Origin of the sequence: Flavivirga aquimarina (assembly GCF_030540835.1) — a bacterium.
Lineage (GTDB): Bacteria > Bacteroidota > Bacteroidia > Flavobacteriales > Flavobacteriaceae > Flavivirga > Flavivirga aquimarina.
Genome location: NZ_JAUOEK010000050.1, coordinates 1 through 55,077, shown reverse-complemented (window position 1 = coordinate 55,077; position 55,077 = coordinate 1). Strand labels below are relative to the sequence as shown.

The following is a 55,077-nucleotide window of genomic DNA, read 5'->3' as shown; positions in this document are numbered from 1 at the left end:
TACGCGTTACGCACCCGTGCGCCGGTCGTCGGCGGTAGCAAGCTACCCCGTTACCCCTCGACTTGCATGTGTTAGGCCTGCCGCTAGCGTTCATCCTGAGCCAGGATCAAACTCTTCATCGTTAATTTTTTAAGTCTTGTTAGACTTGTTTTATCAACAACTAAATTTGGAATTTCTAGTACTCAAAATGGTCTATTCTCGTTTGTCGATCGTTATCGTTTCCGATAACTTTCTTACGCTGTCAATTCAATATGTTTATGAACTTTTATTTCTTTTCTTAACTTGTTTCCTTGCTAAGCGGGTGCAAATATAAAACCCTTTTTTAACTCACACAATACTTTTTAAATCTTTTTTTGAAAAAAGTTTTTTATCGCCCTTTTCGCTTTATTTATATCGTGCTTGTCAATGAACTCCGCTACTTAGACATTGTCTTTTTTAGCGGCTGCAAACATACGACCCTTTTTGTATTGCGCAATACCTTTTTTAATCTTTTTTTTATTCTTTTTCTTTTCCCTTTTTAAATGCCTTGTTTTCTGATATTTATAACTCTTTATTTTTTAAACATTTTTGGCGTTTTTGGTATTTGTGGGGGAAATTGTGAGAGGATAGCTGCCGGTTTTGGTGCGCAATCGCTCTAAGATGATAAATTGTGCGACGAATATTGTGCGCTTATATGCGTATAGATAATCACAAATCGGTAATGTTTCCAAAGATGGGTCATGACTTTTTATATCATTTTATACTTTATTAATTAGAAACCTTTAATCGTAGCATGAATCTTTGGTCAATAAAATGACTTATACGAACATCCCCGCGTTAGGGATTGAGGCATTTGTTGAAGCTCTTTTTATGTTGTTGCACATATGCAACATAAAAAAGCGACTGACGAAAGCCCGACCCTTTTCGGGGAACGCACATATATATACTATAAAGTAGAAGACATCATATTATTTATTACTTCTGTCTTTATTATTGGATTTGCTCCTTCACTACTTGCAACTATAGCTCCAACCGCACAAGCAAAGTTTAAGGCTTCTTGCGGATGGATATTTTTTGACAACTGGTTAACTATTGATGCTAAAAACGAATCGCCAGCACCTACTGTATCTACTACTTGAATTTTGTACCCACTATTATGATAAAATGTTTCATTATAATATAGAATAGCTCCGTGCCTTCCTTTTGTAACGCAAATAGTTTTTGTATTTGTTTCTTTTGCTATAAAAAGAATGGTTTGCTCTAATGATTTTTGATTTGAATTTAGCTCTTCTGCAATTTCAAAAATCTCATCGTCATTGAATTTTATAAAATCTGCTTGGTTCATTAATTTTTTAAGAACTTCCATCGTATAGTATGGTGGTCTTAAATTAACATCAAAAATTTTATAGTGAGCTAATTTTAAAAGTTCGAAAAGTGTATTTCTAGAAATATTGTCTCTAGCTACCAAACTTCCAAAAATAAAAGTGTCGGACTGTTTTGTTATAGACTTGGCAGCTTCTGTAAGTTCTATTTTATCCCATGCTCTTGGATACATAATATCGTAAGATGCCGAACCTTTTTCATTTAGCATCACTTTTACCTTTCCTGTTTTATATTGTTGGTCTATCTGAACGCCTTCTATATTTACATCTTTCTCTTTAAATAAGTCAAGAATTTTATTTCCTTTTTCGTCGGTTCCTACTCTGCTAATAACTGAAACGTTATTACCTAAAGATTTCAATCGTATAGCAACATTTAATGGAGCTCCTCCTATTTTATCGTGAGTTGGAAAAACATCCCAAAGGACTTCTCCAAAACATACCATTTTATTCATACTCCTTTTTTTAAAACGTATTTTAGAAATTACAACTATAATTATATAGTTACTATAATAAAAAGATTAGTTTTCTATTTCTTTACCTTGAATCTTAAATGTCCAAGCTTCTGTTTTTCCTACTTGGTCTAAAACTGTATTGGGTACTTTTATTGTTACCCCTTTGCCTTCTGTGAATTCCCATTCTAAAGGTTCATCATACCCCAAAAGCATAATTTTTGAGTTGGGATCGGGCAATAAAGAATTAAAAGTTATTGTCTCTTTTGGCTGTACTAAGGATATTCCATAATAGACAGATTGCCCTTTCTTTTTGGTGTATTTTATAGATTCTCCTTGTTGGTAATTTCCAAGTAATTTTTCTGTATTAAAAATTGCTTCACTATTAACTTTTACCCATTTCCCAATTTTGTCTAAGCGATCTAAACTGGGTTGAGGAATGGTGCCATCTCCCATAGGACCAATATTCAAAAGATAATTTCCTCCTTTTGCCGCGGCATCAATAAGGTTATGGGTTAATGTTTTTGCTGATTTCCAATCGTGGTCTGATTTACGGTACCCCCAAGTATCATTTATTGTCATGCAAGCTTCCCAGTCGAAAGTAGATGTGCCTGCTAAAACTTCTTTTTCTGGAGTTCCAAAATCACCTACAAAATCTTCTCCTTCTTTGTTCATTCCCATTAAACCTTGCCTACCTACATCTATACGATTGTTTATTATAATAGTTGGTTTTAACGACCGTACGTATTGATAAAGGTCTAAGGCATTTTCGTGGTCGTATTCCGGAATCCATTCGCCATCAAACCAAAGAATTTCGGGGTCATAATTATCTATCAGTTCTTTTAACTGTACTTTTAAATAACCTTCATAGTATTTTGGGAATTCTGGATTGTATAGCGTACTATCTTTTTCTCCCGCATTATAATTTGGCTCATTAATAGCTTGTGCTTGTGGATGGTGCCAATCCATAATAGAGTGATAGAGGCCAAATTTGATTCCATATTTTTTACAAGCTTCTGACAGTTGTTTTAAAATATCCTTTCCGTAGGGTGAAAAGTCAACAATATCATAGTCTGAGACCTTAGAGTCCCATAATCCGAATCCATCATGATGTTTGGATGTGATTACCACATATTTCATGCCTGTATCTTTCATCAATTTGGCATAGGCATCGGCATCAAAATTAGTGGGATTAAATTGTTTTGAAAATTTCTCATATTCCTTAATAGGAATTTCTCCATCGTTCATAATCCATTCTGCGCCTACCCAACCTGCAATAGTTTCTCCTTTATATTCTCCTCCTGCTACAGAATAAGGCCCCCAATGAATAAACATACCAAACTTTGCTTCTCGCCACCAGGCCATTCGTTGGTTAAAATCTTCTTTAGACTCTTCTAAATAATTTACATCTTCAACTTGGGTTATTTCTTCCTTTTTATTTTCCTTGCATGATAGTAAGGAAACACAAATAAGAACAGGAATAAAGGCTTTTACTATTATTGATTTGTTTTTCATCTTGATTATTTTTTATACCGCTAGTTTTATTGTTTCTAAATTCAAATAATTCAGGTACAATATTGTTAGTATTTTACTGTGCAAATGGATCATGCTATAATTCTTTTCCTTCAATCATAAAAGTCCAAGCCTCGGTTTCTCCAACTTCTTCTAATACAGCTTTAGGCACCTCAACAGTTAATCCTTTGCCTTCTACAAATTGCCATTTCAAGGGCACATTTGAGCCTAAAAGCTTAACTTCTGAATCGGCATTTGGTTGCACATAATTAAATATTATTTCATCTTCAGGTTTTTCTATAGAAATTGCAAAATAAACGGATTCTCCTTTCTTTTTGGTGTATTTTATTGTTTCTCCTTGTTTATAGTTTTTTGCTAATCTTTCTGTACTAAATATTGCTTCGTGGTTTACGCTAAGCCATTCACCTATATGTTCTAATCGTTCAACACTTGGTGCAGGAATAAGCCCTTCGGCGGTTGGACCTACATTAAGAAGGTAGTTACCTCCTTTGGCTGCTACATCAATCAAATTATGAATCAATGTTTTTACAGATTTCCAATTTTCGTCATTTTTCTTGTATCCCCAGGTGTCATTCATAGTCATACAGGATTCCCAATCTAATGTGGAAGTGCCTTCTAAAATCTCTTGCTCTGGTGTTCCAAAATCTCCTGCATAGTTTAGATCATCTTTACTCATGCCTTGCATACCTTGACGTCCTTTATCTACACGATTATTAATGATAATATCTGGTTTTAAAGATCGAACATATTGATATAAGGCCTGACCTTGCTCATGTGTGAATGCTGGAATCCATTCGCCATCAAACCAAAGAATTTCTGGGTCGTAGTTTGTTATTAATTCTTTTAACTGAGGCTTTAAATACTCTTCGTAGTATATTGGAAATTTAGGATTAGCCTTTGTGCTGTCCTTTCTCCAAACATTATACTTGGGTTCATTAATTGCTTGTGCTTGTGGGTGATGCCAATCCATAATGGAATGGTATACACCAAACTTAACTCCTTGTTTTTTACAGGCTTCAGATAATTGTTTTAAAATATCTTTTCCATACGGGGTATAATCCACCATATCATATTCTGATACTTTTGAGTCTCCTAAAGAAAACCCGTCATGGTGTTTGGATGTAATCACAACATACTTCATTCCTGCTTTTTTCATTATACTAACCCAATTATCTGCATCAAAATCTACAGGATTGAATTGTCTTGCAAATTCTTCGTACTCACTAATAGGAATCTCAGCAGTGTCCATAATCCACTCACCTATATGATCAACCTCAGCTCCTTTGTATATACCTGCTGGAACTGCATAAGGGCCCCAGTGAATAAACATACCAAACTTTGCTTCTCGCCACCAGGTCATCCTTTTATTAAAATCTTCTTTAGATTCTTCTAAATAATTTACACTTTCAACTTGAATTGTTTCTTCCTTTTTATTTTCCTTACATGATAATAAGAAAACACAAACAAGAATAGGAATAAGGGCTTTGGCAACTATTATTTTTTTCATCATGATTAATTTTATTTTCTAAATTATTCTAACTATTACTAATGATATCTTTAGCACATTTTTTTGTACTATTTTTTATAATTCTAATTTCACTACAAAACCGTTTTCTGACAGGAAATCTTTTGGTATTTTGACAATTAAACCATCTTTTTCCTGTTTATATTTAACCTTCCCTACTCCTAAAACCTCTACATTTTTAACGGTTCCTACTGAAGGTTCTAACGATTTTATAACTATTTCTGATTCGGGTTTAGCTAAAGAAATGGCATAAACATTATTATCTTTTTGAGTAAACCAAAAATCTTCTTTAGTAAAATTATTTTGAAATCCTTTTTCTGCCCTGTCTTCTGTATCTTTATAATGTAAACTGGTTGTTCCTTCACGAATAATTTTCCACCTCCTAGTCCCATAGATAGCTTCTCCGTTTACTGATAACCATTTACCAATCTCTCTTAAATTCTTTACACTTTCTATTGGCACCTCACCTTCTCCTGTCGGGCCAATGTTGAGCATATAATTCCCTCCTCTTGAAACAACTTCTGCTAACCAATAAAGTACTTCTATGGGCGATTTCCAATCATTATCATAGGAATTGTAACCCCATGAATTATTAAAAGTCCCTACGGTTTCCCAAGGTTTTTGCTCATCTCCATAGGCTAATGGAATTTCGTTATCGCTAGGTATTAAATAGTCTCCAAAACCTTGCCCTATACGTTCATTAACTAAAACCTGTGGTTGAATATCATATACTACTTTATAAAAGTCATAACATTGCTCTGCATTCATTCTCCAAGGCATATCATACCAAAGTAATTTTAAATCTGAATATTGAGTCATTATCTCTTTTACTTGCGGAAGCGCTTTGTCTTTTAGATAATCTTCATAGCTATTAGGACTTGGATCCCAAGTGTTAGACCCAAAAGTTTTTGCGTGTTCTGAAATGTTTGGATTCAGTTTGGCACTCAATTCAGATTGGTTATCTGATGCATCGTGCCAATCTATATTATGCGAATAATAGAGTCCAAACTCTAATCCGTACTTTTTACATGCTGCATGTAACTCTTTTATAATGTCTCTTTTAAATGGGGAGGCATCCATAATGTCGTATTCGCTCACTTTTGAATCAAATAGGGCAAATCCATCATGATGCTTGGAGGTAATAACAATATATTTCATCCCCGCGTCTTTTGCTAGTTTCGCAATTTCTTCAGCATCAAATTTTGTTGGATTAAATTGTTTTGCTAATTGCTCATATTCTGCTCTTGGTATTTTAGCAGCATACATAATCCACTCTGCTATATGAGGTGGTCGCATAGTGTGAATTTTTTCTCCTTTCCAAATCCCTCCTGGGTTGGAGTAAAGTCCCCAATGAATAAACATGCCATACTTAGCATCTTTAAACCATTCTTTAGTATCCTGTTTTGACTGGTTCATTATCTGCCATTCTTCAGAATTTATTTGAGGGGTTTTAAATTCCTTGTACTGAGAAAATACTGGTGTTATAACCAATAAATAAATGATGACTAAACTAAAGTTTTTCATATCAATGGTATTAAATTATACGCTTCCAAATTACTGGTAATAATTAATGAACACATAGAAAAGGGCTTTCACAACTATTGCTTTTTTTTCATCACGATTAGTTTTTGTTTTCTAAATTATTTTTTAAGACTGCTATTTATATCTTTAACACACTTTTTTATACCATACTTTACGATTTTATTATAGGCTCTTTCATAAGCTTCCACAAATTGACTTGATTCTTTCAATACACCAAAAACAGACTCTAGTTCTAGAAATAACTTTGGATTGTTTATTGACATTAATGCTTTTTGCTTTAATTCATCCTTCATAGCGTCTGAGATTTCTAACAAATCTCCATTTTCATTTAGCCCTTTATTATATATCGCCCATGCTGCTATTACTAATGCTGAATAGCTAAATTCGCCCTCATTTGAAAGCTGATATTTAACTGTAGGCAATAGAAACTTGGGGATTTTCGCAGAACTTTCTGAGCAAATGCGAGTGACTTGATCTTTAATATTTTGGTTGCCGAATCGTTCGATTAAAGATGCTTTGTAACTTTTAAGGTCTATACCCTTTAATTCACCAAGTGATGGGGTAACTTCTTTATCCATAAAAGTAATCAAGAATGTTTTAATATCTAAATCATTGACTACTTCGTCTATTGTATTGTAACCTACTAATGCTCCTAGTATACCTAGCACTGAATGTCCGGCATTTAGTAAGCTCAATTTCATACGCTCATAGGGTGCTACATCGCTTACAAACTGCGCACCTACTTCCTCCCATGCTGGTCTTCCTGAGCTGAAATCATCTTCTATAACCCATTGCAGAAAAGGTTCGCAAACTACAGGCCAATCGTCTTGAATGCCTGTTTTATCTTTTAATAATTCAATATCATCTTTTGTTGTTACTGGCGTAATACGATCTACCATGCTGTTGGGAAATGCTATATTAGAATTTACCCATGCTACCAAATCTGGTTCTGCCTTTTTTATATAGCTTAATACCATCTTCTTGGTAACATGTCCATTCCCTTGAATATTATCGCAAGACTGAATTGTACAACCCTGTGTGCCTCTTTCTTTTCTTAGCTTAAAGGCTTGAGCCAGATATCCAAAAATAGTTTTGGGTGCATCGGGATGTGTTAAATCATGCTGTATGTTAGGATTCTCAAAAATGAATTCTCCTGTAGCTTCGTCGTAGTTATAACCTCCTTCTGTGATGGTAAGACTGATAATTCTGGTGTTTGGATCAGCCATTTTCTCTATCACTATTAAAGGATTGTTAGGAGCGAACAGGTATTCGACAATAGATCCGATAACTTTTATGGATAAACTACCATCCAATTCTTTAATCATGACAGTATACAATCCATCTTGATTTTTTAATACTTGATATATTTTATCATCAAAAGGCAATAATGCAATTCCACAGATACCCCAATTATGGTGTCCGCCTTTTTCAAGAAGTTCGTTGGTATAATAAGCCTGATGTGCTCTATGAAAACCTCCAATACCTACATGTACAATTCCTGCATTAACTTTACTTCTATCATAGGTTGGACAAGAAACTACTTCTGCAATCTGCGAGAGGTTTTCTTGATTTAGTGGAATAGGTTTATCCATTATTCTTGTTTTTTATTTCTTCTTTGCATTGCCCAATAGGCTGTTATAAAATAAACGATAGTGCATATAAAGGCATATTGATAAAATGTCTCTCTATTTGATGTATATACTATTTCATCAGGGCTAGCGAACATTGTTATACCTGCCAAAACCAAAGTAATTCCTAATACCAGTATGGCAATCCCTTGAAGGAGTTTTGTAAATATTGAATTGTCTTTTATTAAAATTGGTTCGGTTTCTGCCTGTTGCTCTTGATATTTTTCAATGTTTTGGTTACGAATTTCTTCTTGCTTTTCTTCTTCAGGGTATTTATCCTTCGCTCCGAATTTTGATGCTAAAAGGGTGTAAATTAAAATTGTAAAGATCCAAGTAGGGATGAACAAATAATAAAATGACATGACATTTAAAAAGTCTAATCCAAATCCAAAGATTAAGCCAAGACCCCATGAGGTAATTGCTGGTGTGCTAGTGGTGAGTTGACGATACGACGACCAGTAACGGGTTAATCCGATTCTTGGAAAAATCTGGTGTTCAGCAAAAACAATGGCTCCTACTGGAACTACCAATAATCCTGCGTAAGTTAATAGTGGAAGTATTTGTGTGAATACAAAAGGAAAACAGGCAACGATTACCGTAACCAAACCTACCACCAATGTGGTTGTTTTTCTTGAATATTGTGTAAATATAGCTTGTGCTGCTAAACCAGCGCGATAGAGATTAGCGTTCGCTGTGGTCCAACCTGCAACGATTACAATTACAAACCCAGACCATCCCAAGGCGTAATAAGCTACATCTCCCGGATCTAAAGCTACAATGGATTTCCCAACGAGTACTGCGGTACCTGCTCCCATAATTCCTGCGGCTATCCATGCAATATAATGTCCGAACAACATACCTGAGCTGGTTGTCCATCCGTAAGTTTTCTTTTTTGCATAGCGAAACAATGCCATGTCAATCAATCCAAAATGGGTTATGGTATTGGCTGCCCAAGCAAAACCAATAACTTCTAATAGACCTATGCCAGATTCTCCGTTACTATTAGTACCTGTCCAAATAGATTGGTTGCCGATAGCCATAAAATCTTCCCAGCCTCCTAACATGCTCTTGCCTATTACTTCTAAAGATAAGGCTGGCATGAGTACCAATGCTCCACTAGTAAACATAACAAACAACCAAGGCGCACAGATTCCTGAAAATTTAGAAACTGCATTAAAACCAAAAATAGCAACGAAAACCACTACAATACCAACAATAAGAACTACTAATACAAACCATAAATTGGTAGGATACCAATTTAATTGGGCAGGAATATCGAAAGCAAAACGTACCGCCGTTGACGATACGGTTATCATTGCTGCTGATATGACTGTAAAAATAATAACGTTCGCCCAATTATAGAGCTTGGTCATTTTATCGCCAGCAATTTTGTTTAAATAAGTGTAAAGACTCATACGAGTCTCAACCGCAATAGGAGTCGTTATTAATGACCAACTTAATATGGCTAATATATTACCTATTAGTAACCCCAAGAGAATATCCATGGTTTTTGCTCCTAGTGCTACAAAAGTGGCACCAATAACAAATTCGGTTGCTGCTACATGTTCACCTGCATATAGTCCTAAAAAATGAGTCCACTTGTGTAATTTATGCTTAGCGATTGGCAATTGTTCTTCATTCAGGTCTTCGAAAACTTGCGGTGCTTTTTCAATATCCATAGTTTATTCTTCTTTTATGATTCGTTAGTGCTTTTAAGATTTGCTAAATCTAAATTGGATTTATTATCTAAATGATATATGATGCTCAACAGTGGATTAATTATTTTAAAACTGTTCTCATCTTTTTAGTTTTCATAATGAATGGCTATTTGATATTTTTTATAATCTCGCCAATGAAAATCTATTTTTTAAAAACCGTATAAGAAGGTATTATTCATTAAAATTGGTCTTAGTTCTTTATTAGTTTAGGGTGTTTTTATTAAACGTCTAAATAACGTTTATAATTCAAATATAAATTATTTTTAATGAAAACAATATCATTTTAAAAAAAATAATCAAGTTTTTTATAATCGCTCTTTATAATTTTATATTTGCCCTTATGAATCCTAAAATAATTCCAAATATTTCTGTAGACTGCGTCGTCTTTGGATTTAATATTCGCTCAAAATCTTTAAATGTTTTACTTATAGAACGAAAATTAAAATCTAAGGACAGTAATGAGCTAATCATTGATGACTTTAAATTAACAGGATACCACATGTTTGAGAATGAGACTTTAGATCAATCTGCTTCTAGAGTTATGAAAGAATTAACGGGTCTGGATCATTTGTATAAAAAGCAATTTAAGACCTATGGAAGCCCTAATAGACTTATGAACCCTAAAGATATTATTTGGGCAGATAGTGAAAATTTTAATTTACGAACTCTTACTGTCGCTTATTATTTTCTTATTTCTACCAATGATGTGAATTTAGAAAACAGAAAATATAATCCGCAATGGTTCCCTATTCTAAACCTTCCGGAATTAGGCTTTGACCATGAGCAAATAATTGCTGAAGCTCATGAAGACTTGAAATTAAAATCTTTACATGAGCCTTTAGTTTTTAAATTACTACCTAACAAGTTTACGATTAACGAATTACAAAATTTATATGAAGCGGTATTAGGTATTGAGATTGATAATAGAAATTTTAGAAGAAAAGTAATTAAAAAAAAATACATCATTGCTTTAAATGAAAAACAGGTAGGTGTTTCGAAAAAACCTGCACAGCTTTATACTTTCAGCATGGATATTTATAAAAAGGCTGACGAGAAAAGTTATTTGATAAACATATAAAAAACCTCAACTAGAAAGATATTTAATACGCTTGGTCTCTAAAGCCAAATCTGATTGGTTATTTTTTTATTGTTTTAAACAACTCTTCAATTGGGCTACTATTACTTGTATTTGGCAATGGTATATTTAACAACATGGAAAGTGTTGGTGCAATTTGTGTAATCACATATTTTTTTACAGTTTCTCCTTTTGGAATGTTATGCCCGTACCATAATAACGGCACATGGGTATCGCTTGTATACATAGTACCGTGTGTTGTTCCATATGGTCTTTCTACCATCCAACCGGAATGAAAGTGCATTAAAATATCTCCAGAATTTTCTAAATAAAAACTGTTATTAATTACGTTTTGTATGTTGTTTTTATACAAACTGCTCTCTGGTACATTTGGTGTAAAAACGGCTTTAACTCCTTTTATTGTTTTTAAAAAAGAGGCCGCTTTTTTAATTATTAATTCTTTAGGGGTTGTCATTTTATTAAAATAGACCTGAGTTTTATCGATAAAAGCAATATAGTCTGATTCTCCAAATTCTCTGGACAAATAGGTGTTCAGCTCTTCTTTTATCTTCTTTGGAGAATAAAATTCACCAGGTAATCTAGATTGTTTTAAAAAATGGGGGTTATCACTTGCTCCATGGTCTGCTGTTAAAAACAAAGTATAATTGTTAGTACCCACTTCTTTATCTAATGTTTTTAAAAGCAAAGCTATTTCGCGATCCATTCTAACATAGGTGTCTTCTACTTCTTTGGATCTAATTCCAAAATAATGCCCTAAGTAATCTGTAGCAGAATAACTTATCGTTAAAAAATCGGTTTCTTTTCCTTGTCCTAAATTTTCTTTTTTAATAGCCTCTGCAGCTAATTGAGTTATTAATGTATTTCCATAAGGTACTTCTGCAAGTAGCTTAAAGTTACCATTATCTTTTCTAAGTTTTTTTAAGTTATATGGTAAGACAGGTATTTCTCTTCCTTCATAAACCTTTTCAAAAGTTGCATTATCTACTCCACTTTTTATGTATTTATCTATGGGCAAAAAAGTGTTCCATGTAAGATTTAATAAAGAATCTGCTTTATGTTTGTTATTAAATGCTATGAGCCATTCTGGAAGTTGCTTTGTATAGTATGTACTTGATACAAAATTTCCGTTTTCAATATTATACCAATATGCTGCATCTGCCAAATGACCTGCTGGAAAAATAGCGCCTCTATCTTTTAATGATATACCTATAATTTTAGATCTGCCGTTGCTAAATAATTTTAGCTCATCTGTAATGGTTGTTGTTTTTAAATTTCTTGGTGATCTATTTCCTATTGTAAAATTATGTGTTTGCTTTTTATCGGAATCTACCAATGTTACTGTTGTATCAACTGCACAATAGGTCATTTTTTTTAACGCACGATCATACCAATCATTATTTACAATACCATGATTTTCTGGTGTTGTTCCTGTATAAATGGAAGCGTGTCCAGGCCCTGTAGCGGTTGGTATATAATTGTAGTGTGTGTTTTTTACATTAAATCCTTCTTTTAATAGTCTTTTAAAGCCTTCTTCTGAATAATTATCTTGAAAACGGTATAAGTATTCTGCTCGCATTTGGTCTATAACAATGCCCACTACTAATTTTGGTTTCTTTTCCTGTTGGGCATACAAAACATTAAGACTAAGAAAACATAGTATAAAAAATAATCTCATTCGGCTGGTATTGTATTAATTATGTAATCCTTTTTTTCTTAAATATTCTAATACTATTTGGGGTCTATCTGTTTGGATAATCGTTGTACCTTGATCTAGTACCCAACCTAAATGCGTATCTGGGTCTTCTACTATTTTCTCATCGGTATGCCCAGCGCTATGAAAAGGCTCTAATGTATTCATCCATAACCACAAGCCTTCACTTTTTGCATTAGGTATCATTTGCAACAAAGAATCTTGTTCTGTTAATGCTCTTGTTTGTAGAATTACAGATTGGATATTCTTCAAAAAGGTTTTTAAATATTTTTCAGGTCCTTTAGTATCGTGTTTTATTTTGGGCATGTAGAGCACACTATCAATCAAGCTACCTGAAAGATTTTTTAGTTTTTCATAGGGATAATAACTACTAAAAATAGCTTGGTCTAAGGTTTTTGTTTTTTTCAAAAGAGCATAAACTAAAGGGATATGGTCTTCTCCTTTATCTATATTAATAAGAATTTTTCCTTTTACCTTTTTTAGAGCTTCCTCTAATGTGGGTATATTTCTTCCTGTTAAATCATCTATACCATCTTTTAATTTACATTTTGATATAGATGCATAGGTATGGTCTTTAACTAGACCTTTACAATTTGTTGTACGGTTTAATGTTTTGTCATGCATTAAAATAGGAATATTATCTGCTGTTACCGCGATATCAATTTCAACAATATCTACACCCATTGCTATAGCCATGTCTATAGATTGTAATGAGTTTTCAGGGGCATTGCGCCAATCTCCTCTATGGGCTGCTACCATGACGTAATTGTCTATTGGTTTTTGTAGCATTTCTTTTAAGGAAGCAAAAGAGCTTGTATTGGTGGCGTTTAAAATGTCATGATTGGGAAGATTTTTAATTTCTAAATATTTCTTGGCATAACGGAGTCCTAACAAACGTTGAGATTTGCTATTAAAATGATGTTCATCAAAATTGGTGAGCCCGTCTGAAGACACTAAAAAAGCATTAGGTATGGTTGCTTCTATTTTTGAAATCTCATTGCGTATGTGTTCATATTCTGGGTTCCAGAATCCTAATTGTCCACATATAAATGGAAGATCTGGGCTGTTTAAATCTGCTCTGTAGTCTGCGATAAGTTTATTTAGATTTGGAAGGTATGTTTGATAATTATTTCTGTTAGATTCGCCTTGATGCCACACAATAGCCTCTAATGTTGCGGATGGTTCTTTTTGTTGTGCATGCTTTATACGGTCAATTGTTTTTTTGTAATACGCTGTAGAATCTCCTTTCATAAAACGCTCAATAGCTGTTCCTCCCCTAGCGTTTACTATTAGTAGAATAGAATCTTTAGGGTATGCTCGATGTATTGCTTTTGCAAAAGAATATACGGGGCCTAAACGTTGCCGATAGGTTTCTTTTTTAATATTTGAATGCAGGTTTAATGGATTGTGTGCTGGAATAAAATCGCCTTCATTATTAAGTAAATAGACATTAGGTATTTTTTTAAAATCTACTTCTTCTATTGCTGCTCTTCCAGCCATATTAGATTGGCCTGTAAAAACGAATAGTTTTTTTTGTGCATTTACGTTTTGTTGTAGAAATAGAATCGTTACTATGATAATTCTAACTGAATTTTTATATATTCTACTTAGTAAGTTATTTAAAAGCATATATCCTTTACTATAATTATTTATTAATTTTATTAAACTAAGTGCCTTTTTACTGGTTTAACAAAGTGTAAGCAAGTATTTATTACTCTTTATAACCACAGCTCATTAATGCTTCCAGTTAATATTTTTTAACTAACCCTATTCATTAAAAAAATGGTTCTTAAAAATAAGGAGGGGTATCTATTTTAATTTTTTGTCTAGCTCTATTTATGAAATGCTGCTTTGTAATAATAACAAAGCAGCATTAAAAACTAATTAAACAAACAAAACTTTAAAAATTAATTATAACCGGGATTTTGTGGCAACAAATTAGGGTTTGCTTCAAGCTCTATTTGAGGTATCGGCAACAATTCATTTCTATTGGGGGTAAAACCTCTATCAACAAATTCAGCTTCTTCAACTATATCATTAATGACATCAGCAATACCTAGCGTAGCTAAATCGAACCAACGTTGCCCTTCAAATGCTAATTCTACTCTGCGTTCGTGAATAATCTCGTTTCTTAAATCTCCTTGTGAAAGACCTACTAATGCAGGCAATCCAGCTCTATCTCTAACTAAATTTAGTGGTGCATGACCATCTGCATTGGTTTCATTCAATGCTTCTGCCTGCATCAATAATAAATCTGCATAACGCAGCACAGGTACATCTAATGTCCCTAGGTTAAAGGTTGAAGAAAAGTCGGTAGAAATAAACTTATAAAGAAATAAGTTTGTAGCAGTTCCTGGTGAGTTAGCTCCAACAAAACCGCCTACATCTGTACCATTATAAGTTAAACCATCGAAAGTAAGGCCTTCGTGCATCACGTTAACACTTAACCTAGGGTCTCTTCCTACAAATGTATTATCAGCCGGGTTGTAATCTGAACCGTCTGCATAGTCGAAAGTATCTGCAAAGTTTTGGTGCACATACATAAGTAGCACTCCTGCTTGCCACGAGTATCTTTCTTGATAAGAGTTTGATAAGTCAATAGAATTATATTTTACTGAAAAAATATACTCAGAATTTGATTCTCCATTTTCGGTAAATAATGATTTGTAATCATTTTCAGGAGTATCTGTATCTACTAAAGTATGTCCTCCACTATTAGCAGCTGCTATTGATGCGTTGATTGCACTAAGAGCCTCTGACCAAGTTTTATTACCAAATCTAGCTTCATATAGCATCACTTTTGCATGCAAACCTAGAATCGCCTGTGATGTTAATCTGCCATCTGAAGATGTTGCTCCTAAAACAGTTGCGACATCAGCAAATTCAGCTAGAATAAAATCAATAATGGTATCACGGTTTGTTCTATCTATTTGCAAAGATTCATCTCTACCTATAGAAGTTGTTGTAAAAGGTACATCGCCAAACAAGTAAACCAATCGCATATATGCTAAAGCGCGTAACCCTTTTGCCTCTGCCTTAATTAATTCTAAATCAGAATTAGATATTCCTTGTATTCCATCTGCGTTATCTAATAATAAATTTGCGCGTTGTATTAAAACATAAGGATCTTGATAAAGGCTTATAAATGTACGTGAAACTTCAACTTGATTACCTGCTGCAAAAGTTGCAAAATCTGGCGCAAAAGTATCATCGACTATGCAATTATCACTCAAACCATCTAACAGCACTTGTTCTCCATACATACCTTCAAGTTGTAATGCATCATAGATACCATACAAACCTGCATTTAAATTTTCAACTGATGTATAAAAACTATCAGCATCAACAGAATTTATAGGCACTAATTCTATATTATCATCACATGACGCTGTGGTAATAAGCATCAGTAATACGTATATTTTTATTATTAATTTCATAATATGTCTTTTTTAAAATTTTAAGTTAACTCCAAGTGTCACAACTTTAGCCTGTGGTAATGTAGCAGCAAAGTGATTGGTGAATGCATTTCTTTCAGGATCTAAATCATCTAATTTTGAATTAGTCCATAAATTTTGCCCACTTAAATAAATCCTTAAATAATCAACAAATAATTTCTCTGCAAGCTTTTCTGAAATAGTATAGCCAACTACAATATTCTTTAATCTTAAATATTGTCTATCAATTATCCAATTAGAGGTTTGTGCAAGTTGACCAACACCTTCAATAGTGTTTCCATTCCAACCATCTCTGTCAACAAATATTCTTGGTACCGTATTGCTTCGGTTTTCCTCAGTCCAACCGTCTAACCAATATTCTCTTAAACCTGAATGCCCAAAATTACCTGTATATCTATTTACTAATGAATTTGCAGTACCAGTACCTTGGAATAGCATACCTAAATCCCATCCTTTATATTCAAAATCAAAACTAAAACCATATATCCATTCTGGGTTTGGATTACCTATTACAGCCATATCGGCTTCGTTGATTGCGCCGTCATTGTTTTGATCGGTATATTTAATATCTCCAGGTCTTGGCGTATTACTTCCTAACCAGCTAAAGTCTAAAGGCTCTAGTAAATCGCCATTAGTATCAAAATCTTCTACTTGGTAGATACCTCCAAATTCATGACCGAAAAAAGAATTAATAGCTTCTCCTCTAATCCACCAACCTTGACCTACTCGTCTTCGATCGTCTTCGCCAGATAAACTAGGATCTACAGAAGTTACTTTGTTCTTAACGTGCGTTAAATTTAAACCAGCTGACATTTTGAAATCGTCAATATTATGACGTAGATTAAGGGTTAAATCAAATCCTTCATTTTCAATTGAAGCTGCATTCACTGATATATCAGAATCAATTCCTGAAGTAAGTGGATTGGCTAAATCTGTTAATATTCCTTCACTTTCTTTAAAGAAATAATCTGCTTCTAGAGACACTTTTCCACCAAAAAACTTAAGATCGATACCAATATCTGTAACTGTGGTTTCTTCCCATTGTAAATTTGGATTCCCTAGTTTATTTAAAGATGCGCCAGATACTCCATTATAATCAGATCCTAAAAGAACTTCTGATGCGAATGGGTACAAGTTTGTACTTTGAACACCTAATCTCCCCCACGATCCTCTTAACTTTAGATGGCTAAGAAACTCACTTTTCCAAAAATTTTCATTAGAAATTACATATCCAGCAGATATACCCGGGAAAGTAGCCCATCTATTCTCTGAACCAAATCTTGAAGACCCATCTCGTCTAATATTTGCTTCTAGTAAATATTTATCTTTGTAGTTATAGTTTAATCTCCCAAAAACTGACTGTAAGCCCCATTCTCCATCATAATTATTTAAATCTACAGCTTCTGTACCATTACCTACTTTAACCAACGAAGTTGATCCAAACCCTTTTTCGAAGGTTGCAGTTCTTCTAATTTCTGAGGTTTCTTGGTTAGCACCAACTAGAAAATTAAAATTATGATCTCCAAAAGATTTTTCATAATTAGCTTGTAACCAATTTGTTCTATTATATATTGTCGATTCTCTAGTAATTAACAAACTACCTTCTTCTCGAAGTGCCGATCTATTACCAAATCTGTCATATTGTTCGTGCTCTAAACGTGTATCTTTATATGATTCTTGTTGAAAGTTTATCGCAGATGTATACCTAAACTTAAGACCTTCAATGGGTTCATATTCAATAAATGCATTTCCTAAAAACTCATTTCTATCAATATCAACCCACTGATTATCAATTAATGCTTGTGGGTTATGACGTTGCGATCTTGTTGATTCACCACCTGTACCTCCATATCGTCCAAGATCATCATAAACAAACCCATTTGGCGCACTCACGTTAAGTATGGTAAATAAAAAGCTTCCTTTGTTTCCATCATTTGAAAAACTAGGAATTATTCCTTCTCCTTCAGGTATACCACGTTGGGTACTATTAGCTGGTGCATCATTTTTAGTTGCTTGTCTGTTATCACTATTAACAAAGGATAACGATGTACCTATTATAATTTTATCATTTAATTTAACATCTAAATTTAAACGGGTGTTTAATCGTTTTAAATAATAACCTCCTTCTAAAAAACTATCTTGATCTAAATAACTTGTAGACCAACGGTACTTAACATTTTCTGTCCCGCCTGAAATTGATAAATCGTGATTTTGTATTGAACCACTATTAACATAATCATCTAACCAGTCTTTAGACCCTAAAGCTGAAATTTCATCAATCAATTCTGGTGTAAAAGAATGATTTCTACCAGAATAAGCAGCAGCTTCAACATAGGTTTCTAAATATGTTCTAGTATCTGTTACCGTATTTGCTAAAACGGTTGGAGAGGTTATACCGTAAGAAGAATTAAAAGTAATTGATGGCGCCCCTGTTTTTCCTCTTTTTGTGGTAATTAATATAACACCATTTGCCGCTCTTGTTCCATAAATAGCCGCAGAAGCTGCATCTTTTAATACGTTAATAGTTTCAATATCGTTTGAATTGATACTGTTTAACGGGCCTTCTATACCATCAATTAAAACTAAAGGATTTGAGTTGTTTAAGGTACCTATACCTCTTACACTTATTGATGCGTTGTCATTACCTGGTTCTCCAGAATTAGTATTGATTTGAACTCCTGAAGCTATACCTTGTAATGCCTGTGATCCTTGTGTAATTGGACGTTTATTGATATCGTCACCTTTTACACTTACTACAGATCCCGTAAGGTTTACCTTTTTTTGCGAACCGTAACCAACTACAACGATTTCTTCTAATTTCGCTGAGTCCTCACTTAAACTAACATTAATTGTTTTTTGCCCATTTACAGAAATTTCACTTGTTAAAAAACCTAAATAGGAAATAACGAGTATAGCATTTTCATCGGTGACTGTCATTGAAAAATTTCCATCAAAATCGGTCTGTGTACCGTTTTTTGTTCCTTTTTCTATGATGTTTGCTCCTGGTAATGGTTGTCCATTTGCATCTGTAATTGTCCCTGTAATACTTATTTCTTGTCTATTATCTTCTTTTTTAACTTCTGAAGACTTTAAGTTTAAGTCTTCTACTGTTATTTTTTTAACTCTAAGTGTAATTTGTTTGTCTAAAACCACAAATTCGATATTAGAATTAGCAAATAATCTTTTTAAGACTTTTGAGATAGGTTCTTTTTTTACTTTTAAAGAAACCTTTTGTTTATAATCTACCTCATTATCGAAATAGAAAAATTTAAATTCTGTAAGAGATTCAATTTTATCCAGTACATTTTCTACACTTACATTTTCAAGGTCGAGGGTAATCTTCGTTTTTTGACTATATGACTCGTTAGCCTGTAGTTGAAATAACGCTACAATTATTAAGAGTGTGGTGAGTTTCATCTTTAAGTCAAATTTTAATGAAAAAGAAGCGAACTCCCTTAACTTAAATACTTTTTTCATATTTTTGTTATGTATTATGTGGTTAATTAATTTAATCACTATCTTATTAATTGGAAGATGTTCCTAGCATCTTCCTTTTTTATTAGCCTAAAAAAATTGAAATAATGTTGTTTTTAAAGGCAAATAAAAATTAAGTGATATTCTTTTTTAGTTTGTTTGTTTTAATTCATAGGCAAGTTGTTTTAATAGTTAATTAATTATGATTTGATTATTATTAATAGAATAATTTATATTGTAACTAACATTCAATATTTCGAAAATATTTTCAATAGTCTCTATATCGAAACTAGCAGTAACAAATTTTTCTCCTAATTCTTTGTTATTATTTATTATAACGACATCATAATGGCGTTCTAATTTTTTTATGATGTTTTTAAAAGGAATATGCCTAAATACAATTTTACCGTTAATCCAAGCAGTATGCATTTCTATATCTGCTGCTTCTACAGCTATTTGATTATTTTGTTTTTGCCATGCAGCTTTAAAACCTGGTTTTAGATTTGTTGCAGTTTTAGAATTGTAGGTATTTCCTTTTTGATAAACATCTACAGAACCTTCTACTAAAACAGTACTTATTTTACTATCTTCTGTATACGAAGACACATTAAACTGTGTTCCTAAAACCCTTATGTTTACTTCATCTGCATTCACTATAAATGGGTGTGATGCATCTTTAGTTACCGAAAAATATGCTTCGCCATCTAAGAATACTTGACGATTTTCTCCTTTAATAAACTTTATTGGATATTTTAAGGAAGTTCCTGCATTCAAATGAACATTGGTACCATCTGATAATTGAATTTTAAAACGTTTCCCATATGGAACTTTTAATGTATTATACACTAAAGTTTTTTTATCAATCTTATTGCTATAAATTAATTGATTTCCTTCATGATTACCAACTATGTTTCCATTTGCATCTACAACCTGAGATGTACCGTCATCATTCAAAATCTTTATATCTCCATTTTCTAATTGAAGTGTAATACTTTCTGCAGGAATAATAATTTCTGAAGTTTGTGTAAAATATCCATTTTGATATAAGTAGCCTATTCCTATAAACAGAATAACAACAGCTGCATACTTCAACACATTGAAATACTTATGTAATCTATATACCTTTTTTTCTTTATCAATTAACTCGAGTAGTTTCTTTTTTGAGTCATCAACATCAAACATATCCATATTTAAATCGATTAGATAGTTAATTTTTAAGTACCCTTTAAACAACTCATAGTTTTTAGGATTTTCAAGCCATAGTTCTAGTTCTTCTCTTTCTAAAAGAGTAGCCTGTTTATTAAGGTATTGAATTATTAGCCTTTGTATCTGTTTAGAAATCATCTTTAGGTTTGATATATTACTAAAACACAATAATTTTACACAACCCTAACTTTTTTAGTAACTTTTTTCTATTTTCGCAATATCTCCCCTTCATTATTATCAAATTTATAATATTGTATTTGTTGTTTTTATGAATAATATAGAGTTAATACATAATCTTAAAAAAGGTAATTCTAAAGCATATTCTTTTTTGGTAGACACGTATCATAACATGCTTTGTTCTTATGCTTATGGGCTCACTAACGATCGTGATTTAGCGAAAGATATTGTTCAAAATGTATTTATAAGTATTTGGAGAACCCGCTTAAAACTTAAAGACGACTTTGCTGTTAAAAGCTATTTATACAGATCTGTTTACAATGAATTCCTCAACCAAAATAGAAATTTAAAGTCTGTTGTTCCGTTAGATAAAAAATATATTGACGCATTAAGTTTTGTTGTTGAAGAAGAAGACGAAAAATCGTTAGAAAAACTAATGATTCTAGTAAAACGAGAAATTGAAAACCTACCTACAAAATGTAAACGAACATTTTTATTAAGTAAACAAGAGGGCCTTAGTAATATAGAAATTGCTGAATATTTGAATATTTCTGTTAAATCTGTTGAAGCTCACATGACCAAAGCTTTTGTTAAATTACGAGAAGCTGTTGGTAGTAAAATGGAAGGTGTTTTGTTTTTATTATTTGGTTTAAACATACAAGCTAAGGCTTAAATATTAGATTTTAAGTAATTCTTTAGTATCCTACTTTGACTGGTTCATTATTTACCATTCTTCAGAATTTATTTAAGGCGTTTTAAATTCTTTATACTGAGAAAATACTGGTGTTATAACCAATAAATAAGTGACGACTAAAAATAAAGAATTTTGGTTTTTACTGAAGCAAGTTCAGCATAGGAATGTAATGACAATTTCAACGGAAACCCAGAGGCAGAGCCTAGGAGAATTCTTTTCGATTAAAATATTTCATATTATTTGTTATTAACTGATGATGGCTTTATATCCTCTTTAACAAAAGAACCATCATTCAACTAGTTTTCAGTTAACCACATAAATTCCCCCACCCACCTTTAACATAGTCCTGGTGAAGTCCAGGGGTAGACCTACCATTTTTGATGATTTTTCTTAGTTGTACAATAAGCCCTTCAACCACTTTAGGGTATTCATAATAAAGATTCGTTGTTTCTTCAGGATCTTTTTCCATATCGTAAAGTTCATAGATAGCTTCTTTTGGCCCAGGGTTTATTAATGTTGGCTCCAAAGAACCACCAGAACCACGTAACATATTCAGTTTCCACTTCCCATCACGAATAGCGAAATGACCTAAAACCGAATGGTGAATTACTGCACCTCTTAGATTTTTATTCTGTTTTTCATCTCTTAATATCGGGTACAAACTATAACTATCTTCTCCTGCATTATCTGGAATTTTTGAGGTCTCTGGTGCCAACCCTTGCACGTCTCCATAACCTAGATCATCACATATGATATAAATAATTTAGGTCTGGTCAAATCAAACGTAGACCGAACTGGTTCCTGCTGTTGAGGCTTTTGTCTACAGGAAAAGGCCACTAATAGCAGAAGAAATAGAACTATTTTTTGCATGATTATCTTTTTCAATTGTTTTGTAAGCAAATTGAGTCTGGGCATCTACAGATGATTGAAGTGGCTTCAATCAATCAAGTATAAGCCGATAAATTAATCCTTCATAATATCTAAAAACACTTTTCTTCCATTTTCTTTAATGATTTCAAATTCATCATACAACACTCCTGTGGTAGTATAGGCCTTGTAATTTATTGTATTTGCACTAACATTTATCACCTGATACAACTGCTTATGACTGCCACTTCTAATCATGTTGAACCCATTCAAATCTTTTACATCATAAAACTTTGGGCCTGAAACTGAGACGGTATAAACAGGTCCTTTTTCGTAGACTTCATCATTCCACGTTATCCCTCTGTTGTAACTATGAATATGGCCCTGAAGAGCCATATCTACATCGTATTCTTCCAAAATCGGTTTAAGTTCTTTTAAAAGAATCGTGTCGTTTATTGGTATGTGGTAGGAAATAATTGTCCATTTGTTGGAATTATTACTCAAAATACTGTGAAGCCATTTCTTTTGCTCTTCTCGGTATAAAATGTTTTCCCTAAATAAAGAGGAATTGAGCACTATAAATCTGACCCCCTGATAATCAAAATAATAATCTGTTTCTTGCGAAGATGATGGCCCATTTTCTGGCAGGGTAAATTGCTGAGTCCAATTATGCATCAAATAAATAGGCTCGCCTATAGAATCTCTATAATGCTCATGATTACCCGCTACAGGTACTACAGGTATCATACTATGTATAAAACTTCCTGCTTGAAACCACTCATCCCACTCCCATGCATGGCGATCGTTAATTAAATCACCTGCATGTAAAATGAATCCTGCATCTGGAGCAGAAATAAAAGCTTGTCTTATCGTTCTGCTCCACATAGACTTAAGATTGTTTTGAGCATCACCAAGGTAAATAAAGGAAAAAGCTTCATTCTTATCCGATGCTGTACGGTATTGAAACCACTCACTCCAAATAGTACCATCACCTACCCTAAAGGCATAAAGTGTTTCTGGGATAAGTTCTGAAAAATTGTAGGAGTGATGCAGTGTTTTGTGCCCTTCAAATTCCAGTGCTTCCGTACTTGCTTGATAAGATACACGGTTAGGCATCTCAAAAGGGGCAACTTCATCCTTCATAGCAGTAGCTGAATCAGAAGCAACTGCCAACTCTACCATTGAGGCTACAATGATACTATCAGTTCTCCAAGTAACCGCAAAGGAATATGCCGGATTATCCTTAATACTAATGTTAATCCTATCTGGATGATGTGTAGCGGAATAACCACTTAATTCATGAGAGTGTTGCGCATAAATACTTGATGCTAAAAAAAGATTTCCCAACAGTGAAACGAATAATAAAATCAGATGTTTAATTGGTGTATGCATTAAAATACTAATTATCTATTGATGATTACCCTCTAAGTCTACCTTCTTAGTTCCTTCAAACGCCTTGTCTACATTTTTTTGGATAACGTTTGGAGTATGTTGTTCCGCATCGGTAACGATTTCAAACGACCAAGCATATTGACTAACACCTAAATCTTTGGGTGGTGTTATGGTCAACCCTGCTTCATTAATGACATAACCAACCTTAGCTTCTGATCCTAACAAACGAACAGACTTTACATTTTCCTTTGTCCAACCTTTTGTTCCCTTTAGAACAAATGGTTTTGTTGGTTTGGCTTTTGCGATTGCATATATATTTTTCCCTTTGGTAGTGAAAGACAGCTGTCCTTCTTCTTGGTCATTGATCTTCCAGTATCTACTGCCATATATAGCCCCTCCATTTATCTTTAACCATTCGCCCATAGCTCTTAAACGTTTTTCTTGCTCAGGAACAATGCTACCGTCAGCTTTTGGTCCTATATTGATAAGAAAATTACCATTGCGGCTAATCACCTCCACCATTTCATGGATGACGCTTTCTACAGTTTTATAGGTGTCATTTTCTAAATACCCGAATGATGTTCCAAAGGTGGTACAGCTTTGCCATTTAGGACCAATAACTTTTAATTTTAAATTATCTTTTTCTAAACAACCTACGCCATCAGGCCAGTTACGGTTTTTTCCTTTATTGTTAACATAAACAGCCTGACCTTTAGCTGCCCCCTGGTTCATAAAATCAGTAATCATACCGCGTACCTTATCATCGAAATATTGAATGACTGGTTTGGCTTGACCTTGGCGTACATTGTTGCCGCCTCTAGTATAGATAGGAAAGTCATCCACCCACAACATATCTGGTTGGTACTTTTCTTCTATTTCTTTCCATCGCGCCACATAATCATCGACATATTCTTCTGAAAAACCGAAAGGTCCATACAGAGAAGCGGCTTCTGGCATGTTCTCAATCTCTTTGGCGATATCTGGAATTGGCTGAGCATCAACAACATAAAGCTCTTCAGCAAAAAAAGAGCTATGACGCTCCCGATGGTAGGATGGCGCATATTTTAAACCCTGCTTTCTTACTGCCTTACCTAAATCACCAACCAAATCCCTTTTTGGCCCTTTGTCAACTGCATTCCATGGGGTAAGGTCTGAATCCCAATTGGCCCAACCATCATGGTGCTCTGCTGTCAAAACCACGTACTTAGCACCAACTTCAGCAAAAAGTTCTGCCCACTCATCCGGATTCCAGTTTTCTGCCTTGAATTCAGGAATCATGTCTTTGTAGCCGAACTCTGGTGGGTTAGCCCCCCAACGCGCTTTCACAACAGAGTAATAGTGCTCAGGTTCTCGGTATATCATTTTGGGAACGTGTTCTGCGTAACCTCTACCGCCTTTGCGATAGCCGATTACACTGTAAGGCCCCCAATGGATAAAAATTCCAATTTTACCATCATTGAACCAATCCGGAACAGGCATTTGCTGCAATGATTCCCAACTACCATCGTAGGCTGCGGTAGCTACTTCTTTTTCTTTTTTCTTTGTATTGCATGAACCAAATAAAATCAACATCAAAGATGTTATGAAGAGGTTTTTATACAGTTTATTCATTTTTATAAATTTTTATCGTTTTATCTTATTGTTTAATTATCCCACTTGTCTGTTCTAAAAGGATAGGCAGGTAAGCCTAAAGCATTCACTAAATTAACCTTTGGCTTTCCAGCAAAAGCATAACGTACATACTTTGGATTTTTGAGTTTTGGAGCACTTAAAACCACTTGTTCCTCTTCTATCTTAGCCTCTGCTTTCACCCATTTTTTGTCTTCATTGGCAATCCAAAATGCTGTTGGGCTTTTACCATCTAAAGTTTGTAATTGTGTTGCGTTTTCAAAATGCACAATGATTTTATCTTCTACTAGCTCTACGGATGACATTTTGGGACCTAAAGCCTCTATATTGTCTCCAAGCGTATATTTGGCACCCAATAAAGCGCCTCTTTGCCCGATGGGTAGTTTATCTTTAGGATGCACATTATCAACTTCTCCCAAGTCTATAGTATTGATAACAGAGGTGTGAAGCAATGACAATGTGGCTAACTGAGATTCCCGCATCCATGCCCAAGAAAGTTCAGATGGACTTTCTGGGTCTATTTCTTTCTGTTGATAAGTGCCTTTGCCAAAACCAGGGAGCATTACCACCATAAAATGCATATCTGGATTTCCCCATCTTCCCCTAAGGTTCAATATCCATTTTTGCAATACTTCTCCGTAATCTTTCATACCACATACTTGGTGAAACCATACTCTTTCATCGTATTCTGGAAGACCGCTCATATGTCTGGTATTACGCTCCCCTTGGTACCAAAGCATTCCCCTTACTTTAAAGGGAATTAAGGGGTGAAGCATGGCGTTATATAATATACTAGGCTGTCTCCTTAGATAGATATCTTCTTTTGTCTCCCAGTCTCCTTGCTTTTCTAGAATTTTCCCAATCTTCTTTATACGAGTCGTGTCTTTTGAGAAATCCTCCATTATTTGGCTGAAGTGCGGAACATCTTCAACCATATCATAAGGCATCCATGCTTCTAATGAGGAACTTCCCCAAGAAGTATGAATAATGCCAACAGGAACATCTGCTAAATCTTCTAAAAAGTAGGCAAAGGAAAATGCCACAGCACTTGAGGGATGCACTGCCTTCCATTGACCGTTCATCATGGATTTCTCTTTAAATGAAACAGATCTTTCTACTTCAAAACTTCTGATATTTTTCACAAAAGGAACCAAACCTCTAACCTCTGGAATCTTATCAGTTTCCCATTGCATATTGGACTGTCCAGAGCATATCCATACTTCTCCTACCACTATATCTGTAAGAATCTGCTCCGTTTTTCCTTGTATGACCATGTCTTTTCCTATAGTAGATACTTCTATAGGGTCTAAGTATACCATCCAATTTCCGGCTTTATCTGATTTAGTTGCCTTTATTTGTCCTGCAAAAGAAACAGTGATTTTTTGCTTTGCGGCACTTTTTCCCCAAACGGGAAGTTTTTCGCCTCTTTGTAAGACCATATGGTCACTAAAGATAGATGCCACTTGAAGGTCTTGAGCATGCCCTATTGCAGCTATAAAAAGTACTATGAATAGTTTAATTAACCTCATTGTGTTGATGTAAAATCCATTATTGTAAATTGATTACAGTTTAGCAATATTAAAACCCCCTCATTTTTCTTTCTTCCTTTGCCAACTCTCTTAAATGTGCTACTTCTTCGGGATTGGTTTTGTCTTTCCAAGCTAGCAATACGGGTACTCCCCATCCTTCCTTTTCGAAATCAGCCTCATCATTATACGTTATCATTTGTTCTTTCAAAAGCAACTCCATAGTTGCTAACTGCTCTGAAAACTGCATATCATTGGCTAGGTTTTTTGTTTCAAAAGGGTCTTCTTTCAAATCAAATAATTGTGTTGTAACCGTATTATCAACATTATATTTTATGATTTTATACCGGTCATTTCTGGCGGCTCTTTGAAAGTTTTTATAGCAGTGAAAGGTGGCATCTCGCACAGTCGCATCACTGAGAATCACCTCTTTAAGACTTGCCCCCTCGACTGTAGCAGGTGCTTCTACTCCTGGTCCCATCTCACAGAAAGTAGGATACAAATCAGAAAGATAGGCTAGTGCACTAGTCTTCTTACCCATTGGAATATCTGGTCCTGAAAAGATTAAAGGCACATTGATACTGTGCTCGTACAAGTTTTGTTTTCCTAATAAGCCATGTTGGCCTACTGCTAAGCCATTGTCCCCTGCAAAAACTATAATAGTATTTTCATATAAGTCTTTTTCTTTTAATGTTTGTATGATTCTACCAATTTGCGCATCCAAATGCGTAATCATGGCATAATAGGCTTTGATATTGGCAATAACCTCTTCTGATGTGCGAGGATAGCCTGCCAACCACTCATCTCTAATATCCAGTTCACCATTATCAAATGGGTGTTCTGGCATAAAGTTGGGAGGTAGCTGCACCGTTACATCATCATACATATCAAGATATTCTTGAGGCATTTCCCTTGGGTCATGTGGTGCCTGAAACGCGACATAGGTAAAGAACGGATCTTTACCATTGTAGCCATTTAAAAAGTCTATGGCTGCATCTGCATAAAGTTCTGAAGAATGCTTGGGTGAATGGGGGTTCATTTTATCCGCTTCATAATGTCCTTCTACAGAATAGTTAAAGGTAGGCACGTTGTATTGTCTGTGCATACCTCCAAAAAAGATATTTTTTCCTCCAGAGAAGCTATTGATAAAAGCTTCTTTACCGTTATGCCATTTTCCTATATGATGTGTGGTATAACCAGCTTTTTCCATGGCTTTTGGCATGGTGGTATGGGCACTGTCTATCGTATTTCCGGTTGGGTCAATGTTAAACAAGGCCCTACCCGTCATGAGCATAGCACGACTTGGGGCGCATACGGCTCCATTCATTGCTCCCATGATATAGGCATTTTCAAAGGTGGTTCCCGTTTGTACTAAAGAGTCTAAATTAGGGGTAATCACTTCTGTATTCCCTAGTGCATTGATAGTGAAGTCCCTTTGGTCATCGGCAAACAAAAAAAGGATATTGGGTCTTTTTGAATCCGCTATCTTTTCTTCTTGTTTTTGTTTTTTTGGAGAGTTACATGCTGTAAACACAGTCAATACTAATAAAAACAACTTAATACTTCGCATAATCAATTCTTTTATGTTTATAAATTTTTAGAGCGCCATAACGTATCCTTTTCTCGCTAACTCTTAACTATGTGGTAAATTTATTACTCATAAATCTCCGCTTCGAGTCTTCGATACTTTTGAACCCCTTCAGGATTATTATGCGTACTATTTAGGTTTGTCTTATAAATGTCCACAGCAACATCATTTTCTTGATTGATGCCAGGGGTGCTTCTACCTTTAGCTACATAAGATTCTAGCAGCTTTATCATAGCTTCAACTTTTTCAGGATGCTCATTTATCACATTGTTTTGCTCACCTGCATCTTCCTTCATATTGTACAGTTGCATCTCTGGCAATCCTTCGGCAATAGCTTCTGGACCTACTGGAAAAGAACGGCCTGCCGAACCGGGTGCCAGAAGTAATTTCCATTCGTTTTGGCGAATAGCAAAACGTCCGTTTATTGAATGATGGATGACGTCACTCCTTGGTTCATCTATAACACTGCCTTGAATTGCAGGCAAGAAAGTATAGCTATCTTCTGCCGTCTTATCATTAAAATCTACTGAGAAATACGCTGCAAAGGTTGCCATCACATCCGTAAGGCAAATAAGCTGGTCTGATTGTGTGCCAGCTTTAATTACACCAGGCCACCTCCAAATAAAGGGTACTCTGTGTCCACCATCCCAAAGATCTGCTTTATGGCCACGAAAATTGGCACTAGAAAAATGTCCTTGCTTTTCTAATAATTTCAATTTGGCAAGCTGATGTGTACCATTATCTGCACTAAAAATAACAATGGTATTGTCTGTTAGTCCGTTTCGCTCCAGTGCCTTCATCACTTCACCTACAGAACCATCTGTCTGTGCTACAAAATCACTAAACTCTCCCAGACCACCTTTCCCTTGCCATTCAGGCGCAGGTGCTACAGGACTATGTGGCGAATTTTGCGGAAAGTATATAAAAAAAGGCTTGCCATTTTTTGCTTCTTCTGCTTTTACATCAATTTGTCGAACCACTTCTTGTGTCAAGGTCGGTAGCACATCTACAAAAGGAATTTCTTTTACAATTCGGTCATCTTCAACAATACTGCTCATACTCCCAGAATGGTGAAAACCATAAAAAGAATCAAAGCCTCTCGTAATAGGCCCATTTGGAATATTCGTACCTATTGGAGCTTTGGAATACATATGAGTCTCCGTGTTCTCTTTTGGCTCATCAGCAACTTCAGGAATATTATAATGATAACCTAAATGCCATTTACCTATCAAAGATGTGCTATATCCTTGATCTCTAAACAAGTGGCCCAAGGTCATTCTATCTTCGGTAATTAAAGGATCTTTTCCACCAGTCAAAACACTACTTTGCAATCGAGTTCGCCAATTGTACCGCCCAGTCAACAAAGCGTAGCGAGAAGGTGTACAAACTGATGAACTCGTATGTGCATCTGTAAAAACCATGCCTTCTTTGGCTAGTTGATTAATATTGGGGGTTGGAATTAAACCACGCTGTGGATTGAGCGCCTGCACTTCTCCATAGCCCATATCATCTGCATATATAAAAATGACATTGGGTTTTACTGGCTTTGTAAGCTCTTGTTTTTTTTGCTTCTCCGTACAAGAGAATAGACAAGCTAAAAGTAGCAAACCTAAGAATTTAGAGTTATTCCTCATTTTAATTTATTTTTGATTTTTTTCAACAGTTCAACACTCTTTGCATTCACAAATGGTTGACCTTTAATTACATCTTGCGTTATCAAAATATTGACGGTCACGGGAATATTAGCCGCATCCATTTTTTTGAAATAGTCAATATATTCCTCCTCTGAAAAGGTGGGGCCTTCTTTGGCATTAGCATCACTTCTGATTACTCCATTGTATGGCTCTCTGGGAATCCATGCACCATCCAATACAAATGAGGCATGTTGTTGAATGCCTTCATAGCGTCCTCCATCTTTAAAAAGTCTATCATCTAGTGGGTCGCCTATACTCCACCCCGCGTCACTGGTCTGTAGGTCATTAAAAGGAGAATACTGTGCCCACCAGTGACTGCTGATAGCCACAACAGCATCTGAATTACCCGCCTTCAGTGCCCGATAATATTTTTCCCAAGGCATATTGAGCACATAAGCAGCCACCGACGAATCTATGTAGCCCCACCCGGCGATTTTATTTCTATACCTCAAACTAACCTCCTCAGCAAAATTTATCAGGTATTCAAGCCATTTTTCAGGGGTCTCTTGAATTCCGAGCTTAGCTGCAACTTCTCCTCTTGGAGACATATTATAATAAAGCAGCAACTTTATATCGCGCTTATTTAAGGCATCAGCTAGTTCAGCTATTAAGTCACGCTCGGTAGTTCTTCCTGGCATTACATTCTCAAGTGCTTTAGTTGGTGCCGGAAAATATTGCCCTCCATGACAGGTCGTAAAAGTCACCCAGGATGCACCTGTTTCTTCCACCATATCTGCAAAGACCTCAACATCAAAGTTGTTAACACCCCACTCGAAATTTTTATACGCTTTTTCAGCACCGTATAATGGATAGGTTAGCAAGGACCAATGAATAAACAGCCCGTATTTGCCTTCTATCATCCATGATAAATCCGGCTTTAATTCCTTTGCTCGCTCTTTCATTTTGCTGTAAATCTCTGGTCGTACCAGTACCAAATCCTTGATTGCAATGGAATTTGATGACTTCTTCAAAGTGCCATTTTTCAATTCATCCTCTGCAGCCTCAACTTGCTCCTCAGATATTTTAGAGAAATGAAAAACGATGATGTTTTCTCCTTTTTTCAGAGGTAAACGCTCCTTGAACCAAACCCGATTGCCAGCAACTTTTGTAAATTCATTGTATTGAGTCAAGCCTTTTAATTCAGCCTCTATCATGACACCATTGACCATCAACTGTATTGTACAGTTGGGTTTTACCCCTCCGTTTATTGCACTATGAAATTTTTTACCCGTATGCTGAATGGCTACCAAATACTCAGCTTCTTCAGGCACGTTTACTTTCCAGCTAATTTTGTCATTGGTATCTGTGAAACCATACACCACATCATTATCTTTTTCTGCATTGGCCACATTTTTTAAAGGTGAATATTTAATTGATCCCTCCAAGTTTCCCTGATAGCCCATCAATACATTAAAGTCATCACTCCTTATATCTATGACCTGGCTATCCTGGGCTGATACCATTTGCATGCCTTGAGAGAAGAGTAACACAAGTATGCTTAACTGTAATTTGTTTTTCATCTACCAATTATTTAAAAACTAACTCAACCGCTTCTATCATCGGCTTAGATTCGTTGTCGGTTGTATCATCGAGTATTAGTTCAATTTGAAAACCATAACCATCAGGCAAGTCAGCTAAATCTAGTGCAGCTGGTATTTTTGCTACTTGCTTTGAGAAACCTTCTACATAATCATAGTTTTCTTTTACTTCTTGCCATTTACTCCATTCATCAATTTCACCATCATCATCTGTATCTACGCCTACTCTTACAGTGACGGTTTCTACCCATGGTCCTGGGCTAATAAAGTCATTGGTTTGGCTGATGAGATAAAACTGCCCTTCGGCAAACATGATATCCGGATCGGGGTGCCCCTTTCCTATGGCGCCACAAAAGGTGAACGGTTTATTGATATCAGAAGAAGTAAACCAAGCCGTTTTCATATTTTCTCGACCATGTAAACCCACTGGGTCATAATCTCCAAATAGATAATATTGACCCCCAATAGCTATTGCAGCCCAATCGCCATAGGCTGGCTGCTCTGGCTCATATATTTCATATTTGGCAAAGGCTTTTATATCACCCTTTTTGATTCTATGTTGAGGAATAGCCTCGGTGGCTTCTTTTCCAGGAAAATTCTCAGGGTCTTCCTTGTACCAATGAGGGTGTGGATATTCATCATATTTTCCTGTTGGCTTTGCTCTATAATCCACAGCTGGTTCTACTAATTTAAATCCATTAATACCGTCTTTACTGATGGCATGACTTGCCAATGGCGAATCCCAAGATCTCTTGGAAGCATTTAACGGACTCCAATCTTCAAGAATCAGATGAAAGTTGCCCTCTAAATCTCTAATAATTGCAGCATCAGAACCATCGGAAGGATCCTTAAAGGCGATACCCATTTTCTTCCCCATTTTACCATCGGTCAGGTCTTCGTCAATGATTAAGTGAGGGTCTTGATCATTTGGAAAATCATAGTAGAGATAGGTCTTATCCCCAACTTGTTCTGCAGTGGTCATCCATTTTCCTTCAGCATCAGATACCGAACCATGATGTACCCAGTTGACCATATCATGACTTTGCCATGCATGGTAGCCTCCTAAGCCATCTTCAAGCCCTCCCGATGCATTGAACTGGTTTGAGATAGGGGTGGTCTTAAGCGGTACAGAAAAACCATTCAAGGTTGTATCTTTTGCAACAAAAGTTGTGTTTGGCTCACTATTGTTACGCGAAAAAATCCAATAATTGCCAGGTGATTTTCTCAAAAATATTGGGGCATCTGCCATATTTGGCGTCCCTAATTCAGATGTCTCTGTCCAATTCTCCCAAATTGGAGATTGTACTATTTGCAGTTTTTGAGCAGCACGCTTTTCCGTAAAGTGTTTTATTTTAGTTGTTATTTTTCCAGACTCATTTTTTGGAAATAGTAAGCCCTCATTTATTTCCATATCCTCTGATGAAAGAATATTTTCAATCATCTCTTCTTGGCTCTTAATCTTCCATATCGAATCATTATCGCCCCCTGATTTGGAAGTACAAGCTATACAGACTAATAGTATCAATGCACTAAGTATCTTATTTCTTTCAGAATACATCATTGTTGTTCAAATTGTATTAATCTATTGATCAGTTATTTTTGTTAGGCTTTAAAGTCTCGTTTTGTAACTCTACGTATGCTTCTTTATTGGATAAAGGCATCATATTCGAGTTTCTTTGATTACTCTTCGCTAGTCTATTTAGGTCTTCCCTTGAGATATTGCCTGATAGGGTATCGGTTTTTTGATAGCTGGGTTGTGCATCTTCATTTGGAAGTGCATTTACAATCAACTTAAATTTTTCTAGTATGGGCACTAAACCTGCCGTATCAATCAGATTACGCTGCTCGTAGGGGTCCGTTTTCATATCAAAAATTCGATGCAACTGTTTTAGCGTATCCAAATAGACCTTATACCTACTATCTCTAATTACCCGATCTCTGAAGGTGAAGTAATTTTCCACCCTATTCTCTTCATTGAGTATTGCAGGTTGCCCGCCCATAGCTAATATCCATTCTTTGGAACCCTTTTGGTTTTTTCCAGTCAAAACATCAGCAAACGAACGCGCTGAACCATTAGGGTTTAATGGTTCTTCAATACCTGCCAGCTCCAACAATGTTTCTGAAATGTCTGTAAAATCAATGAGTGCATCCGTTTCAAAATTGAGTTGATCGGGTGTTATCACTAGAAAAGGGGCATTGATACCATTCTCGGTGAGGTAAGACTTTCCTCCTTGAACATATACATCATCGCGACTACCTATTATACTTGGTACAGTTCCATTGTCTGTGGTGAAAATAAGGTAGGTATTATCCGTCAAACCCATCTCTTTTAAACCGTTGACCAATTTTCCGACAATAAAATCTGTATAACTCACCATGGCTTGGTGTTTTTCATACTTGGTTTTCGCCTCTTGATGACGTGGTGTATGTACAAAGGGCGTATGTGTTAACACCATGGGATAGTATATGCACATGGGTGATTCTTTGTTGTCACGCATAAAATCAAGAACAAAATCTGAGAATATATCCGGTCCAAAGGCTCCTTTATACGTTTTGCTTCCTTCTTTGGTGAAAATATAGGGATCCCAATATCGCTCAGCACTTGCAGGATTGCCTGATTCGTAACCTGTCCACATGCAGTAATCGTCAAAGCCGGCTTTATCCAATGCATCGGGTTCTATTCTAAAATCATTGATTTGCCATTTTCCAGCTATACAAGTACGATATCCATGTGTTCTTAATTCATTGATAAATGTGGGATTTTGAACAGCATCGAAATTTGCGCCATTTCCCCATCGAGGCACATCATAATGATTTACCCAACCGTTTGCATAAGGATACTTGCCTGTGAGCAAAGCCACCCGACTTGGTGTGCATTGAGGCATAGAATAAGCATTATTAAATTTAATCCCTTTTGATGCCAATGCATCAATATTAGGAGTTTCAATATCTGTAGCTCCATACGCACTTATCCATTCTTTGCCTAAATCATCAACTAGAATAAAAACAAAATTGGGTTTTGGTTTTTGCTCTGCTTCTTTTTCCTTTTTACCGATACAAGAATAGGTAAATAGAATACATACAAACATTACATAAAATAGAATTCTTTTAATCATGGTAAAAATCTTGGTTTACTTAAATTAAGCATTTAACCTTATATATAGATTTATTATAGCAAAATTATTTAAAAACTTAAACGGTTAAGTACTTTATTAATACTCGACCGTCTAAGTTAGAATTAAAGTGAATAGAAGATTAGTCTATTATTCCCACAGTGGGTTTTGTTCTAAAGCTCCACCTATTTGTTGGGAATTAAGAATATCCACCAATGGAATAGGTAAGAAATTAAATCTTCCAGCAGGACCAGCTGCGATGTTTGCTGCTTCGTCTACTGCTCTGTCAATTGCTAATTGAATCGCACCTGCCGCAGTTTCTGCTGCAGCAATGCCTTGAACGGTTTCTTCTAAAATACCCCAACGAATCAAATCATTTTTTCGACCCATACCTTCACCTGCCAATTCCCAAGCCCGCTCTTGTCGAATATCTTCAATCGTCAATGCGGTCAAGTCTGTTAGATTAGCTCTTCTTCTTACTACATTTATGGCTTCTAGAGCTACACCTGATGAACCTCCGATTTCGAACTCACATTCCGCAAGTAATAAGTAAGCTTCTGATAATGTCATAAGATTAATGGTAGCACCACCTTGTCCATTTGCATCAGGTACAATCATAAGAGGGTCACTTACCGGAACAACATCTCGCATAAATTTAGGAACATATGCGTTATTAAAAAAAACTTCCTCTCCAGTGCTGGGAAATGTAAATCTATCAAATACGTTGTATGGTTTACGCGCATCCTCATCTGCATAGCTATTTGCAAAACTTCTCCTCCAAGTTATTGCAGCAGCACGAGCAAATATACCTAACTCGTTATGTGCAGCAATTGCTTCTGCCGTTTCACCAGCAGCATTAAAATGTGTTTGATTATTCATGGTATTACCAATCACCCCTGTTAGGTACTCCACACCAAATATAATTTCACTATTAAGTTCATTTCCACCTCTATAGATGTCACCATAAGGCATCAATGTAGTGCCATGAGGAGAGTTGTTAATTAATGTGGACAACTCCGTTCTTGCTTCTGGCCATTGCTGCTGCCACATGTGCAAGTGCGCTTTCATCATTCGAGCAGCCCATACTGTGGGTCTACCACCATTATCTCCCCACGTACTTGTAGCTAAAAAACCTGCATTAATTGCTTGGTCCAAATCTAAAATCATACGCTCTTGAATTTCAGCTACGGGCGTACTTCCTAATAGGCTAACTTCTTCAATATTCAACTCATCAAGCCAGAAAGGAACATCGCCAAACATTGTTGTTAAACGATAGTAGAAATACGCGCGGTAAAATTGGGCTTGTGCTATGGTCGCTCCTTTAATCTCATCAGACAAAGATGAATTCTCAACACTGGCAATAATGAAGTTAGCATCCTTTACACCACTATAAAGGTCGGCCCAGATATTAAAAATCGCCCCATTATCTACTTGAAGATTATATAAAGAATGTAACCATGCACCAGCTAAGGCAAATCTTCCTGAAACACAAACATCAGTACCCATAGTTTGCTGTCTAATCATACCTTGACCACTTACATCATTATCTCGCATTGTGGCAATAAGACCATTTAGTGCTAGATTAGCTTCATCTTCATTTTGAAAAAAACTGCTTGGTGTAAGAAGGCCTCTTGCGTCTTCTTCAAGGAAGTCTTGACACCCTCCTAAGGAAATGACAAGCACAAATACTAGAATCCTATAAAATAAATTTTTCATTTGTATAATTTTTTTGATTACGTTTAAAATGATACTTCAATCCCCATAATAAATGAACGATTTTGAGGATATGCTAATTCATCAATTCCTCTTAGAACATTATTGGTACCTTCACTATTGGTATCTGGGTCAAATCCTAAAAAATCATCTGAGTCAACTAAAAACAGATTATTGGCAGTAGCAAACACTCTAAAAGAGTTTAAGCCTAACTTTTCAGCCATAGGAATGGAATATCCAAGTTGAAGGGTTCTAAATCTTAAGAAGCTACCATCCTGAAGAAAAAGGCTGTTAGACCTGTTCAATGATGCGCTTCCTATGACAGGAATAGTGGCATTATCTGGATTTGCTGCAGACCATACCCCAGCACGTAAGTCTGCATAAGAGTTTAATTGTGTTCCATTGACCTGAAACACATCTAAATTATAGATATCGTTACCAGAAGAAAACTGGAAAAACGTCATCATATCAAAATTCTTATATCGGAACGTATTTGTGAATCCTCCAAAAAAGTCTGGGTTTGCATCACCAATTACCGTGGTATCGAACTCTGGGTTAAACTCCCCATCCCCATCGAGGTCTCTATAAATTGCCTCACCAGTAGCTGAATCCACTCCATCATAAATAGCCCCTACAAAGGTACCTACAGGTTCTCCTTCTATCAATTGACTTACCGGCGTGCTCTGCAGCTCTAAGGTTGTAATAAAATCTACATCGCCTAGGTCAAGTACTTTGTTTTGAAAGTGCGAAATATTTAATGTTGACGTCCAATTAAAATCTTCTGTATTAATAATAACCCCAGTAATAGAAACATCAATTCCCTTATTTTCTAAAGAACCTACATTACGAAGCGTAGATGCAAATCCTGTTATACCTGGAACTGCGGCGTCGAGCAGCAAGTCGTCTGTTTTCTTATAGTACACATCTATTTCGGTTTTTAACCTATTATTAAACAAGCCCAATTCCAAGCCAAAATCAAATTGCTCCGTGGTTTCCCATTTTAAGTCTGGGTTTGCCAAAGTACCTTGTTGGGCACCAACAACCAGCCCTTGATTCAAAATTGCTGTTCCCTCTGTGTTTAGCGAAGATAGGGTGCTAAATGCATCAACATTTTGGTTACCTGTAAGACCATAACTAGTTCGTAGTTTTAAGTTACTGATTACAGAACTGTTCTGTAAAAATGGTTCATCTGACACTCTCCAGGCCAGTGCAACAGATGGGAAGTTTGCATACCTATTATTTGTTCCTAATCTTGAGGAACCGTCCCTCCTAAAAGATGCAGTAAGTAAATACTTGCCTTTATAATTATAGTTAAGCCTACCTAAAAAAGATACTAAAGAAAATTCAGTGAAACTGGAATTTATCGTTACATTTTCTTGAGGTGCTAATTCAAGTGCATCTAATCCCACACCATCACTGGGTATCTGGCTAGCATTTGTAATATTTGTTTCAGTTCTACCCCTCTGAGAAGTAAATCCAGCCAGTGCGTTAAAAGAATGGTCTCCAACGATTTTATTGTAATTTAAGGTATTTTCATTTATCCATACAAAACCGTCCAATTGGTTTACACTACCACTAGCCAACAGGTTTGCTTGAATATTTGAAGGGTTGCTAGAAGGGCTAAATACATCTCTTTTTTGAAATACAAAATCACCGCCCAAAGTAGATTTCCATGTAAAATCTTTTGCTATTACAGCTTCAAAAAATGTATTAATAAGTATCCTATTGTTAATAGTCTCGTCTGTATTAAGATCAGCATCGGCTAATAGGTTTGGGCCTAAATTATCTAGGCCAACATTATCAATGGTAAAATTACCCTCTTCATCAAAAGCTGGACGTAATGGATCAGCACGAATTATAGCTTGAAGGTTTGAAGTGCCTATTGAGTTATTGGTAATTGTTCTTGTAAGCGCAAGATTAACACCTAGCTTTGTAGTTTTAGTAAGCTGATTGTCAATATTGGTTCTTAAAGTATATCTCTCAAAATCACTCCCCTTGAGAATACCTTCCTGATCAAGCGCACCAAATGAGACAAAGTAATTTGTTTTTTCTGAACCACCAGCAATTGAAAGCGCATGGTCTGAAATTACCGCATCTCTGCTTAATACTTCTTGCCAATCGGTATCTTCACCTGGAAGGTTGTTCAAGTCAAATCTATCTGCGAGTGCTGTGTTAATAAAGCTTGCAAATTCTGCTCCATTCTGAACATCGACCTTTCTTGGAAGACTTTGGATACCCAACGAAGTTTTTAGGTTAACACTTAATTTTCCCTTTTTCCCTCTTTTGGTAGTAATTAAAATAACCCCATTCGCTCCACGTGAACCATAAATTGCTGTAGAAGAAGCATCTTTTAGTATTTCAATGGATTCAATGTCGTTTGGATTAATTGTATTTAAGTCTCCACCACCAACAAAACCATCAATAACATAAAGTGGCTCATTGCCCGCTGTAATGGAGTTACCACCACGAATACGTATGGTAGCCCCTGAACCAGGCGCACCATTAACAGTGGTTACCTGAACTCCAGCAGCCCTACCTTGCAATGCCTGATCTAAGTTTGACACTGGTGCTGCGAATGTTTCCTCCGTATCAACTGAAGAAACCGAGCCCGTTAGGTCTCTTTTTCTAACTGTACCATAACCTATAACCACCACCTCATCAAGAGCCGCTGCGTCTTCTTTAAGAGTAATAGCTAGTTGGCTTTGTCCGTTTACGGATACTTCTTGAGTTGTAAAACCGATAAAAGAAATAATTAAGGTTGCATTCTCATTGTTAACCTCAATGGTAAAATTGCCATCAAAATCTGTTTGTGTACCATTTGTAGTGCCTTTTTCAATTATATTGGCACCAGGTAATGGTTGGTTATTAGCATCTGTTATAGTACCCGAAACTGTAATCCCTTGTATAATCTCAGTTTCTATACTTGAGTTTACTGTTAATTTTTCGGGGGTTTGTGACGGTTCTTTCTTTAGAATAATTTGTTTATCTACAACCTTAAAAACCGTATTAGACCCATCAAATATATTTTTTAATATAATGGATATACGTTCTTTTTTCGCTTTTATTGAGACTATTTTTTGATAGTCTATCTCATTAGACTTATAAATAAATTTAAAATCTGTAAGAGATTCTATTTTATTTAAAACACTTTCTATACTCACATTTTCTAAAGTTAGAGTAACCTTTGTTTTTTGAGCATAAGACTCATTAGCCTGAAGTTGAAATAAAGAAACTATTAAAAAGAGAGTTGTCAGCTTCATTTTTAGGTCAAATTTTAAAGGAATGTAAGCGTAGTAGCCTAGCTTAAGTACTTTTTTCATATTTTTGTTATGCTTTAAGTGGTTAATTAATTTAATCACTATTTTATTATCGGGAGGCGTTCACAGCGTCTTCCGATTTTTTTATCAATTAATTTTCGATGAAATAGTAATTATTATTCGCTTGTAAGATGGTTTTTGTTATTTCATAGGCAATTAGTTATTTAGTTTAGTTAATTATAATTTTATTGTCTTTAATAACAAAGTCAATGGGATGAATTTCATTGATCGTTTCAAATACTTGTTCGATTGTTTCTACATCGAAACTGGCTGATAATAAATCATTACCCAAGTTTATATTGTTATTAATAATAGTTACATTATAATGGCGTTCTAGTTTTTTCATAATATTATTAAACGGCATATGCCTAAATATAATTCTGCCATTAATCCAAGCGGTATGAAGTTCTATATCAACTTCTCCAATATGTATTTGGTTACTATTTTTCTGCCATGCAGCTTTAAATCCAGGTTTTAAAATAGTTACATCTTCTGTATTATAAGAGGCTTCCGTTTTGTAGATACTTACAGCTCCTTCTACCAATACCGTATTAATTTCATTATCCTCTGGATATGAGGCTATATTAAATTGCGTTCCTAAGACTCTTACATCCATACCATCTGCATTAACAATAAATGGATGATTTTCATCTTTTGTTACATCAAAATAAGCTTCACCTTTTAAAAATACTTTTCTACTTTTTCCCGTTATAAAGTTTACTGGATATTTGAGCGAAGTTCCTGAATTTAAATAAACAAGAGTGCCATCAGAGAGTTGTAATGTAAAGCGTTTACCATAAGGAACATTTAAGGTGTTATAGACTATAGTCTCTTTAACTTCATCATTAGTGTATACTAATTGATTCCCATTTTGTTCTCCAATTAATCGACCTTTAGCATCTACTAATTTAGTTGAACCGTCTTCATTAAGAACTTTTGTATTACCATTTTCCAACTGAAGCGTAATACTTTCATTAGGGATAATAAGCTTAGATTTATTATCAAAATAACCTGCATGATACAAATACCCAATACTTAAAAATATAACAAGTACAGCTGCGTATTTCATAACACGCCTCACTTTATCATTATAAAAAGGGTTTTTATCTCTCTTTATCTTCTCTAAAAGGTTTTTCTTAATATCATCAGTATTTGGAACATTCATAGCGGTAGTAACTTCATAAAAGGTTTTAACATGGCTATAAAACAATCTTTCATTTTCAGGGTCTTCAATCCATTTAGACAGATAATTTAATTCAGATGAAGTCACTTCATTAGTAAGGTATTTGCTTATAAGATTTTCTATTTTTTTAGAACCCATTTAACCAATATTCTTTTAAGTAAGACAATGCTATTTTACAATACCCTAACTTTTTGTTGATTTTTTTTAGATATTTGCACTGTAATGCTATAAAAATTACGACTTATATATTTTTTTATGAATTATAAAAACGAAAAATTATTAATAGAGCACCTTAAAAAAGGTGAGCAAAAAGCATTTATTTATATCGTAGATAACTACAATCAAAGATTATTTGGTTATGCTTTATCATTAACAAATGATTTGGCTATGGCTCAAGATATTATCCAGAATGTCTTTTTGAGAACTTGGGAAAGGAGAAAAAAAATTGATATTAAAACTTCTTTACAGAATTATTTGTTCAAATCTGTACATAATGAATTTTTGAATCAATATAAGAAAAACCAATCCGCAATGCTTTTAGAGCAAAAATATTTTGATGCACTAGAGAAAACAACTGAGAGTTATGAAAATAATATTTTTGAAAAAATAATAGAAAGAGTCAAAAAAGAAATAGAAACCCTTCCTCCCAAATGCAAAGAAGTTTTTCTTTTAAGTAGAAAAGATGGCCTTACTAATATAGAAATATCTGACTACCTTAATATTTCTATAAAAACTGTTGAAGCACATATAACCAAGGCATTTTCCATATTACGCAAAACCTTTTCTGAAAAAGTTGATGGGATATTGTTTTTACTGTTTGAAAAAAAACATGCTAGGACTTAATTATTGCCTTTTAAACTATTTAAACATTTCTTTTCTATAAAAACTTAAAGAATTAAAATCGTTTATCTAGGAACTCATTTAGACTTTTTACCAGTATTTAACATAAATGAGATTTATTACAATTAAGGTTGAATATACCTTCAGATATTATTGTGTGGATTTGTTTATACTATTATCTTTGCACACTGATTTTAATCTGTTTTAATGATACATATTACATTACCCGATGGTACTATAAAAACGTTTGAAAAAAACGTTACGCCTATGGATGTTGCTAAAAGCATTAGTGAAGGGTTTGCTAGAAACGTGATTTCGGCAAATTTTAATGGTACAACCGTGGAAACTGTTACGCCTTTAACCACCGATGGCTCGCTAGTTTTATATACCTGGCGAGATGAGGCTGGTAAAACAGCTTTTTGGCATAGTAGTGCACACGTTTTGGCTCAAGCTATTGAAGAATTATATGCTGGTGCTAAGCTTACCATTGGTCCTGCGATTGAAAACGGGTTTTATTATGATGTCGATTTTGGTGAGCATGTTGTTTCTGAAAAAGACTTTAAAGCCATTGAAACAAAAATGTTGGAGATTGCTCGTGGGAAACATGATTTTAAAATGCGTTCTGCTACGAAAGCCGAGGCTTTATCATTATATAGTGATAATGACTTTAAAACAGAATTGGTTGAAAACCTAGAGGATGGAACGATTACTTTTTGCGATCACTCAACTTTTACCGATCTATGTCGCGGAGGTCATATCCCAAATACTGGTATTATTAAGGCCGTAAAAATTTTATCGGTTGCCGGAGCTTATTGGAGAGGTGATGAAAACAAGCCTCAATTAACACGTGTTTATGGCATATCGTTTCCAAAGCAAAAAGAACTTACAGAATATTTAGCACTATTAGAAGAAGCTAAAAAACGCGATCACAGAAAATTAGGCAAAGAATTAGAATTGTTTACATTCTCTAGAAAAGTTGGACAAGGTTTGCCGTTATGGTTACCAAAAGGAGCTGCTTTACGTGAGCGTTTAGAAAACTTTTTAAAAGTTGCACAAAAGAAAGCGGGTTACGAAATGGTTATTTCTCCTCATATTGGACAAAAGGAATTATATGTGACTTCTGGCCATTATGCTAAGTATGGTGAAGATAGTTTTCAGCCCATACGCACACCCAAAGAAGATGAGGAGTTTTTGTTAAAACCTATGAACTGCCCTCACCACTGTGAAATATATAATAGTGCACAATGGAGTTATAAAGATTTACCTAAGCGTTATGCAGAATTTGGAACTGTATACAGGTACGAACAAAGTGGTGAATTACATGGTTTAACCAGAGTAAGAGGTTTTACTCAAGATGATGCGCATTTATTTTGTACACCAGACCAATTGGATAAAGAGTTTAAAGATGTTATAGACCTCGTTCTTTATGTATTTGGTTCTTTAGGGTTTGAAAATTTTACTGCACAAGTTTCTGTAAGGGATCCTGAAAATCCAGACAAATATATAGGTGATGTTGCAAATTGGGAAAAAGCAGAACAAGCAATTATTAATGCGGCAACAGATAAAGGATTAGATTTTGTTATTGAAACTGGTGAAGCTGCTTTTTATGGCCCTAAGTTAGACTTTATGGTAAAGGATGCCTTAGGTAGACGCTGGCAGCTTGGAACGATTCAAGTAGATTATAATTTACCCGAACGTTTCGAACTCACTTATAAAGGTAGTGATAACGAGCTACACAGACCCATAATGATACACCGTGCTCCTTTTGGAAGTATGGAACGATTCATTGCTATTTTGTTAGAACATACGGCTGGTAATTTCCCGCTTTGGCTCATGCCAACACAGGCAATAATATTATCAATTAGTGAGAAATACGAAAAATACTCTGAAAAAGTTTTAAATTTGCTAGAAAATGACGAAATTCGCGCCCTTGCAGATCATAGAAATGAGACTATCGGGAAAAAGATTCGAGAGTCCGAAATGCAGAAACACCCGTATATGATTATTATTGGTGAGCAAGAAGAGAAAGAAAACAAAATAACTGTGCGTAAGCATGGTGGAGAAGATTTAGGAATGATTTCCATTGAAAACTTCTCTGAAATTATAAAAGAAGAAATAAGTAAAACGTTAAAATCGTTCTAAAATATAAAGTTTAACTTAAAAAAATAAAGCCATAGCAATTCGAAGAAGAAATCAACCCAATAGAAGGGTTATACAAGAGGATAAACATAAAATAAACTCTAAGATTACAACGCCAAACGTACGTCTTGTTGGAGATAACGTAGAAGTAGGTGTATATTCTACTAGAGATGCTTTAAAAATAGCTGATGAGCAAGGATTAGATCTTGTAGAGATTTCTCCTAAAGCTGATCCTCCTGTTTGTAAGGTTATGGATTATAAAAAGTTTCTTTACGAGCAAAAGAAACGAGATAAGGCTTTAAAATCTAAAGCTACTAAAGTTATTATTAAAGAAATTCGTTTTGGTCCTCAAACAGACGATCATGATTATGAATTTAAAAAGAAACATGCTGAAAAGTTCTTAAGAGAAGGCGCTAAGCTTAAGGCTTTTGTGTTTTTTAAAGGACGATCCATTATTTTTAAAGAGCAAGGACAGATTTTATTGTTGCGTTTAGCTCAAGACTTAGAAGAACTTGGTAAAGTAGAACAAATGCCTCGTTTAGAAGGTAAACGTATGACCATGTTTATTGCACCAAAAAAATAGTAAGCACGTATTATAAAAAAATAAGATGCTGAAACGAGTTCAGCATAAAATAATTAAGCGAAATAATTAAAACTAGGAAAAGAAAATGCCTAAAATGAAAACAAAATCTAGTGCCAAGAAACGTTTTAAGTTAACGGGTACTGGAAAGATTAAAAGAAAGCACGCTTTTAAAAGTCACATCTTAACAAAGAAGACTAAAAAGCGTAAACTTGCTCTGACTCATGATGCTTTAGTACATAAGTCGGATGAAGATAATATTAAAACCATGTTACGTTTAAAGTAATATCGTTTTAATCGGTTAAACAAATTTATAAACCCTGGAGTTAGGCTCATTGATTAACGATTGTAGATTTTTGATTTACGATTTAAAAAAATAAAAAAGTTCTCGAAACAAGTTCGGGACGCCTACTACAAAAAACAATTAAAATTATGCCAAGATCAGTAAATTCTGTAGCAAAAAGAGCTAGAAGAAAAAAGGTAATAAAACAAGCAAAAGGTTACTTTGGAAGACGTAAAAACGTTTGGACAGTAGCTAAAAATGCGGTTGATAAAGCGATGCAATACTCGTACAGAGACCGTAGAAACAAAAAGAGAACATTCCGTGCTTTATGGATTACGCGTATTAACGCAGGAGCCAGAGAACATGGTTTATCTTATTCTCAATTTATGGGGAAATTAAAAGCTAATGATATTGAATTAAACCGTAAGGTTTTAGCAGATTTAGCGATGAATAACCCTGAGGCTTTTAAAGCTGTAATACAGAAAGTAAAATAAGGCGTTTTCGCCTATTGTAAAACATATTATTCGCTTAATAATAAAAAATCCGATTCTTTCGAATCGGATTTTTTTATACTCCAAAAGCAGTGATTACTATAGTCCTTATCCCGCCACTATTTCTATGCTCACAAAGATAAATACCTTGCCAAATACCTAAATTTAATTTACCATTAGTTATTGGGATCTGCACTGAGGTACCAAGTAATGATGCTTTTATATGCGCTGGCATATCATCTGAACCTTCATAGGTATGTTTATAATATGATGCATTTTCTGGAACCATAACATTAAAATGACTTTCAAAATCTGTTCTTACAGTATGATCTGCATTTTCATTAATGGTTAAACTTGCCGATGTATGCTTAATAAACACTTGTAATTGCCCTACATTAATTTGTTTTATACCTGGAATTTCATTTAAAATTACATCAGTAATTAAATGAAACCCTCTTGTATAAGGTTGTAAGTTTATTTCTTTTTGAAAAAAATTCATAATGGTAAATTTTAAATTTATGGATTAACTTTACTTATAAGTAAATACTTTATTTACTTCACGCAACCTTTTCTACTATTTTTCATCTATTATAAATAAACCTAAATTTTTAAAAATTATGAAACGTAATTTATTAATCATATTAACCTGTTTTTTTGTTTTAACTAATTGCTCACTCAATGACGATAATAATTCAGATGATACAGTTGTATTTACTACCTGGCATTTAACAAATGTTACTGGGGGTTTAGCTGGTGTTGATGATACTTTTGATTTAAAAACTATCATTTGGATTTTTGATGGAAATAATAGTGTTATTACAGTGGTTAACAATAATACAGATGATACTAAAGTAGATGGTCTAGATTCAGGCACGTACGATTTCTCTATTATAACTGAAGGGGACGATGAATTTCTTGTTGTTGAGAATAATGAAATGGGACTGTTAACTACAACTACAACTCAAAGTTATCTTGAAATTGATGAAAATTCCACATCTGAAGGTGATGTAGCGGATGGTTTTATATATACATTTAAGAAAGTTTTAGAGGTTCAAGAATAATGCTTTAGGTTTTTTGTTTCTTTTTTCTGGCAGCTGGAAACAATACATTATTTAAAATAAGTCTATACCCCGGAGATGTTGGATGTAAATCTAATTCTGTTTTGGCATCTCCTACCATATGTTGATAGTCTTCGGGGTCATGTCCTCCATAAAATGTAAAAAAACCTTTTCCTTTTATACCATGGATGTATTTTGCCTCGCCATTTAATTTTGTTTCTCCTAGAACTAATACATTCGATTTAATTTCGTCTCTTGTAAAAGATGTTGTTTGCCCCATAAACCCTTTTACTAAAGCGGTGTGATTTTGGCATAGCATGGTTGGGATGGGATCCCATTTTGCCGAAAATTCCATTAATGAAAAATAATCGGTTGTTTTAGGTACTCTACGTTTGTTCGACATATCTATTGAAGAAAACTCATATGCTGTAGGGCTTCGTTCTAACGTGAAATTAGTAAACGCAAAAGTGTTATTATAATCAATTTTATTTTGATAGGCTGGGTCGCTACCATCACCATCAAACATGGGCTCACAAATGTCTACCCCTTCGGCAGATAAAGCAATATCAAAACTATCTGTGGCACTACACATGGCAAACATAAATCCACCACCAACTACATAATCTCTAATTTTTAGAGCGACATCTAATTTTTCATCAGATACCTTACTATACCCCAGTTTTGTGGCTAAAGCTTCTGCTTCTTTCTTTTCATTTATATACCAAGATATGGCTCTATACCTTCCATAAAATTTGCCATACTGCCCTGTAAAATCCTCATGATGTAAGTGTAGCCAATCGAACAACAGCAAACCGTCATTTAATACTTCTTCATCATAAACTTTTTCATAAGGAATTTCGGCATATTGTAATACCATCGTTACGGCATCGTCCCAAGGCAGTTTACCTTTTGGTGTATAGACAGCAATTTTTGGTGCTTTTTCTAACACTACGGCTTCCATATTTTTACTTGGACTGTTTATCTCTTCTAAAATACTTTCTGCTTTAGTGTTCGAAATAACCTCGAAAGAAACACCCCTAATTTGACATTCTCTTTGGATTTGTTCTGTGTCTGGTAATAAAAAAGACCCACCTCTGTAGTTTAAAAGCCATTTTACTTTTAGCTCCTTATTAAGTGTCCAATAAGTGATACCATAGGCTTTTAGATGATTCTTTTGACTTTCTGCATCCATAGGAACAAGGATGTAAGAAGCATAGGTATTAATACCTATTAAAATAAAAAGTAAACTTATAAATAGCTTTTTCAATTTAAAGTAAAAATTTATGAGATTTCTCAGCCGTTCCTTTTTCGAAATGACAGAAACTCTTATTGAAGTTGAAAGATACTTAAAAATTAGTCTGATTAAAATGATTTAACATTTTGTTCAAACATATTTTATAAAAAAATATATCGTGCTTTCCTATGTAAATCTCACTCGCTCTTTTTATTTAATATGATAATAATGAATACTATGACTTTAAAATCATTTTCTCCTTTTCTATTTATTCATGTTTCAGCTTCTTGAACATTTAATAAATAGGAAGTTAAAATAGAGATAGATTCTTGTCTACGCAGAAATAGGAATTTTAACGGAAACCCCGAGACAAAGCCTAGAGAAATTCTTTTCGGTTAAAACGGTACATCGTTATCATCGCCTTCGTTAAACGAACTTCCGAAAGCCTGGTCTGGACTTGCTTTAAAATCGTCAGCTTTAAAAGTATCGTCGTTAGCTGCGGCATTCATCTTGGAATGGAATTCGAATGGCGAATCAAAATCGTCTAAATTATCAAACTTACCTAAATGTCCAATAAACTTTAAACGTATATTTTCTAAACCTCCATTTCTGTGTTTTGCAACGATAAACTCTGCTTGCCCTTCTGTTGGCGATCGTTCTTCATCATCCCATTCGTCTATTTTGTAATATTCGGGTCTGTAGATAAACGATACAATATCGGCATCCTGCTCTATGGCTCCAGATTCACGTAAATCTGATAACAGTGGTCGTTTACTGCCTCCACGGGTTTCTACGGCACGCGATAATTGTGATAAGGCAATTACAGGAACCATCAACTCTTTTGCTAATGCTTTTAAGTTTCTGGAAATCATGGAAATTTCCTGTTCACGGTTTCCTCCATGGCTATTACCACCTGTCATTAACTGCAAGTAATCAATCATGATTAATTTAATGCCATGCTGTGATGATAAACGACGTGCTTTTGCTCTTAAATCAAAAATGGAAAGGGATGGTGTGTCATCAATAAAAAGCGGTGCTTTTTCTAAGCCTTTTACTTTTACGTTAAGTTGCTCCCACTCATGTTTTTCTAACTTTCCTGTACGTAGTTTTTCTGAGGACAAACCTGTTTCACTAGAAATTAAACGGGTAATTAATTGTACGGATGCCATTTCTAAAGAAAAGAATGCCACTGGTATATTTTGATCTACGGCTATATTTCTTGCCATAGAAAGTGTTAAAGCGGTTTTACCCATACCCGGACGTGCAGCTACAATAATTAAATCGGATGGCTGCCATCCAGATGTTAGTTTATCTAGTTTGTTAAATCCTGTTGGAATACCACTAAGCCCTTCTTTATTTGAAATTTCTTCAATTTTCTTTTTGGCTTGAATAACTAAATCTTGAGCTGTTTCACTCGATTTTTTAATATTTCCTTGTGTAACTTCGTATAGTTTTGCTTCTGCTTTGTCTAATAAATCGAACACATCTTTAGTCTCATCATAAGAATCTTCAATAATTTCATTGGAGATTTTTATTAAGCTACGCTGAATAAATTTTTGTAGTATAATACGTGCGTGAAACTCTATATGAGCGGAAGACGACACTTTTTGTGTTAATGAAATTAGGTAAAAATCACCGCCTGCTAGTTCTAATTTTGAACTTTTCTTTAATTGTGTAGAAACGGTTAATAAGTCGACAGGTTCACTGTTTTCAAACAACTGAAAAATCGCTTCGAATATATATTGATGTGATTCTTTATAAAACGCTTCGGGACTTAAAATATCGATAACTTCGTCAACTCCTTTTTTATCAATCATCATTGCGCCGAGAACAACCTCCTCTAAATCAAGTGCTTGAGGGGGTATTTTCCCTTTTTCAAGACTAATAATAGTACTTTTATCGACTTTATATCCTTGAATTTGGTTAGGTTGTTTCATACTTACGAAAGTAATTAAAAAGAAAGGTTATTTAAACAAAAAATGAATCTGGATTGCTCACAGAGCATTAACAATTTAACTGTTAACAACTTAAAAATATTGTTAATAAGCATAAAAAAATCCAAAACTATATGTTTCAGATTTCTTTTATGTTATGGTTTTAAAAGAGTTACCCTTTAAATACTCCCATATTTGCATATTTATCCATACGCTCGGATATTAAATCTGTTGGTGATAAGTTTTTTAGTGCTTCAAAAGATTTTACGATAGCATTACTCACTGCCAAAAATGTTTTTTCACGATCTCTATGTGCCCCTCCAAGTGGTTCTTTAATAACACCATCTACTACTTTTATCTTCATAGCATCTGTTGCTGTTAATTTTAAAGCCTCGGCTGCTTGTTCTTTATATTCCCAACTACGCCATAGGATTGAAGAGCAGTTCTCTGGTGATATTACAGAATACCATGAGTTTTCTAACATTAATACTTTATCGCCAACACCTATACCTAAGGCGCCTCCAGAGGCTCCCTCTCCTATTACTATAGTTATAATAGGAACTTTTAAACGTGTCATTTCTAAAATATTTCTGGCTATGGCTTCTCCTTGTCCGCGTTCTTCTGCTTCTAGTCCTGGATATGCTCCTGGTGTATCAATTAAAGTTACAACAGGTATTCCAAACTTTTCAGCAGACTTCATTAAACGCAATGCTTTCCGGTAACCTTCGGGGTTAGCCATTCCGAAATTTCTATACTGCCTCGTTTTAGTATTATAGCCTTTTTGCTGGCCAATAAACATAAAACTTTGATCGCCTATTTTTCCTAAGCCACCTATCATGGCTTTATCATCTTTTATATTACGATCTCCATGTAATTCTAAAAACGAATCTCCACAAATAGCACTTATATAATCTAATGTATAAGGTCTATTAGGATGGCGAGACAATTGTACACGCTGCCATGGCGATAAGTTTTTATAAATATCTTTTTGAGCTTCTTTTAGCTTCTTTTCGATTTGAGAGCATGTTTCGGTAACATCTACTTCACTTTCTTCTCCTATCACTCTACATTTTTGTAGTTGATCTTCCAAATCTTTTATAGGTAGTTCAAATTCCAAATATTCCATAAGAATTCTGTTTTACTTTTAATATTTTTGGTTAGCGTACAAATATAAAAACTTTAATTTTCTTATACTGCTATGTCTGCTTTCTTTTTAATTTTATTGAGTTTTTTAAAATGCCATTTAAAATAACCGCGGCTACGACTACGATGGCCCCGTAATAGAATGATGCACTCATTTGTTCTTTATCTGGAAACAATATAATTGCCATAATAATACCATATACAGGTTCTAAATTATACGTTAACATAACTGTATACGGGCTAATAAGCTTCATAACATAAACTGCTGCAATAAAAGCATAGGCTGTGCAAATAGATGCTAATATGAAAAGATATCCAAAATCTGAGGTACTTATTTTAAAAAAATCTAAAGAAAACCCATCTCCGAAAAATAAAATATAAATAGAAATGAATATTACGCCACTTAAAAATTCGTAAAACGAAATTACGGTTGCGGTATGTTTCGTTAAAAATTTCCCGTTTAATACTGCAAATAATGAAGAAAAAAGAGCTGAAGATATTCCAAGGAGAATGCCTTTGAGGTATTTCATTTCACTTTGTGTAATTATAAAAACGCCTATCACCACTATAATTCCAAAAAGGATTTCATACCAAATAATAGGTCTTTTATAAATAACAGGTTCTATAAAAGAAGTAAAAAAGGCACCTGTTGAAAACATAGCTAATGCTATTGATATGTTAGAGGCGTTTATGGCTCCAAAAAAAGTAATCCAATGTAATGCAATGATGATGCCTGCTATTGAAAGTCTGAGAACGGATTTTAGAGTGATTTTTAATTTAACCTTAGCTATTTTAATATAAACAAACATTAAAACTGACGCTAATACCATTCTATACCAAACTAATGGTATCTCTTTTATTGTAATTAATTCTCCGAGAATCGCTGTAAAACTTCCAATAAAGACTAAAAAATGAAGGTGTAAATAGTTTTTAAACTTGGGCTTATTATGAAATAATCTATCCATTTTTACTCGTTCTTTTTACACATTAACTTTGTTAAAAAGCCTCGATTTAGCTTTGGCTATATCTGCATTTTTTGCCTCGTTACTACATAAAATACCTCAGTAAATTCTGTACATCTTATTTCTTATTAAACCCTAGCGCTTGGCATTATATAAAAGATATGCTGCTAAAACACTAAAAATGATGTTAGGAAACCATACTGCAACTAATGGCGGAAAATCGGATTGTTCTGCCATAACTCCAAAAATTTTATCGAAAAACACAAAGATCATAGCGATACAGATACCTACAGCTAAATTAACCCCCATACCTCCACGTCTTTTTATTGACGATACGGCCACTGCTATAATTGTTAAAATAAAAACTGAAACCGGCAAACTCCATTTTCTATATAAAACCAATTGAAAACGCCCTACGTTAGAAGAACCCCTAGCTTCTTCTTCTGCTATAAAACGTTTTAAATCACCGTACATTTTGGTTTCGGCTGCATATATTTCAGGAATAAGATCATCTACATGGAAAGAAAAAAGGGTATCTTTCTTTTTAGTTTGTTCTAAAATATCTGCCGTTTTACCAATATCTCTTTTAAGGTAATTAGTTAATTGATATGTAGTATCTTTTTCTATATACTTTATTCTATCGGCAGTTATTTTATAAACAAGTTCGTTTCCTTCAAAGTGCTCTAAAGTAAAATTTCTTCCTTCTTTGCTTTTTTCATTAAAACTGCTTACATAAATAATGTCGTTATCATTTATCTGCCTGAATACATTTTTGTTATTTACGGCACTTCTGCCTTTTTTTAAATATTTAAAGCTGAAATCGTTAAAACCCTCACTTGCTTTTGGTGCTAAAAATAGACCCAAAACAATTGCTAATACAGCAACTACCGAAGACCCTATCATGTAAGGCCTTAAAAAACGTGTGAATGAAACACCCGAACTTAAAAAGGCAATAACCTCTGTATTATTTGCTAGTTTTGAGGTAAACCAAATTACCGATAGAAATAAGAATAGTGGAAAAAGTAAGTGAGCAAAATAAATTGTAAAGTCTAAGAAATAAAGCATGACTTCCCCAAAAGGGACTTCATTTTCTAATATTTTACCTATTTTTTCTGCAAGGTGCACTGTTATTCCTATGGGAATAAACAGAAGTAACATCATTAAAAATGTAAACAAATAGCGCTTTAGTATGTACCAATCGAGAATCTTCATAAACTCTATAAGCGATTATCCATTTGTTTTACCATGTTGTCTTTCCATGTTTTAAAATCTCCTGCTAATATATGTTTTCTTGCTTCTCGAACCAACCATAAATAAAATCCTAAATTGTGTATGGTTGCTATTTGTTTGCCTAACAACTCATTAACGGTAAATAAATGTCTTAAGTATGCTTTACTATATTCGGTATCTACAAATGTTATTCCCATAGCATCAATAGGCGAAAAATCGTCTGCCCATTTTAAATTTTTAATATTTATAGTGCCATGAGCTGTAAATAACATACCGTTTCTGGCATTTCTTGTTGGCATAACACAATCAAACATATCTACTCCTAACGCAATATTTTCTAAAATATTGATTGGTGTTCCAACGCCCATTAAATAACGTGGCTTTTCTTCTGGTAAAATAGCACAAACCACATCGGTCATGGCATACATTTCTTCTGCAGGCTCTCCTACCGATAAACCGCCTATAGCATTACCAACAGCACCAGAATTTGCAATGTATTCTGCAGATTGCATACGCAAATCTTTATAGGTACTCCCTTGTACTATTGGAAAAAATGCTTGATTGTAATTATATTTTAAAGGTGTTTTTTCTAAATGATTAATGCATCTGTCTAACCAACGATGCGTCATATGCATAGAGCGTTTTGCATAATTATAGTCGCATGGGTATGGTGTGCACTCATCAAAAGCCATAATAATATCGGCTCCTATACTACGTTGAATCTCCATAACATTTTCTGGTGTAAATGTATGGTAGCTTCCGTCTATATGCGATTTAAACTTAACGCCTTCTTCTTTAATTTTTCTATTAGCTGATAATGAATATACTTGATATCCTCCAGAATCTGTTAAGATATTTCTATCCCAATTCATAAACTTATGGAGTCCGCCTGCCTTTTCGATAATATCTGTTTGAGGACGTAAGTACAAATGGTAGGTATTCCCTAAAATAATGTCGGGATTAATATCATCTTTTAATTCTCGCTGATGCACTCCTTTAACAGTGGCAACTGTACCTACTGGCATAAATATAGGGGTTTCTATACTACCATGATCGGTAGTTATTTTGCCCGCTCTGGCTTTACTTAGGGGGTCTTTTGCCTTTAATTCAAATTTCATCTCAACTACATTATATGTTGGCAAACCTACATATTTTTTTAATTTTAAATTAGTTTTATTTTACCAAATTAAGGTAAGTCCTCTTCTAATTTATTAAAAGATAAATAACTAAAATTCTATAGCAATAGTTATATAAAAAGGAAATAATATCCTTTTGGCAACGTTTTTGTTATTATGAATCAAATCTTAAAACGAATCTTATGAAACATCTATTTTTTATTTTGGTAGTTATATTAATTATTCCGGTCACAACAATGGCTCAATCTCAAATGAGTACAGGTATAGGGATTAAAGCTGGTTTAAATTATAATGCTAATGGCAATTATTTCGAAGCCATTGATACGAATGCTGATAATCCTGATGGTAATATTGGATATCATGTTGGTTTATTTGGTAAAATTGGAAACAGCAGGCTTTATTTTAAACCTGAGGTTGTTTATACCAGTACTAAAAGTGATTATACTAACAATAGCTTTAAGATGCAAAAAATTGATGTGCCTCTATTAATTGGCACAAGAATATTGGGACCTATTAGTGTATTTGGAGGGCCTTCGCTTCAATATATTCTAGATTCTGAGTTTAACAATATTTCTATTAATGAGATCGAGAATGATTTCTCTGTTGGACTTAATTTTGGTATAGGGTTTAATATAAAAAGGGTAGGCATCGATTTGCGCTATGAAAGAGGCTTTAGTAAAAATGAAGCAACATTTTTAAATAATAATAATGTTGATACTAGTAGATTAGACACCAGACCAAATCAATTGATTTTGGGTTTATCTGTTATATTATAAATAATAAAGAATTTCTTGAAACCAACTATCCTCGAGGCAGAGCCATAGAGGTATTTCGCTGGTTTCATTTTGACCTAAAAAGGTCAAAAACCGAAATTCTGTATTTAGATTCCCGTTTTCACGGGAATGACAATTTCAACGG

At 34.5% G+C, this 55,077-nt stretch carries 39 protein-coding genes and 1 rRNA gene; 9 read left to right on the top strand and 31 right to left on the bottom strand.

Annotation, left to right across the window (positions count from 1 at the left end; all coding sequences use genetic code 11):
- From Q4Q35_RS03065 to Q4Q35_RS03035, 7 genes are all read right to left on the bottom strand, one after another.
- Nucleotides 1-122, bottom strand: a 16S ribosomal RNA gene (locus Q4Q35_RS03065); the annotation flags it as partial.
- Between the two features lie 803 nt (nucleotides 123-925).
- Nucleotides 926-1,813 (bottom strand): carbohydrate kinase family protein, encoded by an 888-nt coding sequence (locus Q4Q35_RS03060; protein WP_303276454.1) that lies wholly within the window; start codon nucleotides 1,811-1,813, stop codon nucleotides 926-928.
- A gap of 66 nt (nucleotides 1,814-1,879) precedes the next feature.
- On the bottom strand, nucleotides 1,880-3,325 hold the full coding sequence (locus Q4Q35_RS03055; protein ID WP_303276453.1) for an alpha-L-fucosidase: 1,446 nt from the start codon (nucleotides 3,323-3,325) through the stop codon (nucleotides 1,880-1,882).
- 94 nt (nucleotides 3,326-3,419) lie between these two features.
- Complete coding sequence (locus Q4Q35_RS03050) at nucleotides 3,420-4,853, bottom strand: alpha-L-fucosidase (protein ID WP_303276452.1); 1,434 nt, start codon at nucleotides 4,851-4,853, stop codon at nucleotides 3,420-3,422.
- Between the two features lie 72 nt (nucleotides 4,854-4,925).
- On the bottom strand, nucleotides 4,926-6,392 hold the full coding sequence (locus tag Q4Q35_RS03045) for an alpha-L-fucosidase (protein WP_303276451.1): 1,467 nt from the start codon (nucleotides 6,390-6,392) through the stop codon (nucleotides 4,926-4,928).
- Between the two features lie 116 nt (nucleotides 6,393-6,508).
- Nucleotides 6,509-8,002 carry a mannitol dehydrogenase family protein gene (locus Q4Q35_RS03040; RefSeq protein ID WP_303276450.1) on the bottom strand — a complete coding sequence of 498 codons (1,494 nt, stop codon included), beginning with the start codon at nucleotides 8,000-8,002 and terminating at the stop codon, nucleotides 6,509-6,511.
- The gene (locus tag Q4Q35_RS03035; protein WP_303276449.1) at nucleotides 8,002-9,717 is read right to left on the bottom strand and encodes a purine-cytosine permease family protein; all 1,716 of its coding nucleotides are present in this window, start codon (nucleotides 9,715-9,717) and stop codon (nucleotides 8,002-8,004) included. Before Q4Q35_RS03035 ends, Q4Q35_RS03040 begins: the two co-directional genes overlap by 1 nt.
- A gap of 379 nt (nucleotides 9,718-10,096) precedes the next feature.
- On the opposite strand from Q4Q35_RS03035, the gene Q4Q35_RS03030 reads away from it, so the two are divergent.
- Nucleotides 10,097-10,834 (top strand): NUDIX hydrolase, encoded by a 738-nt coding sequence (locus Q4Q35_RS03030; RefSeq protein ID WP_303276448.1) that lies wholly within the window; start codon nucleotides 10,097-10,099, stop codon nucleotides 10,832-10,834.
- 58 nt (nucleotides 10,835-10,892) lie between these two features.
- Here the strand turns inward: Q4Q35_RS03030 and pafA are convergent, their stop codons facing one another.
- From pafA to Q4Q35_RS03005, 5 genes are all read right to left on the bottom strand, one after another.
- Nucleotides 10,893-12,527 (bottom strand): alkaline phosphatase PafA, encoded by a 1,635-nt coding sequence (gene pafA, locus Q4Q35_RS03025; protein ID WP_303276447.1) that lies wholly within the window; start codon nucleotides 12,525-12,527, stop codon nucleotides 10,893-10,895.
- Between the two features lie 15 nt (nucleotides 12,528-12,542).
- A complete protein-coding gene (locus tag Q4Q35_RS03020) occupies nucleotides 12,543-14,192 on the bottom strand; it encodes a sialate O-acetylesterase (RefSeq protein ID WP_303276446.1) in 1,650 nt (549 codons plus the stop codon).
- 278 nt (nucleotides 14,193-14,470) lie between these two features.
- Nucleotides 14,471-16,000, bottom strand: coding sequence for a RagB/SusD family nutrient uptake outer membrane protein (locus tag Q4Q35_RS03015; RefSeq protein WP_303276445.1), 1,530 nt, complete (start codon nucleotides 15,998-16,000; stop codon nucleotides 14,471-14,473).
- A gap of 12 nt (nucleotides 16,001-16,012) precedes the next feature.
- On the bottom strand, nucleotides 16,013-19,495 hold the full coding sequence (locus Q4Q35_RS03010) for a TonB-dependent receptor (RefSeq protein WP_303276444.1): 3,483 nt from the start codon (nucleotides 19,493-19,495) through the stop codon (nucleotides 16,013-16,015).
- A gap of 189 nt (nucleotides 19,496-19,684) precedes the next feature.
- Entirely contained in the window at nucleotides 19,685-20,836 is a 1,152-nt protein-coding gene (locus Q4Q35_RS03005; protein ID WP_303276443.1) for a FecR family protein, read from the bottom strand.
- Between the two features lie 130 nt (nucleotides 20,837-20,966).
- Here Q4Q35_RS03005 and Q4Q35_RS03000 point away from each other — a divergent pair, with 130 nt between their 5' ends.
- On the top strand, nucleotides 20,967-21,548 hold the full coding sequence (locus Q4Q35_RS03000) for an RNA polymerase sigma factor (protein WP_303276442.1): 582 nt from the start codon (nucleotides 20,967-20,969) through the stop codon (nucleotides 21,546-21,548).
- Nucleotides 21,549-21,876: 328 nt separating this feature from the next.
- Here the strand turns inward: Q4Q35_RS03000 and Q4Q35_RS02995 are convergent, their stop codons facing one another.
- From Q4Q35_RS02995 to Q4Q35_RS02940, 12 genes are all read right to left on the bottom strand, one after another.
- Nucleotides 21,877-22,293 carry an alkaline phosphatase family protein gene (locus Q4Q35_RS02995; RefSeq protein ID WP_303276441.1) on the bottom strand — a complete coding sequence of 139 codons (417 nt, stop codon included), beginning with the start codon at nucleotides 22,291-22,293 and terminating at the stop codon, nucleotides 21,877-21,879.
- A gap of 239 nt (nucleotides 22,294-22,532) precedes the next feature.
- Nucleotides 22,533-23,828: a purple acid phosphatase family protein gene (locus Q4Q35_RS02990; RefSeq protein WP_303276440.1), complete on the bottom strand. Its 1,296-nt coding sequence runs from the start codon at nucleotides 23,826-23,828 to the stop codon at nucleotides 22,533-22,535.
- A 15-nt stretch (nucleotides 23,829-23,843) separates the two neighbouring features.
- Entirely contained in the window at nucleotides 23,844-25,439 is a 1,596-nt protein-coding gene (locus Q4Q35_RS02985) for an alpha-L-fucosidase (RefSeq protein WP_303276439.1), read from the bottom strand.
- 32 nt (nucleotides 25,440-25,471) lie between these two features.
- Entirely contained in the window at nucleotides 25,472-26,986 is a 1,515-nt protein-coding gene (locus Q4Q35_RS02980) for a sialate O-acetylesterase family protein (RefSeq protein WP_303276438.1), read from the bottom strand.
- Nucleotides 26,987-27,035: 49 nt separating this feature from the next.
- Nucleotides 27,036-28,553 (bottom strand): sulfatase family protein, encoded by a 1,518-nt coding sequence (locus Q4Q35_RS02975; RefSeq protein ID WP_303276436.1) that lies wholly within the window; start codon nucleotides 28,551-28,553, stop codon nucleotides 27,036-27,038.
- Between the two features lie 83 nt (nucleotides 28,554-28,636).
- Nucleotides 28,637-30,205: a sulfatase family protein gene (locus tag Q4Q35_RS02970; RefSeq protein WP_303276435.1), complete on the bottom strand. Its 1,569-nt coding sequence runs from the start codon at nucleotides 30,203-30,205 to the stop codon at nucleotides 28,637-28,639.
- A complete protein-coding gene (locus tag Q4Q35_RS02965; RefSeq protein WP_303276434.1) occupies nucleotides 30,202-31,785 on the bottom strand; it encodes an alpha-L-fucosidase in 1,584 nt (527 codons plus the stop codon). The genes Q4Q35_RS02970 and Q4Q35_RS02965 overlap by 4 nt, the downstream gene beginning before the upstream one ends.
- A gap of 7 nt (nucleotides 31,786-31,792) precedes the next feature.
- Complete coding sequence (locus Q4Q35_RS02960) at nucleotides 31,793-33,364, bottom strand: hypothetical protein (protein ID WP_303276433.1); 1,572 nt, start codon at nucleotides 33,362-33,364, stop codon at nucleotides 31,793-31,795.
- A 28-nt stretch (nucleotides 33,365-33,392) separates the two neighbouring features.
- Nucleotides 33,393-34,919 (bottom strand): sulfatase family protein, encoded by a 1,527-nt coding sequence (locus tag Q4Q35_RS02955; protein ID WP_303276432.1) that lies wholly within the window; start codon nucleotides 34,917-34,919, stop codon nucleotides 33,393-33,395.
- A gap of 147 nt (nucleotides 34,920-35,066) precedes the next feature.
- Nucleotides 35,067-36,632 (bottom strand): RagB/SusD family nutrient uptake outer membrane protein, encoded by a 1,566-nt coding sequence (locus Q4Q35_RS02950; protein WP_303276431.1) that lies wholly within the window; start codon nucleotides 36,630-36,632, stop codon nucleotides 35,067-35,069.
- 23 nt (nucleotides 36,633-36,655) lie between these two features.
- On the bottom strand, nucleotides 36,656-39,949 hold the full coding sequence (locus Q4Q35_RS02945) for a SusC/RagA family TonB-linked outer membrane protein (RefSeq protein ID WP_303276430.1): 3,294 nt from the start codon (nucleotides 39,947-39,949) through the stop codon (nucleotides 36,656-36,658).
- Between the two features lie 166 nt (nucleotides 39,950-40,115).
- On the bottom strand, nucleotides 40,116-41,267 hold the full coding sequence (locus tag Q4Q35_RS02940; RefSeq protein WP_303276429.1) for a FecR family protein: 1,152 nt from the start codon (nucleotides 41,265-41,267) through the stop codon (nucleotides 40,116-40,118).
- Between the two features lie 117 nt (nucleotides 41,268-41,384).
- Between Q4Q35_RS02940 and Q4Q35_RS02935 the strand changes: the two genes are divergently transcribed.
- The 5 genes from Q4Q35_RS02935 to rplT all read left to right on the top strand — a co-directional run bounded on the left by Q4Q35_RS02935 (nucleotide 41,385) and on the right by rplT (nucleotide 45,465).
- Nucleotides 41,385-41,972, top strand: coding sequence for an RNA polymerase sigma factor (locus tag Q4Q35_RS02935; RefSeq protein WP_303276428.1), 588 nt, complete (start codon nucleotides 41,385-41,387; stop codon nucleotides 41,970-41,972).
- A gap of 204 nt (nucleotides 41,973-42,176) precedes the next feature.
- The gene (thrS, locus tag Q4Q35_RS02930; RefSeq protein WP_303276427.1) at nucleotides 42,177-44,111 is read left to right on the top strand and encodes a threonine--tRNA ligase; all 1,935 of its coding nucleotides are present in this window, start codon (nucleotides 42,177-42,179) and stop codon (nucleotides 44,109-44,111) included.
- A gap of 70 nt (nucleotides 44,112-44,181) precedes the next feature.
- The gene (gene infC / locus Q4Q35_RS02925) at nucleotides 44,182-44,691 is read left to right on the top strand and encodes a translation initiation factor IF-3 (protein ID WP_303276456.1); all 510 of its coding nucleotides are present in this window, start codon (nucleotides 44,182-44,184) and stop codon (nucleotides 44,689-44,691) included.
- A gap of 85 nt (nucleotides 44,692-44,776) precedes the next feature.
- On the top strand, nucleotides 44,777-44,974 hold the full coding sequence (gene rpmI, locus Q4Q35_RS02920; RefSeq protein ID WP_303276426.1) for a 50S ribosomal protein L35: 198 nt from the start codon (nucleotides 44,777-44,779) through the stop codon (nucleotides 44,972-44,974).
- 146 nt (nucleotides 44,975-45,120) lie between these two features.
- On the top strand, nucleotides 45,121-45,465 hold the full coding sequence (gene rplT, locus Q4Q35_RS02915) for a 50S ribosomal protein L20 (protein ID WP_303276425.1): 345 nt from the start codon (nucleotides 45,121-45,123) through the stop codon (nucleotides 45,463-45,465).
- A 73-nt stretch (nucleotides 45,466-45,538) separates the two neighbouring features.
- Here rplT and Q4Q35_RS02910 read toward each other — a convergent pair whose 3' ends face one another.
- Complete coding sequence (locus tag Q4Q35_RS02910; protein ID WP_303276424.1) at nucleotides 45,539-45,961, bottom strand: secondary thiamine-phosphate synthase enzyme YjbQ; 423 nt, start codon at nucleotides 45,959-45,961, stop codon at nucleotides 45,539-45,541.
- Nucleotides 45,962-46,079: 118 nt separating this feature from the next.
- Between Q4Q35_RS02910 and Q4Q35_RS02905 the strand changes: the two genes are divergently transcribed.
- Nucleotides 46,080-46,523, top strand: a complete 444-nt coding sequence (locus Q4Q35_RS02905) for a hypothetical protein (RefSeq protein WP_303276423.1) — start codon at nucleotides 46,080-46,082, stop codon at nucleotides 46,521-46,523.
- A gap of 4 nt (nucleotides 46,524-46,527) precedes the next feature.
- On the opposite strand, the gene Q4Q35_RS02900 is transcribed toward Q4Q35_RS02905, so the two are convergent.
- The 6 genes from Q4Q35_RS02900 to tgt form a co-directional block, all read right to left on the bottom strand.
- Complete coding sequence (locus tag Q4Q35_RS02900) at nucleotides 46,528-47,712, bottom strand: asparagine synthetase B (protein WP_303276455.1); 1,185 nt, start codon at nucleotides 47,710-47,712, stop codon at nucleotides 46,528-46,530.
- A gap of 437 nt (nucleotides 47,713-48,149) precedes the next feature.
- Nucleotides 48,150-49,691: a replicative DNA helicase gene (gene dnaB, locus Q4Q35_RS02895; RefSeq protein WP_303276422.1), complete on the bottom strand. Its 1,542-nt coding sequence runs from the start codon at nucleotides 49,689-49,691 to the stop codon at nucleotides 48,150-48,152.
- A 169-nt stretch (nucleotides 49,692-49,860) separates the two neighbouring features.
- Complete coding sequence (locus tag Q4Q35_RS02890) at nucleotides 49,861-50,814, bottom strand: acetyl-CoA carboxylase carboxyltransferase subunit alpha (protein WP_303276421.1); 954 nt, start codon at nucleotides 50,812-50,814, stop codon at nucleotides 49,861-49,863.
- A gap of 70 nt (nucleotides 50,815-50,884) precedes the next feature.
- Nucleotides 50,885-51,796 carry a DMT family transporter gene (locus Q4Q35_RS02885; protein WP_303276420.1) on the bottom strand — a complete coding sequence of 304 codons (912 nt, stop codon included), beginning with the start codon at nucleotides 51,794-51,796 and terminating at the stop codon, nucleotides 50,885-50,887.
- Nucleotides 51,797-51,928: 132 nt separating this feature from the next.
- The gene (locus Q4Q35_RS02880; protein ID WP_303276419.1) at nucleotides 51,929-53,005 is read right to left on the bottom strand and encodes an LptF/LptG family permease; all 1,077 of its coding nucleotides are present in this window, start codon (nucleotides 53,003-53,005) and stop codon (nucleotides 51,929-51,931) included.
- Between the two features lie 5 nt (nucleotides 53,006-53,010).
- Nucleotides 53,011-54,141 carry a tRNA guanosine(34) transglycosylase Tgt gene (tgt, locus tag Q4Q35_RS02875; RefSeq protein WP_303276418.1) on the bottom strand — a complete coding sequence of 377 codons (1,131 nt, stop codon included), beginning with the start codon at nucleotides 54,139-54,141 and terminating at the stop codon, nucleotides 53,011-53,013.
- A 200-nt stretch (nucleotides 54,142-54,341) separates the two neighbouring features.
- Between tgt and Q4Q35_RS02870 the strand changes: the two genes are divergently transcribed.
- A complete protein-coding gene (locus Q4Q35_RS02870) occupies nucleotides 54,342-54,935 on the top strand; it encodes an outer membrane beta-barrel protein (RefSeq protein WP_303276417.1) in 594 nt (197 codons plus the stop codon).
- Nucleotides 54,936-55,077: the final 142 nt, after the last annotated feature.

Bases quoted from the DNA above. Each gene is read 5' to 3' on its own strand.
- Q4Q35_RS02970 (WP_303276435.1), bottom strand. From the start codon at position 30,205: ATGAGGAATAACTCTAAATTCTTAGGTTTGCTACTTTTAGCTTGTCTA.
- rplT (WP_303276425.1), top strand. From the start codon at position 45,121: ATGCCAAGATCAGTAAATTCTGTAGCAAAAAGAGCTAGAAGAAAAAAG.
- rpmI (WP_303276426.1), top strand. From the start codon at position 44,777: ATGCCTAAAATGAAAACAAAATCTAGTGCCAAGAAACGTTTTAAGTTA.
- Q4Q35_RS03010 (WP_303276444.1), bottom strand. From the start codon at position 19,495: ATGAAAAAAGTATTTAAGTTAAGGGAGTTCGCTTCTTTTTCATTAAAA.
- thrS (WP_303276427.1), top strand. From the start codon at position 42,177: ATGATACATATTACATTACCCGATGGTACTATAAAAACGTTTGAAAAA.
- Q4Q35_RS02935 (WP_303276428.1), top strand. From the start codon at position 41,385: ATGAATTATAAAAACGAAAAATTATTAATAGAGCACCTTAAAAAAGGT.
- Q4Q35_RS03050 (WP_303276452.1), bottom strand. From the start codon at position 4,853: ATGATGAAAAAAATAATAGTTGCCAAAGCCCTTATTCCTATTCTTGTT.
- pafA (WP_303276447.1), bottom strand. From the start codon at position 12,527: ATGAGATTATTTTTTATACTATGTTTTCTTAGTCTTAATGTTTTGTAT.
- Q4Q35_RS02885 (WP_303276420.1), bottom strand. From the start codon at position 51,796: ATGGATAGATTATTTCATAATAAGCCCAAGTTTAAAAACTATTTACAC.
- Q4Q35_RS02940 (WP_303276429.1), bottom strand. From the start codon at position 41,267: ATGGGTTCTAAAAAAATAGAAAATCTTATAAGCAAATACCTTACTAAT.
- Q4Q35_RS02890 (WP_303276421.1), bottom strand. From the start codon at position 50,814: ATGGAATATTTGGAATTTGAACTACCTATAAAAGATTTGGAAGATCAA.
- Q4Q35_RS03040 (WP_303276450.1), bottom strand. From the start codon at position 8,002: ATGGATAAACCTATTCCACTAAATCAAGAAAACCTCTCGCAGATTGCA.
- Q4Q35_RS03020 (WP_303276446.1), bottom strand. From the start codon at position 14,192: ATGCTTTTAAATAACTTACTAAGTAGAATATATAAAAATTCAGTTAGA.
- Q4Q35_RS02980 (WP_303276438.1), bottom strand. From the start codon at position 26,986: ATGAGGTTAATTAAACTATTCATAGTACTTTTTATAGCTGCAATAGGG.
- Q4Q35_RS03055 (WP_303276453.1), bottom strand. From the start codon at position 3,325: ATGAAAAACAAATCAATAATAGTAAAAGCCTTTATTCCTGTTCTTATT.
- Q4Q35_RS02955 (WP_303276432.1), bottom strand. From the start codon at position 34,919: ATGATTAAAAGAATTCTATTTTATGTAATGTTTGTATGTATTCTATTT.
- Q4Q35_RS02870 (WP_303276417.1), top strand. From the start codon at position 54,342: ATGAAACATCTATTTTTTATTTTGGTAGTTATATTAATTATTCCGGTC.
- Q4Q35_RS03005 (WP_303276443.1), bottom strand. From the start codon at position 20,836: ATGATTTCTAAACAGATACAAAGGCTAATAATTCAATACCTTAATAAA.
- tgt (WP_303276418.1), bottom strand. From the start codon at position 54,141: ATGAAATTTGAATTAAAGGCAAAAGACCCCCTAAGTAAAGCCAGAGCG.
- Q4Q35_RS03015 (WP_303276445.1), bottom strand. From the start codon at position 16,000: ATGAAATTAATAATAAAAATATACGTATTACTGATGCTTATTACCACA.
- Q4Q35_RS03030 (WP_303276448.1), top strand. From the start codon at position 10,097: ATGAATCCTAAAATAATTCCAAATATTTCTGTAGACTGCGTCGTCTTT.
- Q4Q35_RS02880 (WP_303276419.1), bottom strand. From the start codon at position 53,005: ATGAAGATTCTCGATTGGTACATACTAAAGCGCTATTTGTTTACATTT.
- Q4Q35_RS03035 (WP_303276449.1), bottom strand. From the start codon at position 9,717: ATGGATATTGAAAAAGCACCGCAAGTTTTCGAAGACCTGAATGAAGAA.
- Q4Q35_RS02905 (WP_303276423.1), top strand. From the start codon at position 46,080: ATGAAACGTAATTTATTAATCATATTAACCTGTTTTTTTGTTTTAACT.
- Q4Q35_RS03000 (WP_303276442.1), top strand. From the start codon at position 20,967: ATGAATAATATAGAGTTAATACATAATCTTAAAAAAGGTAATTCTAAA.
- Q4Q35_RS02900 (WP_303276455.1), bottom strand. From the start codon at position 47,712: ATGGATGCAGAAAGTCAAAAGAATCATCTAAAAGCCTATGGTATCACT.
- Q4Q35_RS02945 (WP_303276430.1), bottom strand. From the start codon at position 39,949: ATGAAAAAAGTACTTAAGCTAGGCTACTACGCTTACATTCCTTTAAAA.
- Q4Q35_RS02990 (WP_303276440.1), bottom strand. From the start codon at position 23,828: ATGCATACACCAATTAAACATCTGATTTTATTATTCGTTTCACTGTTG.
- Q4Q35_RS02910 (WP_303276424.1), bottom strand. From the start codon at position 45,961: ATGAATTTTTTTCAAAAAGAAATAAACTTACAACCTTATACAAGAGGG.
- Q4Q35_RS02950 (WP_303276431.1), bottom strand. From the start codon at position 36,632: ATGAAAAATTTATTTTATAGGATTCTAGTATTTGTGCTTGTCATTTCC.
- Q4Q35_RS03045 (WP_303276451.1), bottom strand. From the start codon at position 6,392: ATGAAAAACTTTAGTTTAGTCATCATTTATTTATTGGTTATAACACCA.
- Q4Q35_RS02960 (WP_303276433.1), bottom strand. From the start codon at position 33,364: ATGATGTATTCTGAAAGAAATAAGATACTTAGTGCATTGATACTATTA.
- Q4Q35_RS02965 (WP_303276434.1), bottom strand. From the start codon at position 31,785: ATGAAAAACAAATTACAGTTAAGCATACTTGTGTTACTCTTCTCTCAA.
- Q4Q35_RS02985 (WP_303276439.1), bottom strand. From the start codon at position 25,439: ATGAATAAACTGTATAAAAACCTCTTCATAACATCTTTGATGTTGATT.
- Q4Q35_RS03060 (WP_303276454.1), bottom strand. From the start codon at position 1,813: ATGAATAAAATGGTATGTTTTGGAGAAGTCCTTTGGGATGTTTTTCCA.
- Q4Q35_RS02975 (WP_303276436.1), bottom strand. From the start codon at position 28,553: ATGCGAAGTATTAAGTTGTTTTTATTAGTATTGACTGTGTTTACAGCA.
- dnaB (WP_303276422.1), bottom strand. From the start codon at position 49,691: ATGAAACAACCTAACCAAATTCAAGGATATAAAGTCGATAAAAGTACT.